The organism is Shewanella sp. 30m-14, assembly GCF_052977125.1.
In genome coordinates, this window is sequence record NZ_JBRILW010000019.1 from 1 (window position 1) to 57,671 (window position 57,671).

At 43.2% G+C, this 57,671-nt stretch carries 50 protein-coding genes; 26 read left to right on the plus strand and 24 right to left on the minus strand.

The features are described from left to right. On the minus strand, window positions 1-723 hold a 723-nt coding region (locus ACVBIU_RS14160), incomplete at its 3' end, for an IS4 family transposase (RefSeq protein WP_447164086.1). Window positions 724-1,137: 414 nt separating this feature from the next. On the opposite strand from ACVBIU_RS14160, the gene ACVBIU_RS14165 reads away from it, so the two are divergent. The 7 genes from ACVBIU_RS14165 (at window position 1,138) to ACVBIU_RS14195 (ending at window position 8,938) form a co-directional block, all read left to right on the plus strand. After that, window positions 1,138-2,430 carry an OmpP1/FadL family transporter gene (locus ACVBIU_RS14165; protein WP_447161286.1) on the plus strand — a complete coding sequence of 431 codons (1,293 nt, stop codon included), beginning with the start codon at window positions 1,138-1,140 and terminating at the stop codon, window positions 2,428-2,430. A 184-nt stretch (window positions 2,431-2,614) separates the two neighbouring features. Beyond that, entirely contained in the window at window positions 2,615-3,331 is a 717-nt protein-coding gene (locus ACVBIU_RS14170) for an SIMPL domain-containing protein (protein WP_447161285.1), read from the plus strand. A gap of 109 nt (window positions 3,332-3,440) precedes the next feature. Next, window positions 3,441-4,478 carry an efflux RND transporter periplasmic adaptor subunit gene (locus ACVBIU_RS14175; protein WP_447164087.1) on the plus strand — a complete coding sequence of 346 codons (1,038 nt, stop codon included), beginning with the start codon at window positions 3,441-3,443 and terminating at the stop codon, window positions 4,476-4,478. 43 nt (window positions 4,479-4,521) lie between these two features. Continuing rightward, the gene (locus ACVBIU_RS14180) at window positions 4,522-7,725 is read left to right on the plus strand and encodes an efflux RND transporter permease subunit (protein WP_447161283.1); all 3,204 of its coding nucleotides are present in this window, start codon (window positions 4,522-4,524) and stop codon (window positions 7,723-7,725) included. Between the two features lie 99 nt (window positions 7,726-7,824). Further along, window positions 7,825-8,043: a YgaP family membrane protein gene (locus ACVBIU_RS14185; RefSeq protein ID WP_447164088.1), complete on the plus strand. Its 219-nt coding sequence runs from the start codon at window positions 7,825-7,827 to the stop codon at window positions 8,041-8,043. A gap of 24 nt (window positions 8,044-8,067) precedes the next feature. Beyond that, window positions 8,068-8,463 carry a rhodanese-like domain-containing protein gene (locus ACVBIU_RS14190; protein WP_447161281.1) on the plus strand — a complete coding sequence of 132 codons (396 nt, stop codon included), beginning with the start codon at window positions 8,068-8,070 and terminating at the stop codon, window positions 8,461-8,463. A gap of 157 nt (window positions 8,464-8,620) precedes the next feature. Further along, window positions 8,621-8,938, plus strand: a complete 318-nt coding sequence (locus tag ACVBIU_RS14195; RefSeq protein WP_447161280.1) for a VF530 family protein — start codon at window positions 8,621-8,623, stop codon at window positions 8,936-8,938. A gap of 167 nt (window positions 8,939-9,105) precedes the next feature. Here the strand turns inward: ACVBIU_RS14195 and ACVBIU_RS14200 are convergent, their stop codons facing one another. From ACVBIU_RS14200 to ACVBIU_RS14230, 7 genes are all read right to left on the minus strand, one after another. Beyond that, on the minus strand, window positions 9,106-9,912 hold the full coding sequence (locus ACVBIU_RS14200; protein ID WP_447161279.1) for a hypothetical protein: 807 nt from the start codon (window positions 9,910-9,912) through the stop codon (window positions 9,106-9,108). Between the two features lie 96 nt (window positions 9,913-10,008). Further along, window positions 10,009-10,638 (minus strand): GTP cyclohydrolase II, encoded by a 630-nt coding sequence (gene ribA, locus ACVBIU_RS14205; protein WP_447161278.1) that lies wholly within the window; start codon window positions 10,636-10,638, stop codon window positions 10,009-10,011. A 215-nt stretch (window positions 10,639-10,853) separates the two neighbouring features. Then, window positions 10,854-11,210 carry a YibL family ribosome-associated protein gene (locus tag ACVBIU_RS14210; protein ID WP_447161277.1) on the minus strand — a complete coding sequence of 119 codons (357 nt, stop codon included), beginning with the start codon at window positions 11,208-11,210 and terminating at the stop codon, window positions 10,854-10,856. 165 nt (window positions 11,211-11,375) lie between these two features. Then, the gene (nrdG, locus tag ACVBIU_RS14215; RefSeq protein ID WP_447161276.1) at window positions 11,376-11,840 is read right to left on the minus strand and encodes an anaerobic ribonucleoside-triphosphate reductase-activating protein; all 465 of its coding nucleotides are present in this window, start codon (window positions 11,838-11,840) and stop codon (window positions 11,376-11,378) included. Between the two features lie 131 nt (window positions 11,841-11,971). Continuing rightward, window positions 11,972-14,089 carry an anaerobic ribonucleoside-triphosphate reductase gene (gene nrdD, locus ACVBIU_RS14220; RefSeq protein ID WP_447161275.1) on the minus strand — a complete coding sequence of 706 codons (2,118 nt, stop codon included), beginning with the start codon at window positions 14,087-14,089 and terminating at the stop codon, window positions 11,972-11,974. A gap of 411 nt (window positions 14,090-14,500) precedes the next feature. Beyond that, window positions 14,501-15,187, minus strand: a complete 687-nt coding sequence (locus ACVBIU_RS14225; protein WP_447164089.1) for a hypothetical protein — start codon at window positions 15,185-15,187, stop codon at window positions 14,501-14,503. A gap of 81 nt (window positions 15,188-15,268) precedes the next feature. Next, window positions 15,269-15,721: a MarR family winged helix-turn-helix transcriptional regulator gene (locus ACVBIU_RS14230; RefSeq protein ID WP_447164090.1), complete on the minus strand. Its 453-nt coding sequence runs from the start codon at window positions 15,719-15,721 to the stop codon at window positions 15,269-15,271. 181 nt (window positions 15,722-15,902) lie between these two features. Between ACVBIU_RS14230 and ACVBIU_RS14235 the strand changes: the two genes are divergently transcribed. Continuing rightward, window positions 15,903-16,901, plus strand: coding sequence for an NADP-dependent oxidoreductase (locus ACVBIU_RS14235; protein WP_447161272.1), 999 nt, complete (start codon window positions 15,903-15,905; stop codon window positions 16,899-16,901). A 112-nt stretch (window positions 16,902-17,013) separates the two neighbouring features. On the opposite strand, the gene rssA is transcribed toward ACVBIU_RS14235, so the two are convergent. Continuing rightward, on the minus strand, window positions 17,014-17,991 hold the full coding sequence (gene rssA / locus ACVBIU_RS14240) for a patatin-like phospholipase RssA (protein ID WP_447164091.1): 978 nt from the start codon (window positions 17,989-17,991) through the stop codon (window positions 17,014-17,016). Window positions 17,992-18,317: 326 nt separating this feature from the next. Between rssA and ACVBIU_RS14245 the strand changes: the two genes are divergently transcribed. The 4 genes from ACVBIU_RS14245 (at window position 18,318) to ACVBIU_RS14260 (ending at window position 21,540) form a co-directional block, all read left to right on the plus strand. Further along, a complete protein-coding gene (locus ACVBIU_RS14245) occupies window positions 18,318-19,664 on the plus strand; it encodes a DEAD/DEAH box helicase (RefSeq protein ID WP_447161270.1) in 1,347 nt (448 codons plus the stop codon). Window positions 19,665-19,961: 297 nt separating this feature from the next. Further along, window positions 19,962-20,405, plus strand: a complete 444-nt coding sequence (locus ACVBIU_RS14250; protein ID WP_447161301.1) for a DUF3010 family protein — start codon at window positions 19,962-19,964, stop codon at window positions 20,403-20,405. An 85-nt stretch (window positions 20,406-20,490) separates the two neighbouring features. After that, the gene (locus ACVBIU_RS14255; RefSeq protein WP_447161269.1) at window positions 20,491-20,997 is read left to right on the plus strand and encodes a M48 metallopeptidase family protein; all 507 of its coding nucleotides are present in this window, start codon (window positions 20,491-20,493) and stop codon (window positions 20,995-20,997) included. A gap of 141 nt (window positions 20,998-21,138) precedes the next feature. Next, entirely contained in the window at window positions 21,139-21,540 is a 402-nt protein-coding gene (locus ACVBIU_RS14260) for a hypothetical protein (protein WP_447164092.1), read from the plus strand. A gap of 582 nt (window positions 21,541-22,122) precedes the next feature. On the opposite strand, the gene ACVBIU_RS14265 is transcribed toward ACVBIU_RS14260, so the two are convergent. After that, entirely contained in the window at window positions 22,123-22,461 is a 339-nt protein-coding gene (locus tag ACVBIU_RS14265) for a cytosolic protein (protein WP_447161267.1), read from the minus strand. A 310-nt stretch (window positions 22,462-22,771) separates the two neighbouring features. After that, a complete protein-coding gene (locus ACVBIU_RS14270; protein WP_447164093.1) occupies window positions 22,772-23,608 on the minus strand; it encodes a hypothetical protein in 837 nt (278 codons plus the stop codon). Window positions 23,609-24,437: 829 nt separating this feature from the next. Between ACVBIU_RS14270 and ACVBIU_RS14275 the strand changes: the two genes are divergently transcribed. Then, window positions 24,438-24,875, plus strand: coding sequence for a hypothetical protein (locus ACVBIU_RS14275; protein WP_447164094.1), 438 nt, complete (start codon window positions 24,438-24,440; stop codon window positions 24,873-24,875). Window positions 24,876-24,905: 30 nt separating this feature from the next. Beyond that, window positions 24,906-25,565, plus strand: coding sequence for a YidC/Oxa1 family membrane protein insertase (locus ACVBIU_RS14280; RefSeq protein ID WP_447164095.1), 660 nt, complete (start codon window positions 24,906-24,908; stop codon window positions 25,563-25,565). A gap of 357 nt (window positions 25,566-25,922) precedes the next feature. Here the strand turns inward: ACVBIU_RS14280 and ACVBIU_RS14285 are convergent, their stop codons facing one another. The 3 genes from ACVBIU_RS14285 to ACVBIU_RS14295 form a co-directional block, all read right to left on the minus strand. Further along, window positions 25,923-27,209, minus strand: coding sequence for a peptidoglycan DD-metalloendopeptidase family protein (locus ACVBIU_RS14285; protein WP_447164096.1), 1,287 nt, complete (start codon window positions 27,207-27,209; stop codon window positions 25,923-25,925). Window positions 27,210-27,496: 287 nt separating this feature from the next. Then, window positions 27,497-30,553 (minus strand): AAA family ATPase, encoded by a 3,057-nt coding sequence (locus ACVBIU_RS14290; RefSeq protein WP_447164097.1) that lies wholly within the window; start codon window positions 30,551-30,553, stop codon window positions 27,497-27,499. After that, the gene (locus ACVBIU_RS14295; protein WP_447161256.1) at window positions 30,550-31,695 is read right to left on the minus strand and encodes an exonuclease SbcCD subunit D; all 1,146 of its coding nucleotides are present in this window, start codon (window positions 31,693-31,695) and stop codon (window positions 30,550-30,552) included. The genes ACVBIU_RS14290 and ACVBIU_RS14295 overlap by 4 nt, the downstream gene beginning before the upstream one ends. Window positions 31,696-32,099: 404 nt before the next feature. Here ACVBIU_RS14295 and ACVBIU_RS14300 point away from each other — a divergent pair, with 404 nt between their 5' ends. Further along, window positions 32,100-33,359, plus strand: a complete 1,260-nt coding sequence (locus ACVBIU_RS14300; RefSeq protein WP_447161255.1) for a valine--pyruvate transaminase — start codon at window positions 32,100-32,102, stop codon at window positions 33,357-33,359. A 91-nt stretch (window positions 33,360-33,450) separates the two neighbouring features. Here ACVBIU_RS14300 and ACVBIU_RS14305 read toward each other — a convergent pair whose 3' ends face one another. Beyond that, a complete protein-coding gene (locus ACVBIU_RS14305; protein ID WP_447161254.1) occupies window positions 33,451-34,005 on the minus strand; it encodes a cytochrome b/b6 domain-containing protein in 555 nt (184 codons plus the stop codon). A 569-nt stretch (window positions 34,006-34,574) separates the two neighbouring features. Here ACVBIU_RS14305 and ACVBIU_RS14310 point away from each other — a divergent pair. From ACVBIU_RS14310 to ACVBIU_RS14350, 9 genes are all read left to right on the plus strand, one after another. After that, window positions 34,575-38,855, plus strand: coding sequence for an SslE/AcfD family lipoprotein zinc metalloprotease (locus tag ACVBIU_RS14310; protein WP_447164098.1), 4,281 nt, complete (start codon window positions 34,575-34,577; stop codon window positions 38,853-38,855). A gap of 593 nt (window positions 38,856-39,448) precedes the next feature. Next, window positions 39,449-40,963: a putative glutamine/gamma-aminobutyrate antiporter GadC gene (gene gadC / locus ACVBIU_RS14315; protein ID WP_447164099.1), complete on the plus strand. Its 1,515-nt coding sequence runs from the start codon at window positions 39,449-39,451 to the stop codon at window positions 40,961-40,963. A 53-nt stretch (window positions 40,964-41,016) separates the two neighbouring features. Beyond that, window positions 41,017-41,955: a glutaminase A gene (gene glsA, locus ACVBIU_RS14320; protein WP_447161251.1), complete on the plus strand. Its 939-nt coding sequence runs from the start codon at window positions 41,017-41,019 to the stop codon at window positions 41,953-41,955. A 367-nt stretch (window positions 41,956-42,322) separates the two neighbouring features. Further along, on the plus strand, window positions 42,323-43,099 hold the full coding sequence (locus ACVBIU_RS14325) for a nuclear transport factor 2 family protein (protein ID WP_447164100.1): 777 nt from the start codon (window positions 42,323-42,325) through the stop codon (window positions 43,097-43,099). 271 nt (window positions 43,100-43,370) lie between these two features. Then, window positions 43,371-44,525 carry an ergothioneine biosynthesis protein EgtB gene (gene egtB / locus ACVBIU_RS14330; protein ID WP_447164101.1) on the plus strand — a complete coding sequence of 385 codons (1,155 nt, stop codon included), beginning with the start codon at window positions 43,371-43,373 and terminating at the stop codon, window positions 44,523-44,525. Next, a complete protein-coding gene (locus ACVBIU_RS14335; RefSeq protein WP_447161248.1) occupies window positions 44,518-45,483 on the plus strand; it encodes an L-histidine N(alpha)-methyltransferase in 966 nt (321 codons plus the stop codon). The genes egtB and ACVBIU_RS14335 overlap by 8 nt, the downstream gene beginning before the upstream one ends. Continuing rightward, window positions 45,480-46,187: an aspartate/glutamate racemase family protein gene (locus ACVBIU_RS14340; RefSeq protein WP_447164102.1), complete on the plus strand. Its 708-nt coding sequence runs from the start codon at window positions 45,480-45,482 to the stop codon at window positions 46,185-46,187. The genes ACVBIU_RS14335 and ACVBIU_RS14340 overlap by 4 nt, the downstream gene beginning before the upstream one ends. A 70-nt stretch (window positions 46,188-46,257) precedes the next feature. Then, window positions 46,258-47,040, plus strand: a complete 783-nt coding sequence (locus ACVBIU_RS14345; protein ID WP_447161246.1) for a nuclear transport factor 2 family protein — start codon at window positions 46,258-46,260, stop codon at window positions 47,038-47,040. A gap of 44 nt (window positions 47,041-47,084) precedes the next feature. Beyond that, the gene (locus ACVBIU_RS14350; RefSeq protein ID WP_447164103.1) at window positions 47,085-47,957 is read left to right on the plus strand and encodes a spore photoproduct lyase family protein; all 873 of its coding nucleotides are present in this window, start codon (window positions 47,085-47,087) and stop codon (window positions 47,955-47,957) included. 200 nt (window positions 47,958-48,157) lie between these two features. Here the strand turns inward: ACVBIU_RS14350 and ACVBIU_RS14355 are convergent, their stop codons facing one another. The 3 genes from ACVBIU_RS14355 to ACVBIU_RS14365 all read right to left on the minus strand — a co-directional run bounded on the left by ACVBIU_RS14355 (window position 48,158) and on the right by ACVBIU_RS14365 (window position 50,436). Next, window positions 48,158-48,409, minus strand: coding sequence for a GlsB/YeaQ/YmgE family stress response membrane protein (locus ACVBIU_RS14355; RefSeq protein WP_447161244.1), 252 nt, complete (start codon window positions 48,407-48,409; stop codon window positions 48,158-48,160). Window positions 48,410-48,574: 165 nt separating this feature from the next. After that, window positions 48,575-49,444 (minus strand): class D beta-lactamase, encoded by an 870-nt coding sequence (blaOXA, locus tag ACVBIU_RS14360; protein WP_447164120.1) that lies wholly within the window; start codon window positions 49,442-49,444, stop codon window positions 48,575-48,577. Window positions 49,445-49,662: 218 nt separating this feature from the next. Beyond that, window positions 49,663-50,436, minus strand: a complete 774-nt coding sequence (locus tag ACVBIU_RS14365) for a TSUP family transporter (RefSeq protein WP_447164104.1) — start codon at window positions 50,434-50,436, stop codon at window positions 49,663-49,665. Window positions 50,437-50,556: 120 nt separating this feature from the next. Between ACVBIU_RS14365 and gcvA the strand changes: the two genes are divergently transcribed. After that, a complete protein-coding gene (gcvA, locus tag ACVBIU_RS14370) occupies window positions 50,557-51,447 on the plus strand; it encodes a transcriptional regulator GcvA (RefSeq protein ID WP_447164105.1) in 891 nt (296 codons plus the stop codon). 23 nt (window positions 51,448-51,470) lie between these two features. On the opposite strand, the gene ACVBIU_RS14375 is transcribed toward gcvA, so the two are convergent. From ACVBIU_RS14375 to ACVBIU_RS14400, 6 genes are all read right to left on the minus strand, one after another. Further along, on the minus strand, window positions 51,471-53,447 hold the full coding sequence (locus ACVBIU_RS14375; RefSeq protein ID WP_447164106.1) for an NERD domain-containing protein kinase family protein: 1,977 nt from the start codon (window positions 53,445-53,447) through the stop codon (window positions 51,471-51,473). A 117-nt stretch (window positions 53,448-53,564) separates the two neighbouring features. Next, window positions 53,565-53,951 (minus strand): ribonuclease E inhibitor RraB, encoded by a 387-nt coding sequence (locus ACVBIU_RS14380; RefSeq protein ID WP_447161240.1) that lies wholly within the window; start codon window positions 53,949-53,951, stop codon window positions 53,565-53,567. Between the two features lie 19 nt (window positions 53,952-53,970). After that, a complete protein-coding gene (locus ACVBIU_RS14385) occupies window positions 53,971-54,201 on the minus strand; it encodes an RNA-binding S4 domain-containing protein (RefSeq protein WP_447161239.1) in 231 nt (76 codons plus the stop codon). A gap of 78 nt (window positions 54,202-54,279) precedes the next feature. Then, window positions 54,280-54,813, minus strand: a complete 534-nt coding sequence (locus ACVBIU_RS14390; RefSeq protein ID WP_447161238.1) for a GNAT family N-acetyltransferase — start codon at window positions 54,811-54,813, stop codon at window positions 54,280-54,282. A 31-nt stretch (window positions 54,814-54,844) separates the two neighbouring features. Beyond that, a complete protein-coding gene (locus tag ACVBIU_RS14395) occupies window positions 54,845-55,123 on the minus strand; it encodes a peptidylprolyl isomerase (RefSeq protein WP_447161237.1) in 279 nt (92 codons plus the stop codon). Window positions 55,124-55,254: 131 nt separating this feature from the next. Next, window positions 55,255-57,087, minus strand: a complete 1,833-nt coding sequence (locus tag ACVBIU_RS14400; RefSeq protein ID WP_447164107.1) for a DUF885 domain-containing protein — start codon at window positions 57,085-57,087, stop codon at window positions 55,255-55,257. A gap of 65 nt (window positions 57,088-57,152) precedes the next feature. Between ACVBIU_RS14400 and ACVBIU_RS14405 the strand changes: the two genes are divergently transcribed. Continuing rightward, a complete protein-coding gene (locus tag ACVBIU_RS14405) occupies window positions 57,153-57,659 on the plus strand; it encodes a GGDEF domain-containing protein (protein WP_447164108.1) in 507 nt (168 codons plus the stop codon). The last annotated feature ends 12 nt before the right edge of the window (window positions 57,660-57,671 follow it).

Consider the following 57,671-nt stretch of genomic DNA (forward strand, 5'->3'; position numbering starts at 1 on the left):
CCCTCGTGATTGGATAACTTCATATTGAACGTTCTTTTTTAGCGGAATAAGCCAGTGTCTTTCAGTACCACTTTGCTGCCATTTATGCAGAAGACCTAGCGAATAAAATCCTTTATCGAACATGGTGACACTATGATTAGGCGTGGTTTCTATCAATTGCTCCGCAAGTATCATTTCATTGACGTTATAGTCATCAAAAGCACTTCCTGTAATCAAGTGACTGCTTAATTCCATCTGACAAACCATTCTTACTTGCGGATATTGCGTATTTTTTTGACGTGAAAATGCTTCATTATTCTTTGGGCTATCTGGGGCTCGCCAAACCACACCATCAACCCCCAAGAGCGTTAGCCCATTCCAATGAGGCAAATGAGCGCTGGCTAGCCAAGACGAAGTCATTCGTTGAAATACGGCCTTCATTGCTGCCTGGCCAAGTGTTTTGCGGCGTTGAGTTAATGCACTTGGTGCGACAAATGCTTTCCCTGTTCTATCAACAATATCAAGTTGATTAACTAGGTCTTTCATGGACTTATCATTATAAATAGCCATACCGACGAGTAACCATACCATGGATTCCAAAGTTAATTTGCGTTTACGCATGGTCACAGTGGCAGTCAGAGAATAGGCTTCATCAATAAGCTCTAGAGGAAGTAAGTCAGCCAACGTTTCAATATTATTCGGCTTCCAATCATTGATGATATTAAGTGCTTGAGATACGTCCATAAAAAAATCCGAGTGTTTAAAAACACTCGGATTTTGCCATCTTATAAAGATCGGTCAACCGATCAATAAACTGCTAAATGATCGGCATTAGTACACTTGTACGCTTTTTTTATTTTTATCAACAACCTCCTAAACACCCCACCCGTTACATTCCATTAACGCACAATCAAACCAACTCATATGCCCAAGCCTATGCTAGCTATACTTTCTATAGCCAGTTTCAATTGCGCTGTTAATTTAACCGCCATAAAAACGCGCAACAATTAACTAATAATCAACAATAAAACGATTCTGGTCGGAGTTGTTAGCTTGCTCACATCTCCCTACTATGCACTGGTCTAATAAGTGGATCTTGCCGCTAATCATGAATTAGCCCCCAATAAGCAAGACCAAAATATAATAGAGATGATAATAATGAAGAATTTCAACAAGACTCTTATTGCTGTATCAGTAGCTCTAGTAAGCACGCAAACAATGGCTGCGGGCTTCCAAATTAACGCCCAATCGGCAACAGGTGTTGGCCGTGCATTCGCCGGTGACGCAGTGATAGCCGATAACGCATCAGTACTTTCACGTAACCCAGCAGCTATGGCATTGTTTGATGAGAAACAACTTTCAATGGGCTTAACTTATGCTGACGTACAAGTTGAAGTTCAAGATGTATTTGTTAACTCAAACCTAGGTGAACTCCATTACGGCAGCATAGATGATGGTGCCGAAGCGAAAATAATTCCGAACTTTTACTATGTTAGCCCAGTAAACGATAAATTCGCTTACGGTGTTGCTATGTTCAGTAACTTCGGTACAGGTACCGATACTACCGATTTGTCAAACAACATCGTTGCAGGTGCAATACCCGCTCCTATTGATCTGCTTGGTAAGACTGAAGTGACAACTATCAACTTCAATCTAAGCGCATCATACCGCATCAACGATAACTTGAGTGTGGGTGCAGGTCTTGATGTGATCTATGGCTCTGGCACGTTAACGCGTGGTGGTGCAATGCCAACACCTGAAGGACCACAACATTTAGAGCTCGTTGATGTAGATGCAGAAGGTATCGCTTTTGGTGGTATTGTCGGCGCTGTATATGAAATCAATGCAGACAACCGTTTTGGTATGAGCTACCGCTTCAGCCCAGAGTTCAGCGCCGACGGTACTGTGATATTCGCTGGCACGCACTACGAAGAGATCAACATTCCGCTTCCAGATATTTTCCAAGTTGCAGGTTTCCATCAGCTAACAGAAAAGTTTGCATTGCATTACACAGCGCAGATGACCACTTGGGGAGATTTCCACGAAATCACTGTTACCGATCCTTCTGAAGCTCAACTAAAAAAATATGCTTGGGATGACTCTTGGTTATTCAGTGTTGGTGGTACATATACTCTAACTGACACATGGACACTGCGTGCTGGTTACATGTTTGACCAAGGCGTAGTCGGTGAAGTCAGCTCAATCTCTATTCCAGATTCAGACCGTCAGTGGTACACAATGGGCGCGACTTACAACCTCTCTAAAAACACCAGTTTAGACTTTGGTATTGCATTTGTTCGCGGTGAAGAAACCAACCTTACAGAACAAAGCTCTGTATTAGGCTTAGTAGGTAACCTAAACCCAGCTCTAGGCGATGATTTAAGTACTGTACATGCGACAACTACATCAAACGCAACGTACTACTCTATCCAGTACAACTACAAGTTCTAAGCTAAACACTTAACAGTAAAACTGCTTGTGTTTTAAAAGCCGCATATTAATGCGGCTTTTTTATTGCCTTTAGTCTATCGCCCTGAGTTCTGATGAATCCCATATACTGATGAAAACTTATTCATTGTCTTAACCAGCTATTCCCTGCTAACTTAACAGTACTGGCAATCACTCTGAGTACTTTATGTCTAAGCACAACGCCCTACCCGCCCTTATTCTTGGTGGTTTACTCTGCTTTGGCCTGATAATGTCAGCGAGCACCGTTGGCGATAAACTGATTAAGATGAAAGCGATGGATCGAACGGTCACCGTAAAAGGCTTAGCCGAAAAAGAGGTGCGAGCAAACATTGCTATTTGGCCAATTCGATTCAGTGAGGTCGATAACAATCTCAATGACCTTTACCAGACAGTGCAGAGCAAAACGAACAAGGTCGTCGAATTCTTACAGCAGCAAGGCTTTAGTGACAGTGAAATAACCGTTGCGCTACCTGCAATTGAAGACAGACAAGCCCAAGGTTATGTCGATCCAAATGTTAAATACCGTTACGCCGCTAAAATATCTATTTCTTTATATACTGACAAAGTCGATTTACTGCTTAAAACCCGCACTAATATGTTGAGCCTAGTTAAAGACGGCATTGCCATTTCCGATCAAGACTACAATAGTAAAGCGCAGTTTTTGTTTACAGAGCTAAACAGAGTCAAACCAGAAATGATTCAATCTGCCACTCAAAATGCACGCCAAGTCGCAGAAAAATTTGCCAAGGACTCTAATTCCAAGCTAGGTAAAATTAAAAAAGCGACGCAAGGACAATTTAGTATTAACGACAGAGACAGCAATACTCCCTACATCAAAAAAATCCGTATCGTGTCAACATTGACCTACTACCTTAACGATTAAGTTAGCAAGCTGAAAAACATCCATCGCATTTTTCTAATGAATAGTTATTGCAGTTAGCCACCTCTTCCATTAGAATTATTGCATGGATTGATTTTGACGTATAATAATTATGAAAAAAACACTAGTGGGTTATCTCTTATTAGGCTCTATCCCCTTCATCAGCATCCCTGCAGCAGCTGAAAGTAAGCAGCTCGAGTCTATAACGGTGGCTGCAAAGAGCTATGCTAATTGGGTATCTCTTGACGCAATTGTGGAGCCAACTCAATCCGCGACCGTCTCAGCCCAAACTTCTGGTCGAATTATCAATCTTAACTATGATATTAATGATTTCGTACCTGAAGGCGCGGCTTTACTCGAGATCACCAATAAAGAGCAAGGTGCACAACTTGCTGCTGCCGAAGCTGATTACGCCAAAGCCAATGCACTTAACACCGAAGCTCAACTGCAGCTTGAACGCTATCAACAGCTATTCCCCAAAGGCGCCATTTCAAAAGGGGAAATGGATGAAGCAGAGGCCAATGCCAAATCAACCAAACAGGCGGTTAGCGCGGCTAAAGCACAAATAACTCAAGCAACAGAGTCGTTAAAATACACGATTGTTAGCGCACCTTTTTCAGGCGTTGTAACCCAAAGACATGTAGAGCAAGGTGAAACCGTCAGTCCTGGACAGCCACTCTACTCTGGCTACTCAGTCAACCAAATGCGCGCCGTCACCCAAGTTCCTCAACGTTATATCGAAGCACTAAAACAGCAGCCCGTGTTCAAGTTAACCTTAGATAACGGCCAACTGTTCGACGTAGATACCCCGACTCTGTTCAGTTTTGTTGACCCTCAAAGTCGCAGCTACAAAGTGCGTATACCACTGCCTCAAAACACTCAGGGCGCATTCCCAGGAAGCCTTATCAAAGCGCAGTTTATCAGTGGCAGTCGACATGCTATTTTTATTCCTCAATCGGCATTACTGACCATGAATGAGCTCAGTGCCGTTTATATTCAGCAAAATGACACCTGGGTACTCAATCAAGTGAGGTTGGGCCAGACCGATAACGCAATGGTTGAGATCCTTGCGGGCTTATCCGATGGCGATATTGTCGCAAAAGATGCCTATCAGGCACTACTAATGCTTAAGCAAAGTCATAAACCATAAAACCTAATCGAATCTAGCCGAAGAGCTTTAAGGAAGACCTGTCATGCAAACTCAAACTAAATTAGGTATTTCTGGACGCATTGCTAGCGCTTTTCAATCCAGTGCTATCACGCCATTATTAGCGCTGTTGGGCTTATTGTTTGGACTTTTTGCAGTCTTAGTCACGCCCAAAGAGGAAGAACCCCAAATCGATGTGACCTTTGCCGATGTGTTTGTGCCTTTCCCCGGCGCAACACCACGCGAAGTCGAGAGCCTGGTTACTTTGCCAATCGAACAGGTGATCTCAGAAATTAAAGGTATCGATACCCTCTATTCGTTTTCACAGCCCGACGGCGCACTGTTTATTGTGGTATTTGAAGTCGGAATTGAGCGTAATGACGCCATTGTGAAATTGTACAATCAACTCCACTCTAACCTCGACAAATTCCCCCTAAAGGCGGGTGTCGGCGAGCCACAAATTAAGCCTCGTGGAATTGATGATGTGCCCATTGTCAGCCTCACGCTATGGTCCAAACAGCCTCAAGTCTCTGCTGAGCAACTCACTCATATTGCCAACGGCTTAGAAACTGAAATTAAACGTATTGCAGGCACCAGAGAGATTAACTCGGTAGGCGAGCATCAGCTGACACTAAACGTCAGAATTGACCCGCTGAAGATGAACTATTACGGTGTCTCTTTTGATGAAATAAACCAAAGTCTCAGTAGCAACAACCACATTTCGATGCCAGCCTCTCTCGTACAAGGAAACCAAGAAATTAAGGTACAGGCAGGCCAATTCTTACAAAATATTGAAGATGTAAAACAGCTAGTCGTTGCGGTTAAACAAGATAGCGGCGGTCAAGCGGCTCCTGTTTATCTTGCCGATCTGGCGGATATCACCCTTAAATCAAACATTCCGCTAAAAAGTGCCTGGCATGGCGATAAGCAAGATATTTACCCCGCGGTGACCATCGCCATCGGTAAACAGCCAGGCAAAAATGCGGTCGATGTTGCCAACGCAATTTTAGATCGCGTCAATCAAGTTGAAAATGTCCTGATCCCTGATGGCGTAGAGATCAGCGTATCGCGCAATTATGGAGAAACCGCAGGCGACAAAGCCAATACCCTCATTTTAAAGCTACTTTTTGCTACAGCGGCTGTCGTCATCCTAGTGTTGATAACCATGGGCGTCAGAGAAGCGATGGTCGTCGGCATTGCCATTATCATCACACTAGCACTGACCTTGTTTGCTTCTTGGGCCTGGGGGTTTACCCTCAATCGCATATCGCTATTCGCGTTGATTTTCTCTATCGGGATTTTAGTCGATGACGCTATCGTGGTGGTTGAAAATATTCATCGGCATATGGCAATGGGTAAGCGTTCTTTTGCAGAGCTTATCCCTGTTGCCGTTGATGAGGTCGGAGGCCCCACCATCTTGGCCACATTTACCGTTATTGCAGCGCTACTGCCAATGGCCTTTGTATCTGGATTAATGGGGCCCTATATGAGCCCTATTCCCATCAATGCCAGTATGGGCATGCTGATCTCTCTTGCCGTCGCATTTATGATCACTCCTTGGCTCAGTAAAAAACTGCTTAAACACAAGCATACCGACCCCAATATGCCACAGCCAAGTGAAAACAGCGGTGCGATGTTTACCCTGTTTAACCGCCTTATTGGCCCATTTGTGCTAGGTAACAATGCCCGCAAAGCTCGTTTCGGCTTAGCCGCGGCCATATTTGTGCTTATCGGGGCGGCTATTGCGCTCCCCATTGGCAAACTCGTGGTGTTAAAAATGCTACCGTTTGACAATAAGTCAGAGTTTCAAGTCATGGTCGACCTGCCAGAAGGCACGCCCGTTGAACAAACCCAAAAAGCCTTGAAGGAACTCGGCCGCTACCTCAACCAAGTTGAAGAGGTGGCAAGCTATCAGCTCTATGCAGGTACAAGTGCCCCCATGAACTTTAACGGACTTGTGCGTCACTACTTCCTACGTCAAACCCAAGAGCTAGGTGATATCCAAGTGAATTTGGTCGATAAGAAACACCGCGACCGCGATAGCCACAGTATTGCCTTATCAGTGCGAGAGCCACTGCAAGCCATTGGCGCTAAATATAACGCCAATATTAAAGTGGTTGAAGTGCCACCAGGCCCACCAGTATGGTCGCCTATTCTTGCAGAAGTTTATGGTCCTAGTGAAGCGATACGTGAGCAAGCTGCAAACGAGCTGCTCGGCGTATTTAAACAGACCAAAGATGTGGTCGATATCGATATTTATCTGCCTGAATCCGCCGCTAAATGGCAAGTCATCATCGACAGAACAAAAGCGAGTTTACTCGGCGTACCTTACAGCCACATTGTTGATTTAGTTGCTACGGCTGTTGGTGGTAAAGATATTAGCTATTTGCATAAAGCGGATCAAAAACGCCCCGTCCCAATCAACATCCAGCTACAAGAAGGTACCAAAGTTGATTTAGACCAAGTCCTTAATTTAACGTTGCGCGGCCATAACAATCAAGCTATCGCGTTATCAGAACTGGTCCGCATCGACAAAGGTAATATTGATAGCCCCATTATCCATAAAAATATGATCCCAATGATCATGGTCGTCGCTGATATGGCGGGACCACTCGACAGCCCTTTGTACGGTATGTTTGATATGGTGGGCCAAATCAACGATGAGCAAGGTCTAGGCTTTGAGCAGCACTATGTAACCCAGCCAAATGGACTCGATAGCGTCGCGATTCTTTGGGATGGTGAGTGGAAGATCACCTACGAAACGTTCAGGGATATGGGGATTGCCTATGCCGTTGGAATGATCGCCATCTATTTCTTGGTGGTCGCCCAATTTAAATCATACATTGTACCATTAATTATTATGGCGCCTATTCCATTGACCATTATCGGTGTCATGCCTGGGCATGCATTACTTGGTGCACAATTTACTGCAACATCAATGATAGGCATGATTGCGCTGGCAGGAATTATTGTACGTAACTCGATATTACTGGTTGATTTCATTCACCAAGAAACCGCCGCTGGCGTGCCATTTCAGCAAGCCGTTATCCACTCTGGCGCGGTAAGAGCAAAACCTATCATGCTAACCGCATTAGCAGCCATGATAGGTGCACTGTTTATTATCGATGACCCCATATTCAATGGTCTTGCGATAAGCCTTATCTTTGGAATTTTAATCTCAACCTTATTAACACTGGTTGTGATCCCCGTGCTGTATTACGCGGTGATGAAAAAGCGATACTTAAAATAGTACTAAGATGTCATTCAACGTTAGATATTGGCGCTAACAATGCGCCAATGTCCTTATCAAAATCGATAACCGCTTAGCTGGTTCTAAAAAGGAGTTTCTATGTCTATTGAACGCGCCATTATGGCATTTGCAGGGTTTATGGTTTTAGTATCTTTAACCTTAACTGTTTGGATTAACAATAATTTTATCTGGCTCACGGTTTTTGTAGGAGCTAATTTATTTCAAAGCGCCTATACTGGATTTTGTCCGGCAGCGATGATATTGCGTAAGTTTGGCTTCAAATCAGAAGCAGAGTTAGCGACTGCCAATCAAGATTAAATAATGATAAATAAAGGTATATTGATGAGTAACGCTTTTAATTTGCAGCAAAAACAACCAAAAACAATGACATGGTTGCTAGGCCTAAGCTTACTGCTAATCATGTTTAGCACGTTGACCATGGCCGCAGACCAAGACCCTAAGGTCACTTGGCAAAAAATTGAAGCCGGCGCCTTAGTGGTGGACGTTCGTACCCCTGAAGAGTTTGCTCAAGGCCACCTACCAAACGCCATCAATATTCCTTATCAGCAAATCGATAGCGCATTTGCAAAACAACAGATCGCCAAAGATCGCTCAGTCGTTGTCTATTGCCGTAGCGGTAACCGCAGTGGCATCGCTAATAAAATGTTAGTGAGCGAAGGTTATACCAATGTCTATAATGGCGGCGGTTATCAAATGCTGATGAGTAAACAGCATTAGTTTCTAATAAATCGAAAATAACCGTTAAAGAGAGCCTTATGGCTCTCTTTTTAATGCTTAAGGATATTGTCAATTCAATCCCTAAAGATCTACCACAAATAAACTGATATAATTAGTTCATTCTAGTAAGTACGAACAAGACGGCTCCAACAAGACTATGACCCAAGCAAACAACCCACTTCACGGCATAAAGCTCGAAGATTTATTAACAGATCTTGTCGACCATTATGGTTGGGAAGAGTTAGGCAGCCGTATTGATATCCGCTGCTTTAATCATGATCCAAGCATTAAATCGAGTTTAAAGTTTTTGCGTAAAACGCAATGGGCAAGAGATAAAGTAGAATATCTTTATCTAAAAATGAATAACTTACCTTTGCCTCCACCTAGGGACTATGACGCTGTGATCTCTGTTACTAAACCAAAGAAGTCGCAAGAGCCACTGCCTGAAGCGAATGCCAAGATTTGGGGCAAGTAACCTGTGTAACATGCAGTACAATATATCGGTTTAGTGATTAAACCGATATATTTCAATTCATAGGCCAAGCTAAGCCAAAGTCATTTGAATTTATAGCCTTAAGCCTCTATCTCTTAAATACTCTAGCCATTCCATTCGAGTGCGCTGTGCTTATCATAAGCCGCTATCTAAATGGGGAACTCAAAGATTAAGCGCCAAACCTCTATCCCATCGCCCTTACGATAACTCAAGCCAAAGCGTTTAATATTAATCAGATCCCAACCTACCGGTTTAGAAAAAGCCAGAGTGGCACCAACTTCAAAACTATTCGCCACCAGCACGTCTTCTTCAAACGGGGTGGTAAACTTCAATTTATCAAAGTACCAATAGCCAGCAACAAAGAACCGCGGTTCAACCTCAACACCTTTGACTTGAAAGTAGTAGTTAGTGCCAATATCAATGCCTGACTGCACCGCAGAATATGACTCACTCGCGCCATCATGCAAGGTGTTATAACCCGCAAAGAATACCCGATTAACCCATTGTGGATGGGTATTGCCCAGCTCAAAATCAAGCAGACTCGACATCCCAGCCGAATAGATGACCACATCATTACTATTGGTAAAGTTAGTACCAAAACCGAGATCGGCATAGGTCTGGAATTCATGAGTTTCAGACGTTTTAATCCGATACTCCAGCCCAGGGGTTACGGTCAAGGTTCCCACGCTTGATGGCAACTCGCCATCAGGCAAATCACTCCAGGTAAAGTTAAAAAAACCCATGGAAACCGGCGTTCTGAGCACTAAGGACTCAGTCTCTGAGCGCTGTAGATCAAAACTAATAGGAATGTTAGCCACAGTAGCATTTTGCCCGGACGTTCGATAAAGACCGCTGCCTAGATAATTAGCGAATGCGTAATGACTGTAATCAGTCTCTGCCTGAGCAGGCACTATAATCAAAAGAGGTAGAATTGAAAGGTAACGCAAACGGGCCATAAATTGATTTTAAACTTAATTAAACTCTAATCGATAGCCCGAATATAGCGGTATAGCAGAGTAAAGCCAAGAAAATAAAGACTTTACTAAAAGGTATTAATCTTGTTTTGCTTCAGGATCCACTTCAGTAAAGTGGTACTCAGACATCATGTGACCCAACTCGGTCGACTTTGTCTTGAGGTAACCTTCGTTATAGCGGTTTTTACCCACTTGCAGTGGCACTCGCTCAACGACCTCTAAGCCAAAACTTTGCATCGCTTTCACTTTTCGAGGGTTATTGGTCATTAGACGTACTTTTGCGACACCAATTTTTTCCATCATAGGAATGATCATGTCGTATTTACGCATATCGGCTTCAAAACCTAAGCGTTCGTTCGCTTCAACCGTATTAGCACCTTGATCTTGCAGCTCATAGGCACGGATTTTATTCAGTAAACCAATACCACGCCCTTCTTGGCGTAGATAAAGAATAAAACCTTGGCCTTCTTCAGCCACGTTTTGCATCGCCGTTTGTAGCTGAAAACCACAATCGCAACGCAAACTAAATAGCGCATCACCGGTTAGACATTCTGAATGAATACGCCCGAGGATTGGCGCGTCTGGAGAAAATGTACCAAAGGTAAGCGCGACGTGCTCTTTACCTGTCTCACTATCTTCAAAACCATGCATTTCGAAAACACCCCAAGGGGTGGGTAATTTTGAAGACGCGATGTATTTAATCGACATGAAAAAACCTTAACGACAACTCTCATTCCATGAGACTGCAAACGTCCTGATAAAGAAAATAAATGCTTGAGACGATACTCTTGCTAGCTCAAATATTCAATCAGTCTATGGCTTAAAGCATTCTCTAATCGGCCATAGACTTAACTTGAGCAAGCATAAGCCCAGTGCTTAAAGATAACCTTGAAGCGGCTCACTAAATCAATAACTAAACGCGCTTAAAACTCTTTTGGCGCAAAGCCTGTGACTTGCTTAATACCCATTTCACGACCTAAAGCCGTCATTGGGTGAACCACAACCAAACCTTTAACAGACTTTTTCAACTTACCCATGTCTGCCTGCTCGGCTTTAGTTAATACACGGCTAAACTGAAGACCCGTAACCGTGCCGCCTTGCTTGCTTAACTCGCGTGTTTGCTGAGCTTTAACAGCGCTGATCCGTTTAGTCATAGCTGCAATTTCTTGCTTAAACTGTATGATAACAGTCGGATCGGTACGCTTTTCAGCTGCTGCTAGCTTACGACGAAATTTGTCTAACTTATCGTTGAGCGTTTGCAGCTCCTGCTTTAAATTCATTTACAGACCTTAAATTCAAATCTAATTTACACGTTTAGAAACAAAAACAGCCTCAGTTAACTGACGCTGTTTTGTCATTATTGCCACATTATAACAGTATATAAGCCAATTTAACCTAGGTTTATAGCTAAACAACTGACAAGTTACGTCAGTAATATGCTCAATCTACCTGAGATAATGGATCTCTTGGTTACTACTGCCCTTAAAAACTAAGCTGGGGTCGGCAAGTGACTGCTCAAACTTACCATCAATCACGACATTGACTAAGTCGACAATTTCCTGCTGCTGAGCCGTTAAACTGCCTAAAGTGTAGCCAGTCCATAGCCAAATATCTTTACCAGGGCATTGCTCCCTCACCTGCTTAACTAGCGACAAAATTGCTGTCAGGTTTGCAGGAAACAGAGGGTCGCCACCGGATAACGATAATCCACGGCGTTTAATACGTTCATCATTTAAGTCATCAATAATACGCTGTTGCATCTGTTCATCAAAAAGGTGACCAGAACAAGGGTTCCAGGTGGATTGGTTATAACAACCACGACATTGGTGCTCGCACCCCGACACGAAAAGGGTCGCACGAGTACCGGGGCCATTAATTACATCTGTCTGATAGTATTGATGATAATTCATATTAAACTCGTTTCAGCTAGAATTTTGCTTTAACTAGAAAACAAAAAGGTGCTGAACACAGCACCTTTTATGTACACAAACCCAATAACTACAGGCTAAGCCATTTGCATGCTAAGCCCCTAGTATTTTTATTATAAATGCTTAACGCGGCGCTTAACTTCTTCTTGCTTACCATAGTTAAACGGTCTTGCATCTGGGCTACCTAAGTAACCACATACACGACGCGTCACAGACACACGGCTTGGTTCATGGTTGCCACACTTAGGGCACGTAAAACCTTTACTGGTACAGCTAAACTCACCGGTATAGCCACAGTCGTAACACTCATCGATTGGGGTGTTAGTGCCGTAATATGGCACTCTGCTAAAACTGTAATCCCATACGTTCTCTAACGCTTCTACGTTATTTTGCATGTTAGGGAATTCGCCATAACAGATGAAACCACCGTTCGCGATCTCTGGGTATGGCTGTTCAAAATCAATCTTATCGTAAGGGTTCACTTGTTTTTCAACGTCCAAATGGAAGCTGTTTGTGTAGTAACCCTTTGCGGTAACGCCATCAACCACACCAAATATCTTGGTATCAAGTGCGCAGAAGCGGCTACACAAGTTCTCACTTGGCGTGCTGTACAGGCTGAATGCGTAACCTGACTCTGCTTTCCAGCTGTCGGTGGCTTGTTTCATGTACTTAATAACCGCAATGGCTTTTTCACGTAGCAGTTCGCTGTCGTAAACATGCTCGTCTGTGCCATAAAGCGCATTAATAGTTTCATGCAGACCAATATAGCCTAATGAAATTGATGCACGACCATTTTTGAAGATCTCAGAAACATCATCATCAGCTTTTAGACGCACACCACACGCACCTTCCATATATAGGATAGGGGCAACGCGCGCTTTAACACCTTCAAGGCGAGAGATACGAGTGTCCAAGGCCTTACGAGACATGGCTAAACGCGCATCTAAAATACGGTAGAACTCTGCTTCATCACCTTTTGCTTCAAGCGCAATACGTGGCAAATTCAAACTCACAACACCTAAATTGTTGCGGCCTTCATGCACAAGCTCACCATCTTGCTCAAAGGTTCCTAAGAAACTACGGCAACCCATCGGCGTCTTAAATGACCCTGTCACCTTCTCAACTTGTTCATAGTTAAGAATATCTGGGTACATACGCGTGGTAGCGCACTTAAGTGCCAACTGCTTAATGTCGTAGTTACAATCGCCGGTTTTATGGTTAATGCCATCGCGAATAGCAAAAACAAGTTTTGGGAATACCGCTGTTTTACGATTTTTACCTAAACCTGCAATACGCACTGTCATCATAGACTGCTGAATTAAGCGTGATTCCCAAGAGGTACCTAAACCGAAACCAAAAGTCACAAATGGGGTTTGACCATTTGCAGTATGTAGCGTGTTAACTTCATACTCTAATGACTGAAATGCATCGTGACACTCTTTTTCAGTTTGCGCAGTGGCAAACGCTTTTGCGTCGGTAATGCCCCAATTAAGCGCTACCTGGTAGTGCTTGTCGTAACTCTTCGCCACAAAGGGTGCCAATACTTCATCGATACGGTTAATCGTTGTACCGCCATAGATGTGGCTTGCCACTTGCGCAATAATTTGTGCGGTCACTGCAGTCGCGGTAGAAATTGACTTCGGGGTTTCAATTTCAGCATTACCCATCTTAAAGCCCTGAGTTAACATGCCGCTAAGATCAATAAGCATACAGTTAAACATCGGGAAGAATGGCGCGTAATCTAAATCGTGGTAGTGGATCTCACCAGACTCATGTGCGGCAACGACATCTTTAGGCAAAATGTGGCATTTTGCATAGTGCTTAGCCACGATACCCGCAAGCAGATCGCGCTGAGTTGGGATCACTTTAGAGTCTTTATTAGCGTTCTCATTCAACAAAGCCGCATTGCTTTGCTCAACTAAACCACGGATCTCTTTATTCAAGCGGCTGCTAACTTCACGATTGATATCTCTATCGTGACGGTATTCGATGTAAACGCGCGCCAAAGATTTATACGGCCCTTCCATGAGCAAGTTTTCAACGGTGTCTTGCAGATCATGGATATTAACTTCTGCTAACTGCGAAACACTTTCTCTCACATTTTCCGCAATCTGTTGTGCATATTCAGCGCACTCAATACCTGCCGAGTTAGCAGCTGCTATCACGGCGTCTTTAATCCTTGTTTCGTCAAAAGGCGTACGGTAACCATCCCGTTTAATAACCACTGGCATTGTATAAATCCTCTTCAGCTCGCTCATCAAAGCAACACTATATATAGTGCTACTTTTTCAATAAATCACAATATGTGGCGCATTAAGCTATAAAATAACGATAAGTACTTTGATCCAGATCATCATTTTAAAAGAGGAAGACAATAAGAAAACAGTTCTGTCTACAAAGCCACTGATCTCAAATTATGGCCTTGACGAACTCATGGAAGCGGGCTAGTGACAGTATAATTTAGGTATAAATTGTGGATAAAAATAGGCAGGTAAAATTCTTTATTCATTACGTGTGCCGCAACTTATTGGAAGCTTTAAAAAAGGGCGAGCGACAAGTAGCAATTGATCCTTCTCTTGCAGAAAGAATCCAGCTCAAAATGTATTCTCAACTACAAAAGTAAAATCACACATAGACAAATACTAATGCCTTTTGGCTAATGCAAGGTAGCTATTGAGCTGACCATTTTCTTGCTGATGTTCGCCAGTCATTGCAGCGAGCTGCATCAACGATTTCAACCCTTGATACTGGTTCTGTTGCACTTCCGTCAATGGCCTTTCAGATTGTAACAAGTCAGTAATTTGGCTCGAAACCCGGTTAGCCTTTTGTGCAACTAAAGGAGATTGCGATACATCCATTGCCCCCATGACCCACTTCGCGTTGTCTAGCAGCTCGGCAAGCTCTCGGTCTTGTTCGCTATTGGTTAACGTACTGCGCTGTTCATCAATAAAGTCAGATAAAGGCTGCACTTCTGCTGGCGGGATGTCGAAACCGCTATTAGATAATCGGTTGAGCTGGCCTTCGCTGAGAATGCCATCTTGATAAAGACGTTGAATAAGGGACGGTAATTGTGCCGAAGTAAATTGGCCTCCTTTGAAGAAATCGTTAGCCATCGCCTCGATTTTCTGTGCTCTTTCTGCACGGCCAGATAATACCAGCGTATTATCATTTTTTGTCAGCTCCGTCGTTTCAGCTTGAGGCGCTGTCGCTCCTAGTGCAGCGACAGCCCCTGCACCGCCAACATTTGACTGGCCACTATTAACGCCATAAGTGTCTGATACCTGAGCATTACTATTAATTGCATTGCTGATACTGCTGAGTGGATTCATCGTCAAAAAGCCGGCGTAAAGAGAGTATAGGGATCTCTAAAGCATTTAACGTGCCGACTTGTTAACTAGAAAATCAACTGGTCATTTTTGCGTCAACGCTTGGGTTAAGGACAAACATAACGTTCTAAGTTGTTCAACTTGCTCCGGGTTCATATCAACCTTTGCTAACAAGGTTTGTTTGAGTGCCAAGGCTTCAAGCTTAAGGCTATGACCGGCATCGGTTAACGCTATCACCTTTTTACGCTCATCGGTTTCATCAGCCAGTCGCTTTAGAAAACCTTTAGTCTCAAGTCGCTTAACGATAGGGGTCAACGTCCCCATATCGAGCCGGGTCGATTGTGATACCAGCGTCAAGCTTACTCTGTCTTGTAGCCATAATGACTGCATGACTAAATATTGTGGGTATGTCAGCTCATATTGCTCCAATAACGGACGGTAAGCTCTCATTAAGGCGTTGTTAGCCGTATAGAGCGCAAAGCAGACGTTATCAGAAAGACAATTGTTAGACGTGTCGTTTGAGTCGTTGTTGGTCACTGCTACTACACTTAGGCAAGTCAAAATTTTACTAATTTTAACTCACATCAGGTGTCAAAACTAGCTTACACCACTTTTATTTGCGAGCAATTATTTTGCGCGCAAAGCATTTGCAAAATGTATAAAGCTTTACTATGATGCATTCAATTACTTTGCGCGCAAATAAAAATAAAGGAAAGATATGAAATCTCAAATCATTCAACTTAAGTCTCGCCCTGAAGGCATGCCAACAACTGACAACTTTAACCAAGCAGAACTCACTCTAGCTGCTATTAAGCCTGGTGAATTTCTGGTGAAAAATCTTTGGATGTCTGTCGACCCCTATATGCGTGGTCGCATGATTGACAGAAAGAGCTATATTGCACCTTTTGAGCTAGGTAAAGCATTAGAAGGGGGAGCGATTGGTGAGGTCATTGAATCACAACACCCTGACTTTCCTGTTGGCAGCAAAGTTAACAGCATGTTTGGCTGGCGCAGCCATTTTATCACCGACGGCACAGAGATAACTCGCCTGCCTGATACACCTATTTGTGAGTCGCATTTTCTTGGTGTCTTAGGCATGCCTGGTATGACAGCTTGGACGGGCCTTAATCGTATTGCAGCGCTAAAACAGGGTGAAACACTCTTCGTATCAGCTGCATCTGGCGCGGTAGGCAGCGTAGCGGTGCAAATAGGTAAACTGATGGGCGCACGTGTTGTTGCCTCTGTCGGTTCAGATGAAAAAGCCCAGTACCTTAAAAGCTTAGGTGTTGACGCTGTCATTAACTATAAAACCTGTGGTGATTTAGATGCCGCTCTTGGTCTGGCTGCACCTGAAGGAATTGACGTCTATTTTGAAAATGTGGGCGGTGAGCACCTCTTTGCAGCACTTAACCATATGAAAGATCATGGCCGAATTGCGGTATGCGGTATGATTGCCCAATACAATGATACAGTGCCGACACCAGGACCTAGTAACCTAGCGCAAATCATCATAAAGAAGCTAAAGATTGAAGGTTTTATCGTATTTGAGCACTGGGAGCACTACGGCGACTTCGCTGCGCAAATGGGTAAATGGCTAGCAGAAGGTAAGGTGCAAGCTGAGCAAACGATATATGAAGGTTTAGACAATGCGCCTGATGCCTTTATTGGCTTGTTTGAAGGCAAAAATCGCGGAAAAATGGTTGTTAAACTCGCTTAACGTTTTTGGTCAATAAAGCGAAATAAAACTGAGAACAAAGACTGATGAAAATGTCACAAAAAAGGCGCTAACAGCGCCTTTTTTATTTCTTTTACTTTAGCACCAAAGGCTATTAGCCCCCGTGCTGTACCAAAGCAGCTTCAATCAAATGGGCCACCTTTTCGACAGCAGCTTCACCAGCAGCAATCGCTTCTTCCGCTCGATGGAACTCCATGGTGCCTATGTTGCCCATATCTGGCACGATACAGATATCCGGTGGATCGCCCATCAAACGCGCTCGCTTATGACGCCCTTCTAAAATTTCCATCGATTGCTGCATGACTGCTAGCATACCAGGGTTAGGATTATGCGCTGCACCGCCCTTACTCCCTAATGAAAACTTATCGGTTAAGCCGGAGATATAACCACGCCCACGAGCTAACAGATCGGTAAAGCCTTTATCTTGATGCTGCTCCGCCTCTTGCTCTTCTTCCACTGTCGGCTTATTGCTTTTCATATTAATGGGTAAAACTTGCATACGACCACGGCGAAGCCCATGCAGATCGACTGCAATAACGAGATCTACGCCCATCGCGCGGCTCACCGAAACGGGCACGGGGTTAACAACAGCACCATCGACTAACCAACGTTCGCCAACTTTAACAGGAGGCAAAATACCCGGCATAGAACAAGATGCTCGAACGGCATGCCTTAAGTCCCCTTCTCTAAACCAAATTTCTTGACCAGAATAAAGGTCAGTTGCAACGGCAGCAAACGGCTTTTTTAAGTCTTCAATTTGCAGGTCGCCAATGCGCTGCTGCAACACATCAAACACACGCTCGCCACCAATAAGACCACCACGGCCCCAACTGATATCCATCAGCCCAAGTACATCCCAGCTGCTAAAACTGCGCACCCAGCTCTCAAGCTCTTCTAAATGGTCATTGGCGTAAGCTGCGCCAACTAAGGCTCCAATTGAGCAGCCTGCAATTTTATCGGGATAGATCCCCATTTTGGCTAGACCGTTAAGTACACCAATATGCGCCCAACCTTTTGCAGCTCCGCTACCTAACGCTAAACCTATTCGTACTGATTGTTTGTTTGTAGACACGTTAAAATAACTCCATAGGTCAGCTTGAAACTAGACGCTTCAACTCAATGCCAAAGCGCCTGCTATCAACTTGTAAACATCACTCGACGTCACTAAAATTTACGTCAAGCTAGATAAGTACTTAATCAATTTGTACTAGATAACACCCATCGTATAGTCAACTGAGAAAATGGTTAATCGGCGACACTAGACGAAGGTTATTCCTAGAAGGCTAAGCATTTTAGCAGAAATCTCTCCACTTGAAGAACAAAGTTGACGGGTATTCGTAGCGCATTGGTAAATCTGTAGGTTATAATGTGCGGTCGTATCATTTAAGGAGTACACCTTTGCAATTTACCGATTTCGCACTGGATCAACGTCTGTTACAAAGTCTTAAGCACATGGGCATTGACACCCCAACAGAGATCCAGGAGCAAGCCATTCCTGTCGCCCTTGCAGGCAAAGATTTAATGGCGTCGTCTAAAACAGGCTCAGGTAAAACATTAGCCTTTTTGTTGCCAGCGATGCAAAGACTGATTTCGTGTAAAGCATTGAGTAAACGTGATCCTCGCGTGGTCATTCTATTACCGACCCGAGAGCTTGCCACTCAAGTGTACAGCCAGCTGCGATTATTAGTTGCCAATACCCAGTTCAAGGCAACCAAAATCTTAGGTGGTGAGAACTTTAATGACCAAGCTAAAGCCTTAGCCCGTGATCCACATTTTGTTGTGGCAACACCAGGCCGTTTAGCTGACCACCTAAAACAACATCATCTTCACCTTAACGGCCTTGAACTGCTGATTTTAGATGAAGCTGACCGCATGCTAGATCTGGGCTTTGCTGAGCAGTTGAAGCAAATTAACAACGCGGCAGACCATAAGCGCCGTCAAACCCTAATGTTTTCTGCCACCTTAGATCACGGCGATGTAAACGACATTGCCAACGAGCTATTGAAGTTCCCAGAGCATGTCGCAATTGGTGCCAGTAACTTAGAACACAAAGATATTACTCAACGTATCTTCTTATGTGATCACTTAGATCATAAAGAAGCTATTTTGACTCGTATTCTAAAAGAAGAGCAGCAAAAGCAGATCATCATCTTTACTGCCACAAGACAAGATACTGACCGTTTAGCGACAAAGTTAGCGGCTGAAGGTTTTAAAACCGCATCGTTAAGCGGCGAGCTAAAACAAAACGCGCGTAACCAAATCATGGATGAGTTTAGCCGTGGCTTGCAGCAAATTTTGGTGACGACAGATGTAGCATCTCGTGGACTGGATTTATTAAACGTATCATTAGTGATTAACTTTGATATGCCTAAGTTTGCTGAAGAATATGTTCACCGTATTGGCCGTACTGGCCGTGCTGGCGCTAAAGGTGATGCTATTTCGCTTGTTGGACCTAAAGACTGGGTTAACTTTACTCAAGTACAAACCTTCCTAAATAAGACCTTTAGCTTCAGCGAACTTGACGGCCTTAAAGCTAAGTTCAGTGGCTTAAAGGCTAAGGCAGTAAAAACGTCTAAAGCAAAACCTGCTGCAACAGCGAAAAAGAAAGCCGCCACAGCTAAGAGAAAGTCGACAGCCAAAGCTGCAGCTAATCGCGATAGACGTTTTGCCACTGGCGTAGACATAGGCGATGCACCAATGCTTAGAAAACCAAAATCTAAGCTACAAGATACGCCTGAAGACTAAATTTGCTTATCTTGATGTTTAGCACTCTGATGGTGCTAAACCGTTCGCAATTCATTTAAGCTAAAAAAAGCCGCATCGATGATTATCACTGCGGCTTTTTTGATCCAACATAGTCAATCCCGCCCTTCAACATCACGTTTAAAATAACTGTTTTCAGCAAAGCACATTCTGTTCGCAATTCTGAGACCACTAGAGTGACTAAAAGTCATTTAATCGCAGCATAAACCTCATTAAAACGCTGACCGTTTCGATAAATAGCGCTACAATATGCCCAATATTGTTTTTTTAAGGTTTATCATGAGAGTTTGTGGCGTAGAGTTAAAAGGTGGCGAAGCCATCATCAGTTTATTAAGTTATGAAGGCGAAACGTATAACGTGCCGGATTGCCGTCAAAAGTCGTTCGCGATTTCAAACTCAGAAAATGCTGAAACCATGCGTGATTTTCACTTTGCTTTTGGTAAGTTGATTGAAGACTACAAAGTCGATGAAATCGTCATTATCGAACGTGAGCAAAAAGGCAAAGGCGCTGGCAGCGTAACTAGCTTTAAATTAGAAGCCCTTATTCAAATACTGCCAGTCAACGTGACATTAGTGTCACCTGTTGCTATCAAAGAGCAGTTAAAACGCAATCCACCTCAGGTAGATTTCGAAGGCCTTGAGCTTAAGCGTTTCCAAAAGAGTGCATTTGAAGCAGCTTATGCATTCCATAATATGACGATTTACAAGACTGACGAAGAATAAGCACTATCGAAGTCAATCCTAATGGGCGCACTCAGAGCGCCCTTTTTTTTATCTCCACAGTCTCGTCCTCGAATATAAGTAAAGCATGCAAAAACTAACTTACCTCGCAGGTTACTCAAGCGAAATCCAAGCTCAAGTAGGCCAATTACTCGCTCAAGATAAACTCGGTGAGTTCCTCCTTAAACGTCATCCAGCGATCCACTCGGTACGCACTGACAAAGCCCTGTATGACTATACTATTGCGATTAAGAACCAATATCTGCGTAAATCTCAGCCCTTATCGAAAGTTATCTTCGATGATAAAATCTCCCTAAGTCATCAAGCCCTAGGATTACATTCTTACGTCGCTCGTAAACAAGGGGCAAAAATAAAAGCTAAGAATGAAATTCGCATCTCTTCTCGGCTTAAAAAAGTACCAGAAGGCTTACTGCGAATGGTTGTTGTACATGAGCTTGCCCATTTAAAAGAGAAAGATCATAACAAAGCCTTTTATCAGCTTTGCTGCCATATGGACGGCGACTATCACCAACTTGAGTTTGAACTAAGATTGCTACTCACCTTAATCGACGCGAAGCAAAACCCCTACACTTAATGGCACACATCCACATAGCGTGAAACTAAATGAAAATCGTTAACGATAATGATTTTCATTTAATCAAAATTCAATTACACTCTAGTTAATCAAGTGCTTAAACATTTCGAATAGTTTGGCGAACCGTGATGAGAGACGAGAATGAGTGATAATTTAATCAACAAACAGCAGAAATGTCGCCGAAAACTGGCTAAATATCAGCTAAAGCTCAGCCATTACTCAAAGCTTAAAGACAGCGAGATCTCGCTAAAAAAACGTGCCGCAAAGCTTTGTAAAGCACGCTTAAAAATCATCAAGTACCAGCTAAAACTTAAGCGCATTGAAACAAGTATTAGCAAATTCGCCGTTTACACTAAGCTCACGCCAGCCAATGATGAATTGCTTATTGCGTCCATGCTGCCCAAGCTAAATACCCACCAGCAAGCTGTTACTCAAGCACACTTGTATCGCCCCCATAAGAGCAAGCCCTGTAAAAGTTGTCCTGCACTTCGCGGCAAAGCCTGCTTATGTGCGATTAAAGTCCAGCAACGTAAGCAAGCCTAGATATGCCCTTCGAATGAAGGCTGATTACATTTTTGTGTTGGCGTTACTAAGTAGCTCCTTTGAACAGGTAATTTAGCGGTTATCAATCGCCTGCAGCGGGCGCTGGACAGGACGTCCGAATGTCGTGATCGCATGGTCAATGATGTTCCCTACATCATAATGACATTTCCCATATCCCTATGGGTCAGATGTGAAGAAACGACCTTATGTGCAGATACTGCTGAGGCTCGCTGCAAGTACAATCCCTGTACGCTCTGCGATGACAAACAACATCCATGTTTAAAGGCCAGTTCGGCATCCAGCCTCTCGTTCGAAAGCTTGATAACTTCGTTATCTCTCACCCTGTCATCGAAGCCCGCAGCTGTATCTACACGGATAATTGGTGCCTTCATTTGGGCCGTATAGCGGTTTGTTGTCTAACACGGAAATGCCACTTTGCTTGCTAGGGATACAGCTCACCAGTTAACCGCAACATTGCTTTTCTTATTGAAGCTAGGATCCTGCACCCTGTTAAAAGGCGAAACGCTTGCGGATGACCGGCTAGGGATGCCAATTCGCCGATTTCAACTTACTGAATCATTTTCAGTCCATTTGGGTAATAAAGGTTTGCTCGTCATCCACAAAAGCCACAACGCCGCCGTGATAGATAAATACCCGACCACGCCCCTCAACTAGGCAGGCAAGCTGTGGGTTCAAATCTTCTTCGTTATCCTGGCTTTGAAACGTGCCGGTATCGGTGATTACGCCGCTGAGTGTAGGCAAATATCCATAAGTGCGCTTGGCTTGATCAATCAGGTTCAATTCGCTGGCGGTAGAGAAGCAAAAGGGGAGCGTACCGGCTTCTTCGATAAATAAAGTTTTCAGTTCTTCAAAAGCTGTAATCACTAGCCAGTCGATGCCGTTAACATGATGGATATACATAGAGTTTCTCGGTAATTCTGATGCGGAGATTCTATCACTATCAGGGGTAGAACGTAGTAGAGATTTAGTTGCTAAAGGCGGTGATTCTGTGCCATTTCCGGGCATTGACTAGGCCAACTTGAAACACGCTTTTGCCCCATTATTCGTTAGCGAGAGAAGCTGATGCGCTGGATAACATCCAATAGTGCCATATCTTGTCTAATGTCTTGGGCTTTCATAAACGACTTAGAATGCAGTAGCCAATAATTGCTGACCACTGCAGTATTCATCGGAATGTTATAAAGCCACTGAATCAGGAACCACGCTCATCTTACGTCGATGAAATTGTATATTGACCAATGGGGCTACCCTCTTTGTTACGAAGCATTATACAAGTTACGAATACATTGGGGATGCTTTCTTCAATCTCTTGTACCTTCTGATGAACGAGCGTGGATTCTTCCTCGCTACACAAAACACGGGCGGACCAAATATCGTTTGCTTCGCCTAGAATCATTTCGTTGAAATCAATATTTGCTACTAAAGTCTTCTTTTCATTGGACTTGTCAATACTCAAGAAAAACTCGCGGTGCGCGTCAATTTTCTGATACTTGGTTAGTGCTTCGACTTCTTCAACATTTTCAACTTCATAGTCTTCTTCAACTTCATCTTTGAGGTTAAAATCAGGCTCAAAGCGCGTTAAAATACCAGTTGTAGCCATGAACACTGCACCTTTCAGTTCGTCGTCACTGGCATGTTCGTAGTGTGTGATTACTGGGTTAACAGCTCTATCAATTACAAGTGAGGTACAAATCGACAATTGCAGACTTTGCCATTGTGGTACGTATTTCCTTAGGTACTCAACAGATTGTGTAGCAGCTTGTTCTTGGAACTCCTTTGTTAAACCTTTCTTACCGCAATTTAGTTGGCCTGCTTTAAACATATTTTGGGTGTATTGGAATTGATCATACTCCCAAATGCCCTGTAGGTAGAATGCAGCAGCACAATTGCGCCGAGCATAACAGTAGGCCATGAATACCTCTGGGGTTGGCTTAGGGTTTTCGTCAATAAAAATACCTAAATCATTGTAGGCATCAACAAAGGCGAACTCGGAGTTATGGTTGCGCTTAACTAACTTTGCTAAGTCTTTCTTAAAAAAGGAAAACATGTCCTGTACCATTTAATTAATGACAATCGAATAATATCTCCTTTGTTGCTGTACACAACTAAAAGATCACTCTGGTCTCCCCCGAAAGCAGAAAAACTAATAGCCATCACATTCAGACTAAAGATGTTGCCAGTAACCAGTGCATTTGAGGTCTCATCAACAGATACCGTTAGCCGGTGTAAGCATCCATTTCTTAATTTCACGGACTACGTTAAGAGCTCTGACTCGCAATGATTGTTGTCCAAAAACGAGCTAGAGCTTTAGCCGTAACTCTAAACATTAAAGATTATGCTGTTCCAACTCGGTGTAGATACAGCTGAGACCGTCGAAAACATGGATGTTTTCGTTGAGCTCACATGGACGTGCTTGCAGCGAGTCTCAGAAGTGTCTGCACATGCGCTGGCCGCAGGCCATTGGAACCACTTTTGTTGGATGCCACTCTTAACCAAAATATATCGAGTCTTTTGGGGCTTTGTAATCAAACGAAGTTTGATATCGCTGTAAGGGCTAGTCGAGCTGCAAGCTCCAACTGACTTTTGTCCACTAACGAGTTAGAGCTCTATTCATAACGTTTGTGCTCACCAACAAATGAGTGGGTTAATGCGCAGAGCGGTCAAAGGGGCTTCATAACGCCCCACAGAAGTAGTGACATGTGAGCTTACTACGAGCTGTTAACTTTCTTTGTGTCTTTTTTAGCACCAATAATTATTGGTCGACAATAAATATAACAAGCTGCTAAATTCAGATTTACCAAGGCTGTCATACCATTTGCTGCACCAGCAATTGGTTCACTTATTTAGAGGGATGTTATCAGCTAAAGGAGTTCAGTGTGATTTATAAAAATACACAATTAGGGTTTACAATACTCACTATTATGGGGTTAGTAACAGGAGTATTAATATTTGCATCATATAGTAAACCAGAGGAATCAATCTGGTTTGCATTTATCATTGTTGGTGTCATAGCCCTTCTTTTCTCATCTTTGACGATAAAAGTTGATGGGGCCAGAATCTATTGGTTTTTTGGTCCAAAGTTTTGGCAAAAGTCGTTAGAGCTTTCAGAGATAGCATCGGTAAGAAAAATAAAGACTAAATGGTATTACGGATTTGGTATCCGTTTAATTTCAACGGGTTGGTTGTACAATATTTCAGGTCTAACTGCCATCGAATTAAAGCTTAACGATGGAACTATGGTGAGCTTAGGCACTAATGACCCTGATAATTTAATTAACGCCATTGACATAATATGTCCAAACCCCCTAGTATAAAATACAGTCAACTAGGGATAGAGGGATATCATGGAACTTTGGACAAATTTTACCGACTTGCTAGTACAGGCAATTGGCTTTCTAACAACGGAGGTAGGCGTAAGCCAAGGTGTTGCAATCATTCTGCTTACGCTTGTCGTGCGTTTACTATTCAGTCCACTCAGTTGTTCTGCAATGATTAATAGCTATAAAAATAAAAAGATGATGGCAGCAATAAAGCCTGAGTTAGATAAGCTAAAGTCGGTTTATAAAGATAAGCCAGACGAAATGGCGAAACAAACAATGGCGCTATATCGAAAGCACGATATAAAATTTGTTAGCAAAACCCTTGTCGCTAATGTTTCCAGCCAAGCTATATTCGGATTTGGAATGTTTCAGGTACTTCAAAAGGCTATTTTTAGCAGTAAATTCGCATGGATTTCTAATATCGCTAAGCCAGATATCGCATTAGCAATGCTTGTAGGAGCATTAACCTATTTATCTATGCTTATGATGCCTGGCAGTGCAGAACAAGCGAATACTTTGTTTTTGCTTATCCCGGCAATGGTCAGTGTTGCTGTTTTGGTTACAGCTCCTTCAGCCTTGGGCTTATACTGGGCGACGTCGAGTGCATTTGGGGCGCTGCAATCAGTGGTAATGCAAAAGTATTTTGAAAAACAGCACAGCAATGTGCCTCAGTCTCAAGCTTAAATGACTACTGAGTAATGACTACGAAAAAATGGGTATATCTACACCACGAAACGCTGCGCTTACACGAAGAACACGAAGAACACGAAGGTAGAGATAACGGACTCCAATGGCTTGAGCGTTAGCCTTTCTTTGTGGCCTCTGTGTCCCAATAACATCCGTGTTTAACGGCCAGTTCGCTATCCCTAGCTCTCGCTTATTAGCACATGGCTTCGCCATATTCGCCGTGGTGAATAGCTTTCACCCAAAATGCTTTAGCTTAGACTTAAAAGTATAAAAGCCATCCTAAGATGGCTTTTATACTTTTAGTTTTAGTTTTAGAAGCTTACTTTACAGGGCTTAATCTGACACGGGTTGAGTTTAAGCAATACCCATCATCATCTTTCTTATATTCACAATATGGCTAAATTCGCTCATCTCTTTAGAAGACAGTTTGCTTGCCATCGGGATCTTAGCTTTCATTGAGTCCACCGGACGACCATTGATATGGAACTCGTAATGCAAATGCGGGCCGGTTACTCGCCCTGTATTCCCTGATAGTGCGATAACCTGGCCCCGTGACACGCGCTGACCTTTATGCACCAGTGCCTTTGATAAGTGTAAATAGCGGGTACGGTACTTATTGCCGTGGTCTATCACCACGTATTTACCTGCAAATCGATGATCGGTAACCAAAGATACAATGCCATCTCCTGGTGCGACGATTTTAGTCCCTATGGGTAGCGCAAAATCAGTCCCGTTGTGTGGTGAATTTCTGCCCGTGACTGGGTGGTGACGATGAGGGTTGAATCGAGAACTTATACGATAATTTTTAGCCAGAGGAATACGCTGAAATGCACGCGCTAAACTTTGGCCTTGTTCATCATAAAAGTTACCGTCGGTATGCTGATAGGCATTAATACTGCTAGAGCCTCTATCGATGGTCACACCCAAAACATGGCTATTACCCGTAGCTTCTCCGTCGATAAACTGATCGTTCATCAATACTGAGAACTTATCACCAGCGCGAAGATCGCGGGCGAAGTTGAGCTTCTCTTTTAGCAAGGATTCGACACGTTGGATCTCTGCGGCATTGAGTCCCATTTTTTTGGCTGAAACATAAAATGAGCCATGGATCTGGCCTGAGATGGCGCGATCTCGCCAAATACCTTCGATATTAATTTCGTCAACGTTAAATGAACCGTCATCGAAACGGGTAAAAATCACCTGCCTCGCGGCATTAAAATAAAGACTTAGTTTTTGCAGTTCACCGGCGTCATTTAACCAAAACTGAATGTTGTTACCAGGCATTAACGTATCTAACGCCAATACATTTAAGTCCGCTTCTAGTACACGGTACATGGTTTGTTGATCCACGCCGCCCTGCTCAAACAAGCCACTTAGTGTATCGCCTTTAACGATCTCTTTTTGGAATGCCGGTGCTGGTTCTAACAACTCGCTACTAGGCAGAGCCACGTTTTGAGAAAGAATCGACTCGATATCGAGCTGAACCGGAATGCGCTGAGGCAATAGCTCATGATTGCTTGGTATTAATGTGGCAGCGCCAATCACCAATACCGAACCTAAAAGGACTTTCCGATGTAAAACAGATAGCCCCGAGAAACGGTTTTTAGACATATTTGAAAAAGAAAATTTACTTGCGCGCAACCTGTGCCTCAACTTTCATTATTATGATTATCTATTTGCCCCAAAAACCCCTTCAAAACGAGGTTTGATGCCAAGTTATATCAAAAATAATTCAATTTACAAACTGTTCAACCGCACAAATTGATGACTACACCATGATAAGTTACAAACTGTTCAACCGCACAAATTGATGACTACACCATGATAAGTTACAAACTGAGCGTGGTAACCCTGTTGTATTTGTTCAATAAACATACCGACACAACAGGATTACGCCACTTCGCTCTAGAAGAGCTATAACTTGTGAATTAAGGCAGTACTATGCTCACTTCACTGCCGATAGCAGTCTTGTTGATATCGATACGCGTCGCTATCTGCTCCTTCATCTCAGACACATGAGAGATCACCCCTATCATGCGGCCCGATGATTGCAAATCCATCAAGGTCCGAATAGCAAGATCAAGCGAGTCTTGATCTAAACTACCAAAGCCTTCGTCGATAAATAACGTATCGAGTTTTATGCCACCAGCGTAAGCCTGTACAACATCGGACAGGCCTAGTGCCATAGACAAAGCCGCCATAAAGCTCTCACCACCACTTAAGGTCGCCACAGGGCGAACTTTTGAGGTATAGGCATCTTCGACTTCAAGTTCGAGTCCTGACGCCTTATTGCCCTTGGCGCGGTCCTCTTTACGCAGCAATCGATAGCGTCCTTTACTCATTAGCTGTAGACGATGACTCGCCTCAAGCAACACATCATCAAGCAGCACGCTTAGAACGAAACGTTGTAAGCTAATTTTATTGCCCGTTTGACCATTGGCCACTTCGGATAAGGTACCGATCACCGCGTACTCATCTTCAAGCTTCTTAGCTTTGGCATCGGCATCTTTAAGCTGCTTTTGGGTTTGTTTGAGTTGCGTTACCCTACTCTGCACGTTTTGCCAGTTTGCTTCCGCCGCTTGCTGCTCAGCTTGAATGCTAGCCAAACTGGTCTCAACATCTCCAAGCTCTGGTTTAATCTGCTGTGATAACCGGTCACTCATTTGGCTCAGTGTCGTTTGATTAGCTATACAGTCTTGCTGATATGTACTGAGAGTATCGGCTATCTCTTTAAGTGCACCAGGAGATAACAAGGCCTGAATGAGCCCCTGTTGATCACTAAAGCCTGACATCGACAGTTGCTCATTTAACGCAGATAACGCCTTGTCACCTTGCTCCCTTGCCTGAGCCACATTAGTTTGAGCCCCGGCTAAAGCAGCAGTTTGAGCGGCATCATGCTCTAACGCTTGAGTATGAGACTGACGGACTGCATTGATGCTTTGTTGTAGCGTCGTCACCTGCGACTGAACGTGGTCAATCGCCTCATTGAGTGCATCTAAACTGCGATATTGCTCAGGAATGGCAGCGGATACTTGTTCAAGCTGTCCGTGCAGGCCTGAAACCGAACTCTGTAGTTCAGAAAAGCGCTCTCGCTCAGCATCGAGTTGGGCTTGTAACTCCCTCAGCCTTGTTTGCCAGTCCTGTATTTGTTGTCTAAGTTGAGCTAATTGCTGAGCAGCGCTATTGGCTTGATTTAACTGCTGCTGCAACTGCTGCAAGTGTAACTGCAGCACTTCGAGTGATTGATTACTGCTTTCACCCATTCTTTGCTGTAATTCAGCTAGCTGCTTCAACTGCTCTTGATGCTTAGTGTTTAAGCCGGAATATTCAGCTCTCGCTTGATTAAGCGCCTCATTTGCCGATTCCTCACGTTGCAGAGCCTGTTGTAGCTCCTCCTCTGTTGGCAATTGCTCTGCACTTTGGGCAGGATGTGGGTGCTCGGCGCTGCCACATACTGGACACGGCTGCCCCGGGGTTAACTGCAAGGCTAAACTTGCTGCTTGGCCGCGGTGCCAAACGAGCTGCAACTGTCGATGCTGAGTTTGCGCTTCGACAAAGTGCGAGCGAAGCTGTCCGCCCTTCTCTTTGGCGAGTGTTAACGCCTGTGCTGTGTTGCCAGCCTCAATGTTAGCCTGTTGCCACTGCAGGTAACGCTCAATCAAGTCACTTTGACTACTTACGGCTTGTTGAGCATTCACTTGCTCGCTAGCAGCGAGCTCTAATTGGGGAAGCTGTTGCTCTGCAAGCTGCTTTTGTGCTTCCAGCGCATCTAAAAGGCTCTTCTCTTTAATGCCCTTCTGTTTGGCTTGATCCCGCTCGAGACTTGCTTGATTGAAGCTTTTTTGCAGATGGTCTAGCCCTTGAAGTTGAGGCACCAACTGAGTTAATTTTTGCTGCTCATTCTGAGCTTGCTGCAGCTGACCCTCCAGCTCGGGTAACGCGGCAAATTGGGTGTGACTTAAACTAAGCGCCTGTTCACTTTGCAGCTTGGCAGATTGTGCCTTTGTGACTGCAGCTTGTGCCTGTGTCACCTCGACGTCGCGGGCAAGTGACACATCTAACACAGGTTTGATTTGCTGTGCTTTTTGGCCGCTCTCAAGCCTTACTTTATCTTGCTCAATAGCGGGCTTTTGTTCATCGAGTAAGGCTGCTGTTTGTTTTAGTTTATCCAGTACATCAAAATCATTAACCAATAATTTAGCCGACTCAAACTGCTTATTGGCGTTAATCAGCGCAAGCTGGCTCTGCTCTTTAAGCACTAATGCTTGAGCAAGCTGTGGCTCGAGTGTCAGCAGTTCATCATTTAGCGCGTCATCGGACTCAAGTTCGATATTGTGCAGCATGCCATCACGTTTGTTACGGTGATCTCGCACTTCAGTTTTAATTGCTGCAGCCTGAAACTTTAATTTGTCTTCAATTTTACGATAAATCTGTGTTTGAAAGAGCTGGCTAAAAATCTTCTCTCTGTCTTTAGAGTCTGCCATTAACAGTTCGCGAAACTTGCCTTGTGGCAACACCATCACCTGACGGAACTGATCGGCATCAAGGCCGGTAAGGCTTTCTATTTCAGCGGTGGCCTCTGAGACTTTACTCGCCACCAGCAAATGTTCACTACCATCGCTATCGATGCGGTACAGCTGAGCTTCTGGCTTTTGCACCGTGTATCCGTCGCCACTCTTTTTAGCCCGTTGCTGCTCTGGCACACGGCGGATGCGGTACTGTTTATCGCCCAAAGCAAAACTAAAGGTGACTTCGGTCAACAGGCTATCTGCTGCTAGGTCACAGCGCATCTGGCTGCCCTCGCGCTCATCGCCTGTGGTCTTGCCATATAGCGCAAAGCAGATTGCATCTAAAAGCGTGGTTTTGCCCGCCCCCGTTGGACCATTGATTAAAAATAACGGGTTAGAACCTAATGCGGAAAAGTCGGTCACTTGAGTCGACGCAAAGGGGCCGAACGCTGACATTTCTAAAGTAAGAGGTCTCATGAGGTACGCTCCATTTTATGTAACTCATCGATTGCACTGGTCATTGCCAGCTTTTGCGCCTCGGTCATTGGTTCACCTGACACTTGAGTAAAAAAGTCGGTAAACATGTCTAATTCGCCCTTCTTAATATGATCTCGGCTTAGCTCAACCTTGCTGCTATCGCTCATTAAGCCGGTACGCTCTAGGTGCAGTACATTCGGGTACACACTTCTGAGTTTACCCATGGCATCTAAAATGGCGGTTTTATCACTCAGTCTCACCATCAAATAATCGTCACGATTCACATCGGTTTTGCCTTGCTCTAATAAGTCTTGCAATAAGCCTTCGATAATTCGCACATCTCGCATGGCCGATAGCGGCAATAACTCAAAGCGAGCTTTGCCATCTGAATCTAATTCAACCAAGGTGACCGATTTGTTTTGATGCTGCTCACTGAATGAGTACTTAAGCATTGAGCCCGAATACCTGACATGTTCAGCACCTTTATATTGCGGCCCATGTAGATGCCCCAGAGCAGTGTAATTAAAGTCATTAAACAGCTTTGGCGAGACTTTATCGGCGCCGCCAATGCTCAGTGGACGTTCAGACTCAGACTCACTGCCACCATCGAGAAAGCAGTGACTAATCACGACTTTGGGCAGTCCTTGGCTATCGTGTTCCTGCACCTGCTCAAGCAGTTTCACCATCGCCTCTTCATGAGTACTCACTTCACACTCAAACACATGACGAACAGTGGCCGGATCGGCATAAGGCAGACCATAAAACATGGCATTTCCCTGCTTACCTTTAAGCTCGATGGGCCTAATTTCTTGAGTTAGCGGGCCGACAATATGCAGGCCGCTATCGTTCATCTGCCTTGAAGCAAAACCCAAGCGTTCGTGACCATCATGGTTACCCGCTATCATAATCAGTGGGATCTCAAGCTCATTCACCAGACGATTCACGACCTCATCCAATAAAGCAACCGCTGCAGCTGGCGGAATAGATCTGTCATAGATATCACCCGCGACAACTACAGCATCAACATCATGGGTTTTAGCGAGTTCGACAATCTGGTTTAAAACAAAGCGCTGATCATCGAGCAAACTCTGGTTATGAAGTTGTCTGCCGATATGCCAGTCAGAAGTATGGATAAATTTCATGCGTTCTCGTTTAAAAATGAGGAGGATATGGGAGAGTGTCTGTGCAGACTTTCCGTTAATTTTCTGTTTAGCTTTCTACTTAGTTTTCAGCTTAGTTTTCTAAACAGTTTCAGTTTGGCTGTACGTTTTGATAATAGTAAGAAAACTGAACCATTTGCACAATAGCCTATACCTAACAGATAAGGCCTAGATCGCAGCGAATAGTGAAGTTCGGTGTATCAATAACACACCAACCCACAGGGCTCTTGTTTAAATTTAATCGAGCAATTGCACAAATAATTTACGATTTCCTCAGCAAAATATGACCTATGCCAAATTAGTCACTAAAAATTAAAAAAATGAGTGCGTTTTATTCTGAGTATTGTTACTACAGGCATACATAAGCAATAGTGGTACTAGATAGCATGCAGTTTTCAACGTTTGGTGAAAAATTTAATCGATACTCTGGCATAACTCAGTTAATGGATGATCTTAATGAGGGATTACGCACACCCGGCGCAATTATGCTCGGCGGTGGTAATCCGGCTTCTATTCCTGCCATGCAAGATTATTTTCACCAAGCGACGGCCGATATGCTGGCCAATGGCGAGCTCGTCGCGGCATTAGGTAACTACGATGGCCCTCAAGGAAAAGATACCTTCTTAAATGCCTTAGCATCGTTATTGCACGACACCTACGGCTGGGACATCAGCCCAAAGAATATCAGCCTGACCAATGGCAGCCAAAGCGCCTTCTTCTATCTGTTCAATTTGCTGGCAGGTAAGCAAACAGATGGCAGCCATAAGAAAATTTTACTACCACTGGCACCTGAATACATCGGCTACAACGATACCGGCTTAGATGATGATATTTTTGTTTCTTACCGCCCCGAGATTGAGATGCTAGAAAACCGCATGTTTAAGTACCATGTGGACTTTGAGCAGCTAGCCATCGACGACTCTGTCGCTGCGATATGCGTGTCTCGCCCAACGAATCCAACCGGTAACGTACTCACTGATGCTGAAGTAGCAAAGCTCGATGAACTAGCGCGTGCTAACGGGGTGCCGCTTATCATTGATAACGCCTATGGTACGCCTTTCCCTAATATTATTTTCGAAGACGTGACCCCGTTTTGGAACAGCAACACCATATTGTGTATGAGCCTATCTAAGCTTGGTCTACCGGGCGTTCGCTGTGGCATTGTGATAGCGAACGAAGAGATAACCCAAGCACTGTCTAACCTTAATGCCATCATTAGCCTAGCACCAGGTGGATTTGGCCCCGCTATCGCCAAGCATATGATTGAGTCTGGTGATTTGCTGCAGTTGAGCGAAAACGTCATCAAGCCTTTCTATCAACAAAAGTCTGAGTTTGCGGTCGCCTTATTGCAACAATCGATTACCGATAGCCGATTTAAAATTCATAAACCTGAAGGTGCTATGTTCCTCTGGCTCTGGTTTGATAAGTTACCTATCACCACCATGGAGCTGTATAGCCGACTAAAAGCGCGCGGTGTACTCATTGTCCCCGGCGAGTATTTTTTCTTTGGATTAGAGGAAGATTGGGAGCATGCTCATCAGTGCTTACGCATGAACTATGTGCAAGATGAAGCTAAAATGCGGGCTGGCATCGCCATTATTAGCGAAGAAGTAACAAAAGCTTACGCTGAAACCTCTCAAAACTGATCGAAAAAACGAGTCGATGGCATCTACTTATATAAAGCTGTTCATATCACAGCTTTATATAAGGCTTTCATATGACAACTTAAATATTTGGCTATTCACGCCACCATTTAAATAGATGCAGTAACGCAAAGGCGCCATGGGCAAAGAAATAAATCTGAATAAATGTCACACAGAGCTTATGAACTGACAGAAGTAATTCGCTTGGACCACTAATATTAACGACTAAAAACCACATTCCACCCGTTGTTAAAGCAAGCAGCAAAGCGAGCAGCCCTAATCCTTCTACGGTTGCAGCTAATCCTGCAGGCTTAGGCTCTGGAAGCCTTCCCTTTAACAAGCACTCAATATCTTCTTTAATCCCTTCGTAACGTCCAAAAAACCACGGATACAGATCGAGTAATTTACGCCGCATAATAACTTTTATGGCAAAAATAATGCTTAAGGGAAACAACACCAATCCGGCATAAATATGAATAAATGCAAGATCTGCAATATTATCCAGTTGGGTGTCACCATGTACATGCATTAGTGAACTAGAAATCAGCTGAAATAACACTCCAATCATGACAGCAAAGTGCAGGTACTTCTCTAGAAAAGGTAGCGACTTAAAAAGCACTTTAATCCCTTGTCTTAATTTCACATTCATTTCTATAAGCCCTCCCTCTAGCAATACTTATTAATAGATTAGTCATGAAATTCTCAAGCTGTTCGTAAAATTCGACATTTAGCTCATTTGTTTAACTGAATGTCAGTCCACTCCCCCATCGATGCTCACATACAAGTAATATATCGTATTGTTTTATGCTTAATTTCTTAAAACATCTGCCCAAAGCAATGGGTTAGCCTTACAAACAGTAACAAATACGCCATTTAATTTAACTTATAAAATCAGTTAATTGCCACAAAAAACTATAGCTCAGTCTATTTTTTTGAGATAATAAATATTCCCTTACTTATCAATACCTCATCAACAGGCGAATCAACGAATCCATCAACTCCCCCACCAACGAGCTAACTAAATAGCCAATCAAATAACTAATCAAATAGTTAATTTTGATATTTTCCTGTCGCCTTAACCTGTAATCAATGACTCAACTTTTAAAGCCTAACAACCTTCGGGTAACACTCATACTCATCGTAAGGCCTCTTCTGTAAAACCTATTCATGGATAGATTTTACAGAAAGCAACTTTGCTTTTGGTTATGGGAAAATAAAATGAAAAAACTGATACTTGCTGTTGTTGTCAGCAATCTATTGGCAGGCTGTTTCGGCAGCGATAGCTCAAAAGACCCAAGCGTACCGAGTATTCCACCAAGCGATCTGATCCCGGCTAAAAAGACATATCAGGGTAGCTTATTACTCAGTGGCAAACGGTTATCAGGACAGGTAAGCTGTAATGGTCAACCCTTAGGTGACACTGGTATTTTCACATTTACAGATGGTGATAATGTCAGTTGCGCTTATGGCTCGATAGAGCTGCTCAATAAAGACATTCCTTTGCCAGAGGGGTGGAGCCGTGACAGTCATAACGCTATGGCATTAGACATGCAAAATGACTGGACTCATGCAATAAGCATTGCCGATGGCGCAAAGGTCATGACAAAAGTCAGTACCTGCCCCGCTATCACTAATGAGATCTGTTTAGATGAACTAGACAGCTTTGATATCGCTCCCCTTTTTTCAGGTGGCAATAGTACAGAAATTGAAGCGTTTTTAAACCCGCCTGCGGCAGAAGAAACCGATGAAATTGATAAAGCGCCTAGCTCACATGTCGACAACACGTTAACCCCAGAAGTCACTGCAGGCGCCAAACCAGATATCAATGCGGGTTTTGTGTCAGCGGCCGCTGAAGATGCCTACAGCTACAAGCCAAGTGAAGAAGGGCGCATTCTCACAGAAAGTGTGCTGTCTGATAAACAGGGAACGCCTCTTGCTGGAGTCAATTACTACAGCAAATCATCGCGCGGGATCACCGACTCAAGCGGAGTCATGTCTTACCTTTGGGGCGAGACAATTACCCTAGGTTTAGATACCTTCACTTTCGGTTCCGTAAAAGGTAATCAAATTGAATATCAGCTGACTGATGTGTCTAATAGTGAAATCGTTAAACAAAATATTGATACATTAATAGCCCGTTATGCCACCGATAACGGTGACAGCGTTTCTTTTGGTGAGCATGTGCACCAAGTGTTTGCACAATACCCTAACGCCATTAATGAAATCATTAAACTCAATCTACCTAACGGCGCGCAAATCGAGGATACTCAGTATCGCGTGCCTAACGAATTTAACGCGCAGTTTGAAACTGGATTAGCACAAATCATTGATGCAGAGCTAAATCAGGCGCGAGCGTTAAACCATCTTGCTACGCCAGTTTTACACAATAGCCAGTATGTGACTAAGACCTTGCAGCAACTCTATACTGACGTTGACCAGTTCCATGTTTTTCATGACAACTCGTCTTTTTATGGTGAGGTGGGTTATGCACGCTTTATGCGTTCAATGAACACATCAAATACTGCGTTTCCGGTACTGATGCCTCGCAACGATGTTAACTACTGGCTGCCATTTGGGTCAGAGCAAGCTTATCAACGTAACGATGGCTTCCCTTATGTGACTGACGCTAAAATTATTGATGCGAGCTCTAATGTGCTCCTCAAGCGACCTGAAATCGTAGGTGAAGACACCGCAACCTATAACTTGCCCGTTGTCACCGCTGGTGAAATTGGCCAAGGTAATGTCGTGTTTATGGGCAACAGCATGTACCCAAACATTTTAAGTCATCCGTCAAACTATTGGGCCGGTGGTGAAGAAGCGGGTAAAGACAACGGCAGCATGCCGCTATTTTTTAAAAACATGTTCACTTGGTTTGCCCCTCAATATCAACATGGCAATACTTCAGTTAATGTCGGTTCAAACATTAATAAGGTTTGGAAATCGAACGTTAACTCTAACCAAACGTATGATTTCTTTATCGACGATTCATACAAATTAAATGTTGAGTCACTCGCTTCAGGCAGTTATGACGGACTTGAGCCACAGACTACGCCAATCTTAATTTTACAAGCCTATGAAACCGGCCTATTTGGTGATGGCATGAGCGTAAAAGTACTTGCCGACATCACTAAGCCATTACTTTCTGCGACAGATATTACGGCGTTGATTAAGTACATCAACGCAGGCGGAAATGTATTGTTCATGGACGGGATTGAGCAATTAAATCCTGAGCCCATTGCGCGCCTAGCTGATACTGCAGGGATCTCTTTAGGTGGCGCAAACCTTGCGCGCACAAGGCAAGGTTACTGCGGTGAAAGCTATTACTGTCAAGCCCCAAGCCCTAACCCACGTGCGAGCTTACAAGACACACTAGTCACTTATGAAAAGTTTGATGACATGTCAAAGTTTGTTGTTAACGCTGACGGTACGGTGACTTTTCCATCGCCTATCGATAAACCTCAGTTCGGCATTGCTCAATACAAAACCCAGGATGTTAATGGAGAAGAGCGCAATAACTTCGCATTTTTCAGCGTTAAAACTGAAGAGCAACGTTTGGCTGCCGTGGCGACAATCCAAACCGCTTTCCCAAAAGTCAAAGAGTGCACTGATGCGAGTTATGACTATGAAATAGGCTGTATCGAAACCCGTCAAGGGCATGGCTATACCACAGGAGGCACGTATTTCAGACCACGATTTACCCGTTATGAGATTAGCCCTGATGTGGTAAATACTATGGTTAAAGCCGCTAACCTTGGGGCTAACGTTGAAAAACTCTATCAACACGAAATTTACTACCGCAGTAAAGGCAGTCAAGGTACCCGTCTATCATTAAATGAGTTGAATCAAACATATGACAACTTATCCGTCTGGCTGTGGAATGACGAGCAATACTCCTATAACGCTGAAGTGCAAGATGAGCTAGGTTTTAAGAAGGCGACTGAATTCTTAAACTGTTACACCTCAAACCAGCATCAGCCTGATAATGCCTGTGCCACTGAAACCGAGGCTAAACTAAAAAGCTACCACATGCTAACGGATAGTGGTGAGCTAAACCCAAGCTACCCATTAAACTATCAAGAAAAACCACTCACCAGGATCATGCTTGGCCGTTCATATTGGGACAATGAGATAAGTGTTGATACGTCTATTTACCCTGGAAATACCAGCGCTAGTGGCGGCAATGCTAGCGTACACATTGAAACGTTCAATAATGCTGTCGTAGGTACGGCAAATAACATGCAATCCACCGGGTTATGGGCCGTAAAGCGAGGCGTTGTGACCGTCAGTGGTAATCATGACGCAACGATTACAGTGGCTCTTGTGGATGATGTCACGGGTAAGCATGAACATGAACTGGCATTAAAGCGCCCTTCTCGAGTGCAAAAGTCTTGGTCCCATACAGCAGGTGCAACAACTGAAATTATTGCCCCTTATGGCGGACTCATCTATATAAAGCCTGCATCGACACAAACTCACAATCAAGTTGAGTTTAGCTTTACAGGCGTATTAGAAGCATCTCTTTGGAAAAATGGTCTATGGCAAAATCCAATAAACCTTGATGTGCCACTTGCAGAAATCAATAGCGGCCACTTTGTTTACACAACCCCGGTTAATAATGTTACTGACACTAATATTCAAGCATTTGCCGATGGTATGAATGTTTTTGCTGAAAAAGCCAGTGATTTCCACGCGCGAAATAACACCCTGGGCAATATGCGCTTTACCGGGGAGTTATTGCCTGAGCACTCTCATCGCTTTGTTAATGATGTGCAAATATCAATTGGTGCTGCGCACTCTGGATACCCAGTAATGAGCACCACCTACAATCGAGATGCCAATACCATCCCGACCCAACCTGAAAATGACTGGTTATTGTGGCATGAAGTCGGCCATAACTTGGCTGCTGCGCCGTTTAATGTCAAAGGTGCAACTGAAGTTGCCAACAACTTGCTCGCTCTGTACATGCAAAATCATCGAGATAACGGTAACGGAGAAATGGATCGGGTAAAGACTGATATTCAAAAAGCACCTATGCTGATCAGCCGAGATCACGGCCATGTATGGAGCCATGGTAATGCAGGTTCACGCCTAGTGATGTTTGCACAATTAAAAGTATGGGCTGAAACTCACTTTAACATTGCAGATCATTTTGATGGCCAAACAGTGCCATCTTACTATGGCCAAGATGAAGGCTGGAACATGATAATTATGATGCACCGTGAAGCTAGAAACAGTGACAACCAATCGTGTTCGTCGCAAAACTCTAATCGCTTAAATGAGGGTGATTTACTGATGGCTTGTGCCTCAGAGGTGTCGGGATATGACCTCTCAAGCTTCTTTGAAGCATGGAACCCAAGTGAGGTGTCGGTCGTCACTGCAGATGGAAGCCGAGATTATCAAGGTGGTATTACTGCAAAAGGCCTTAATTATGTGCAGTCTTTAGCGCTACCAGTCCCAGAGCAAAAACCTGAAGCCATTGATAGCATTCACTTGCATTGACCATATTCATTTTCATTGATCATATTCGATCTGATTAGTCATTAATTTAAAGCCCCTTATACAACTAAGGGGCTTTTTTAAAACCTCCGCACAATACTCTGTCAATACGAGTCAGCTTACAAATAGTCAATGCAGTTACCCCATCTATTTGTTTAGATAACTTTAAGCCTAACTCGCTGCAGACAAGTTCACGTCGAAAAGAAAGTGAGATATTCGTTTTAATTAAACCGCTTTCGTGATGCAGATCACCTTTTTAAATACTGATTTAACTAACAATTGTATTAACTCATTGCACTGTATTCGAAATGCAATAGAACAATGAAAAGATAAGGGTCGTTCAAGGCGCATCATTGGCCTTTAATTTTTATCGGACTTTACACGGATGAACGTAATGACTTAGAGCAAAAAAGTAATTTTCAATTCATGTGCTATTTTTTACATAGTGGTTTTTTTGTTTAAAAAACTGTAAGCCTAAAGCAAACAAAACCACTGCATAACAAATACCTAAATCACTGACTGGCTAAGTATCGTTTGTTAGCTCTACTAGAGAACAAACAACTTAGAACGATTTAATACATATTTGAGAGAAAAATATGAAACAAACAGAAAAAAAAGGGATCAGTATATTTGCCTTAGCGATGCTTAACATTGTTGCTGTGGTGAGTTTACGAGGGTTACCCGCAGAAGCTGAATATGGGTTGAGTTCAATATTTTATTATATTTTTGCCGCTATTGTTTTTTTAGTGCCTGTTTCTTTAGTCGCTGCCGAGCTAGCAACAGGTTGGTCGGAAAAAGGAGGGATATTCCGCTGGGTAGGTGAGGCATTTGGCCCCAAACTTGCCCTAATTGCCATTTTCATGCTTTGGATTGAGGTAACAGTTTGGTTCCCAACCGCGTTAACTTTTGGTTCGGTATCTCTTGCGTTTATGGGCCCAGACCAAACATGGGATCAATCCTTATCCGAAAATAAATTCTTTGTTCTTGGTATTGTGCTTGCCATTTATTGGCTAGCAACATTTGTCGCCCTACGTGGCACAGAAGCCTTCTCAAAACTTGCTAAATGGGGTGGTTTAGTCGGTACTGTTATTCCAGGTATTATCCTTATCGTATTAGGTTTTTCATATCTTTTTGCAGGTAATACGCCACAAATCGAATTAGCTTGGAAAGATGTTATTCCCGATTTTTCTAACTTTAATAACGTTGTTCTTGCAGCCAGTATTTTCCTCTTCTATGCCGGTATGGAAATGAACGCTATCCACGTTAAAGAAGTTGATAATGCTCCTCGAAATTACCCTATTGCCATTGGTATTGCGGCATTAGGTACAGTGTTAGTTTTCGTCTTAGGTACGTTGGCAATTGCTTTTGTTATTCCTCAGTCAGAGATTAACTTAACCCAGAGCTTATTAGTGGCCTATCACGACATGTTTGTTTGGGCTGGAATTGGCTGGGCTGCACCTGTGATGGCCGCCTGTTTAGCGCTTGGCGTATTAGCAGGGGTTGTTGGCTGGGTTGCAGGCCCATCTTCGGCATTGCTTGTGGTCGCAAAAGGCGGTTACCTTCCTCGCTTTTGGCAGCAAACCAATAAGCATGGCATGGCTACGCACATCATGATGGCGCAGGCGCTGCTGGTTACATTAATTTCAACGGTTTTTGTAGTCTTACCTTCAGTGCAAGCGGCTTACCAAATCTTAAGCCAGTTAACGATTGTGCTCTATCTCATCATGTACTTAATGATGTTTGCCGCAGCCATTTACTTACGCTACAGCCAGCCTAATCGTCCTCGCCCTTATAAGATTCCAGGTGGCAGTATCGGTATGTGGTTGATTGCAGGTTTAGGCTTTATTGGCTCATTAACCGCTTTCCTGTTCTCATTCATTCCACCATCACAAATCGCAGTCGGAAGTCCCGAAACCTTTGTCGCCATTTTGGTGATACTCACTATCGTCTTTGTCTCAATCCCCTTGTTTATTTATAAAGCACGTAAACCACATTGGCGCGATCCTGAAGTCACGGACTTTGCACCTTTCACTTGGGAAATTGAAGATAAGCATCCTGGTGTGATTAATACATCCGATAAAGTGACTCACACGTTACATCAGCCTAACTAACTCGTTTGCAAGCAGTCGAATTCGAGTAGTTAAAGATAAACATTCGAGGATAAATGATGGTCTTATTAGCCGATGTTATGCAGCAAGCATACGACAAGTACAAAGACAAACATGGCGGAAAAAATGCGTCTTATATTCCGTACTTAGCACAAGTGCCTTCAGAGTTAACCGGAATCGCTTTTGTGTCTGTTAACGGTGAAATCACCTCCTTTGGTGACAGTGACTATCACTTTGCGATTGAATCAATCTCAAAAGTGATTACCTTAGCCTTAGCATTAGAAGAATCGGGCAGTGAAGCAGTCCATAGCAAAATTGGCGCAGATCCAACAGGACTACCTTTCAACTCTGTTCTTGCACTAGAGATGCATAATGGCAAGCCGCTCACGCCTCTAGTGAATGCTGGAGCGATTGCAACGGTGAGTTTAATCAAGGCGGATGACAAAGAGCAACGCTGGCAAAAAATTCTCGACTGTCAGTCACGCTTCACTAACAGTGCGACTCAATTATCCGATGAGGTTAATCAATCAGAGCAAACAACGAATACTCACAATCAAGCTATCTCTTTACTATTAAAGTCAGCTGGCAATATGTATAGCGATCCCCTTGAGGCTTGTGATGTTTACACGCGTCAATGCTCAACGTTAATTAACTGCATAGAGCTTGCAACAATGGGAGCCACGCTTGCTAATAGTGGATTTAATCCATGTAGCAAACAAACCGTTATCCACTCAAAAAACGTGTCGCATATTCTTGCCGATATGATGATGGAGGGGCTATACGAGCGTTCTGGTGACTGGGCTTATGATGTGGGAGTACCGGGTAAGAGTGGCGTGGGGGGCGGTCTTGTTGCTGTTATCCCAAATGTTGGTGCTCTTGCCAGCTTCTCGCCTCCTTTAGATCCTGCCGGAAACAGTGTCAAAGGACAGCTGATGATAAAACATATCTGCCGTTTAATGGGCTGGAATATGTTTCACACTCAGATTGAGCAGTAATTAGTTAAAAATACGGTATTAAACCATCCCCAAAAAAGACTCAGAGAGTGCTCAACCGGCACTCTCTGACGCTCTTAAAATTCATCGTTCCCTCAGTCACAAAAGCTAAGCTAGCAGTAAGCCTTTTGGCATTGATTAGCTATACAACTGACTAGACTTACAATTCCATCACAGTGAACACACCATTTAAATTAGTTTACAAAATCAACCCTCGCCTAGGCTGGGGTTGGGGCGTAAACAAAACAAAAAACAACAGGCAAAAATTAACAATAAAATACTCAGCAAGCAGTAAACCTACAGACTAATATTATTTACAAGCCGCGAATTAATAGACAATTTTACTGCCGCCAATTGCCGAGGAAATATCATGCCCTTATCGAACAAAGAAAAGGCCATCGCCCTGTTAAACAGTATTCAAAGTGGCAGTAACGCGCCAATTGCCTACATCAATCCGAATAAATACATCCAACATAATCTAGATATTGCTGATGGATTAGCTGGATTTGGTGCCGTCATGAAAAATGCACCTGTTGGCGGATTTAAAGTTAAGGTGATACGCGCTTTTGAAGATGGTGATTACGTATTTACCCATAGCGACTACGATTTTTTTGGTGAAAAAATTGGCATTGATATCTTTAGATTTGAAGATGGGCTTATTGTTGAACACTGGGATAATTTAATCGCAAAAAGTCCACAGCCCAATCCGAGCGGCCATACTCAAATCGATGGTGAAACAAAGATAACAGACTTCGATAAGACTGATGCGAACAAAGCCACTGCCAAGGGGTTCATCACCACCGTATTAGTGGGACAACAATTTGACCAGGCACCAAACTTTGTTGACGCCAATAATTACACCCAGCACCACCCCGACATTGCAGATAACCTTTCGGGGCTCGCTATGGCGCTGCAGCATATGGGCGAGAATGGGATCCACATGCTCTATGATGTTAATCATATTACCTTAGGTGAAGGCAACTTTACTTTAGCTGTGAGTGAAGGCAATTTTGCCGGTAACCCTACCGCCTACTTTGATCTGTTGCGATTAGACAATGGCAAAATTGTAGAGCATTGGGGGGTCATGTCGACTATCCCTGTTAAATCTGAATGGAAAAATGATAATGGAAAATTTGGGTTTAAATAATCAAATTGACTTCATATCAAACCGTTTATGGCTGGGCATTCATTGGCTAATAAAACGCTAAGCTGCGCTTTATATAGCAATGGATGCTCTGCGACTAACTAACACAAACAAGGTGAGTTAAAGATTTAGCTCCGACCAAAATCTGACAAACATAGCGCTGAACACTAAGGTATAAAGTGCGAATAATATTTTTGAGAATAAGTATGTTACTGACTAAATAAAACATGTTAAGCATGTGATTTAGAGCCATCAAAGGGAAGTGTATATCCTTATGTTATTAAAGCATTATTTATCAACTCGCCAGTACACAGAAACACTATGTGCCCCATTGGAAATTGAAGATTATGTTCCACAAGCTATTGAATATACTAGCCCGCCTAAATGGCACCTAGCCCATACAACGTGGTTTTTTGAGCGCTTAATTCTTAAGGCCTACGCTGATAATTACTGCGAATTCAATGCCGATTTTGATTTTCTATTCAACAGCTATTATCAAACGCTGGGCGAGCGCGCCATACGTTCACAGCGTGGCTTATTTACCCGCCCAACCGTTAAACAAGTCTATCTATATCGACAATATGTTGATGAGCAGATGCGTCTGTTATTGAGCCGCCCCCTCTCAGATGAGCTCTATGATCTTGTCACATTAGGCATCAATCATGAACAGCAACACCAAGAGTTATTAATAACTGATTTAAAATATATGCTGGCATTAAATCCACTCTATCCGGAGTATTCACCCGAGTTTACCCTCGTTACAGATACGAACCAACGAGATGGCTGGACTCGAATCAAAGAAGGAATGTATGACATTGGCCATCAGCAACAATCTTTTTGCTATGACAATGAACTAGGGCTGCACAAGGTTTGGCTATCGAAGTTTCAAATCGCAAATGCATTGGTGACTAATGGCGAATATATCGCATTTATTGAAGATGGCGGCTATACCCAGTTTAGCTATTGGTTAGATGAAGGCTGGGAATGGCTCAAATCAGAACAGATTAGCGCTCCTCTTTATTGGAAAAAAATCAACGACCAATGGCATTACTACACCCTAGCAGGACTTAAGTTACTCGACCCCAATGCGATTCTTGCTCATATCTCCTTTTATGAGGCCAATGCTTTTGCCTGCTGGAAGAAGATGCGTTTACCTACAGAGTTTGAATGGGAAGTGGCATCACAACACCTTGATTGGGGCAAACGCTGGGAGTGGACATCCTCCGCCTACCAAGCTTATCCAGGATTTCAAATAAGTGCTGGCGCTGTAGGTGAATACAACGGCAAATTCATGGTAAACCAAATGGTACTTCGCGGCGCGTCTGTTGCTACCGCTAAGAGTCACCAACGTTACACTTACCGCAATTTTTTTCATCCTCATTTGCAGTGGCAATTGTCAGGAATACGCTTGGTAAAAGATCATGATTAAACAATTTATTGATGACGTAAATAACGGCCTAAGTCAGTCACAAAAACAGCTACCCTCTAAATATTTCTATGACAAAAAAGGCGATGAGCTGTTTGTTAAAATTATGAGTTTAAAAGAGTACTATCTGACAAGATCTGAAATGGAGATCTTTAGCGAACAGGTGCACAGCATTATCGCTGCCCTAAAGCTTAATCAATCGAGCTACTTTGAACTTATCGAGCTTGGCGCTGGCGATGGCACTAAAACCCGAAAATTGCTGCAAGCGTTATCCGATGAAGGTTACCAATATGATTATATGCCCATTGATATCTCTAAAAATGCATTAGATAAGCTTGAGCACTCACTCGCTAAGGAGTTGCCCAATGTCTGTGTTAAACAACAACATGGGGATTACTTTTCAATTCTAGAGTCATTAAAAAATAGCCATCATCCCAAGGTATTGCTGTTTTTAGGCTCCAATCTTGGCAACATGCCTGACAATACTGCGACAGAGTTTATCTATAATCTGGGTAAAAGCCTCTGTGATGGTGATAAATTACTGATTGGCCTAGATATGGTTAAGTCCGCAGATATTGTGCTACCCGCTTATAATGACCAACAAGGAGTCACCCGAGATTTTAATCTCAATCTACTTCAGCGGATCAATACCGAACTCGATGCTGACTTTAATCTTGAATTATTCGACCATAGCCCTGAATACACTGAGCAAGAAGGAATAGCAAAGAGCTACCTTAAGAGTTTATGCGATCAGAGCGTCAGCATTAAGGCCACAGGAAAGGTTTATCAATTCAGTACAGGCGAAAAAATTCATACCGAAATATCCCGTAAATACAGTGATGCGATTTTTGACCGCATTTTGTCTCCGACCGATTTCGTCATTACAAGCAAGTTCACTGACAGTCAGCAGTACTTTGCCGATTATATTTTAACTCGCGTATGTACTAAACCCAATAAATGAATATCGCAAAGCAACAGTCAAGTGCGAACAATCTCCAAGAATTGGGGTTATTGGGGCTGGGGAGTCGAACAACCCAGTTCTATTTCGAGCAATTAAATCGCCAATATCATGCTCACTTCTCTAAAGATAGCACCTGCCCTTTATTGCTGTTAAATACCAACTTTGACGAATTTAATCCCTACTTACCCGATCAACATAGCAAACTACAACCTGCCTTAATTCGCTATTTAGAACGATTGCAGCGTATTAATGTACAACGCGTCATTATTCCCAATATTACCTTGCACGAGAGTGTCGACTACATCCAATTAGATGATGGGAAGTACCCAGAGATTATTAATCCGATAGCGGCAACCATTGAGCGGCTAAAAGAGGATAAACAATGGCAAGTCGTGCTTATAGGCTCCTTTTACAGTATGAATTCCAGCAAACTTTTCAAGCAATTTAATGATGCTGGGATTGCTGTGACAGTGCCTAGCGAGCAAATAATGCGGAGGATTGATGCTATTCGTAAACGTGTATATCGCTATTGTGAACATGAGCAAGATAGTGATGAGCTATTAACCTTAATCGCAAGCTATCAAGCTCACAGCACCGTTGTAATTGCGTGCACTGAACTATCTATTGTCTCCCAAGCTAAATCGGCGTCGATTTACGATATGGTGACGATTCAATTGCACGAGGCCATCAAGCCACTTTTATAGCTCAAGCTTATGCAGACTGACGACACTAAGGAGTTCACCACTATGAGTATAAAACTATGGGTATAAAACTATGAGTATGAAACTAGAAAACGCCAAAAACCTTTACCTTAAGGGGATTAGAGATGGCCACCCTAGAGAAGCCGTCACAGCTTATACCGGAGATCGCTATACTCAACACAGCACAGGAGTTGGTGATGGCATTGAGGGATTTGTTGCCTTCTTTGAGCCTTTTATTAAGCGCTGCCCTGTAAGAGATATCCAAGTTATTCGCGCTATTGTCGACGGCCAATATGTTTTTTGCCACGTTTACCAAAGCCTCAACAATGGTGAAGCAAAATGGGTCACAGCCGATCTATTTGATACCGACAGTAATGACAAGATTATTGAGCATTGGGATGTGATACAAGAATATGCAGAACATACCGTATCAGGGCGCAGTATGATAGATGGCCCCACGACAGTTGAAGACTTGCAGAAAACCGATGCAAACAAAGCTCTGGTCAGTCAGTTTTGTCAGGAGATTTTAATCGATGGCAAAGTCGATACCATCGACCAGTTTATTTCAGAACAAGACTTCCACCAACACAACCCCTATATTGCCGATAATTTACTCGGATTGGATAAACATTTAAAACTATTGGCTGAGCAAGGGGTCAGCGAAACATATCATAAAATCCACCGTATCATCGGACAGGGAAACTTTGTAGTGGCCTTTAGCCACGTAATAAAAAATGACGCTGATTGGTGCGTATTTGATCTGTTTCGAGTCAAACATGGGAAAATCGTCGAGCATTGGGATATCCAGGAAAAGATTTTACCCAAAGCGCAATGGGGTAATAGCGGTAAATTCTAAGCTTACCTCCCCGCTTATTAGGGAGTAAGTAACTAGGTGGTAGCATGGCTATTAACATTCAAGAGATCCAAGCTAAATCAATCGTATGTGCCACTAAAGTGCCGAGTGCAGATTATGTTATAAACCCTTACACTGGCTGCCAATTTGCCTGTATGTATTGTTTTGCCAGCTTTATGGGACGATTTATTGGGGAAAAGATTAACAACTGGGGCAACTATGTCTATGTAAAAACCAATGCCGTTGAATTGATGCAAAAGGAAATATTGCGCCTATTAAAAAAATCCCCACATCCAAGGATTTCAATCAGTACTGTTACCGATCCCTACCAAAGAGTAGAAAAGCAATACCGGTTAACTCGTGGAATTTTACAAGTGTTTGCAGATAAGAATTATCAAGGTCGAGTGAGTATATTAACCAAATCGCCCATGGTGTTTGACGATGTAGAGCTATTAAGAAAAATTCCGAATGCTGAGGTCGGCATTTCGATCACCACAACGGATGATAAACTAAGCCGTTTTTTAGAAGTTCAAGCTCCCTCAGCAAGCGCCCGATTAAAAACATTAAAAAAGCTCAATGATGCAGGGATAAAGACCTATGTATTTGTTGGGCCATTATTACCCCATATGACTCTGAGACCTGAACTGATCGATAAACTCTTTTTTGAAATCAAACAAACTGGCACAAACGATATAAAGATTGAATACCTAAATTTACCCAAATATGTCCGCCCGAAATTAAATGAATTATTAAAAACAGAGCCGAAAGACGTTCAGGACATTTACGCAACATCTCAACTCCAACAGTATCGAGATGAGATGGAGCCAATGTTAAGAGCTAATCTTGCTAAGCATGGATTAACATTGCGGTTTGATGAAATCATTCATCATACAACCAATCAAAACCTAAAAGAGAAATGAGCTATCAACCAAAACTTAACAACAAATATTTAATTTGAATTGATAAGATGACAGCTCAGTCTTTTAGACATTTACTTTAGACATTTACGATGGGTTATTGGCTGAGTTAAAAACCTGCCTGACTTGGCTGAATAGAGCTATGGCTCACTCCTCACGAACAGCAAACCTGTCTCTACAGTCAGACCGTTTACACATTGGCATCAAACTTTTTTAATTAAGCTGACAACAAACAGTAATAATACCGCCCCCACTGTCGCGGTAATGATTGCACCAATAAAGCCACCGCTTTCAATACCAAATAAACCAAATACATAACCGCCGACAATCGCACCGATAATACCAATTACAATATTACCGAGTAAGCCAAAGCCACCACCTTTGATAATGTTGCCAGCTAACCACCCCGCTATCGCGCCAATGGCTAAGAAAATCAATAATGCTGTAATATCCATGATGTGTGTTCCTTTAATATATGGTTGATAAAAATCAACTATGTTTGAATAACATCAATGAGTATAGTCCAGCCGCAAATGTCAGTGCCGAGTCATTATTATATCGCTTGTTAGTGCTAGCCCATAATTGAGTAATCAGTCAGCGACTCACACGCATTTTATGCTTTAATTTGCTGGTAAGGCTTTTACGGATTGCAAGATCAGCCGTGTGATGGCCTCTCGTTTATAAAGATCCTTTATCCGATTTGGCGTATCAATATTCAACGCAAAAAACACTGGACCAGTTGGCCATTCAACCCAACCTACCCACCAGCCATATTGACCTTGCCAACCCGTTTTAGCCCGTAAAACCCAATCCCTACCCGCTTCAACAATCATAATATCTTTAACTATTAACTGATCAGCCAAATCAAACACTAATTGATTTCGATATAAAGCCTGTAAAAATTCAATTTGTTCTGTGGCTGAGATTGCCAGTTTACCGTCTATCCAATAGCTGCCGCCGTCTGCGGTTACTACCTCAAAGCGCGGGTCAGCATTTCCGTATCCAATTCGCGATAAATATTGCTGCGCCTTTTGCTCACCTATCTGCTCAGCAAAGATGTCGTAAACCCACACCGCCGAATTACGCATGGCTGATCGCAGGTTTTGATCTTGATTATGCGGCGCAAAACTTCGTTTAACGCCATCCCATTTAAACACTTGAAACTCATCAGTGACGATCTTTGAGTCCAGTGCAAACAGGCTGTGGGGAATTTTAAACGTCGATGCTGGAGAGTAGCGTTTAGCGGCCCTTGTCTTATCATAAACCCACTTGTTAGATTGAGTCATAGGATTGACTTGACGTTCATCGACGACAACTATCGTGCCTTTAGCTTCAAATTGATTGAAATACCGCTGCCAATCTGGGCGTTCATCAAGTGCAATTTCTAGCGGGTTTGCCTCTGCAATTAACGGTAAACAAACAGAGGTGACTATAGCGAACAATATCAGACCAGACCTCATAACAGAGCACCTATTGAGTATGGCTGGCATAACAACCTTTACTGCCAGCTTTTTTAAATCAAACCCCATTACACTTAGCAAACGTTTTTTCCTTAAGTTTCTCTTCTCTTACCACTTAGACAATACCACCTAGACCATACTATCTAGGCAACACCGCTCAAAACAATTACCATCGTGTGTCTTGTTACCGGTTCTCTTGTTGTCGGGTCTATAACTACCTTCTCTAGACCCATCTGAACCATCTAGAATCAGGCAAACCAGTCATACTGCGCCGATAACAGCTTAACGCTCATCGCTATCGACATAACTACCACGAGTGGCTTAATGATTTTGGTGCCTTTTGTTAATACTAAGCGAGAACCCAGTGTTGCTCCTATCGCTTGACCAATTAACATCACGCCGCCTAGCATCCAAAAGACTTTACCACCAATGGCGAAGAAAATAAGCGATGCGATGTTGGTAGAAAAGTTTAAAATTTTGGCATGCGCGGTGGCTTTTGCCAGCCCATAACCCGCGAGCGATACAAACGCTAGCGCAAAGAAGCTGCCTGTTCCTGGGCCAAAAAATCCGTCATAAAAACCGACACCTAAGGCTGCAGTAAAAGCAAATACACCCGGAGTGAGTACTTGCAACTTATCCTCTTCACTGATTTTTTTCGAAAATAGAAAGTAACCACCGATGGCTAACATCAAGAAAGGTAAAAACACCTCTAAGAACGCGGGATCGATCATCTGAACTGCAATCGTGCCTAACGCTGCACCAACAAATGCAAACGCGATACTCAACTTCATATCACTGAGCTTCACCATGCCCTTGCGCACAAAGTAAAAGCTCGCAAAAAAACTACCACCACACGCTTGCAGTTTGTTGGTCGCCAATGCAACTGTAGGAGGCAAGCCCGCCCACATTAAAGCAGGTATGGTTAACAGCCCGCCTCCCCCCGCAATAGCGTCAATAAAGCCCGCCAACATAGCCACAAAAAATAACAGTGTAATAAGCTCAACAGTAAGATCTAGAGTCATGATTTAATAACAAATAATTAGAGTGGTGTTATTAGACGTGGTTTGCAGTTAAAACACAAAGGAGTTATTGTTCATTATAAGTGAGTTTATCTCACACTAAAGACAAATAAGGCCCACCTAATGTACCTACACCTTCCTCCTTTAAATGCACTTCGAGCCTTTGAAGCCTCAGCTCGGTTAATGAGTTTTACGCTGGCAGGCAAAGAGCTATTTGTTACACATGGTGCTATTAGCAAGCAGGTTAAACTACTGGAAGAGTTTGTGGGGATGCCGCTGTTTATTAGGCAACATAGAAGTCTTAAATTAACAGATGAAGGTGAACGCTACTTTATTAATGCACAAGCTGCCCTACAAACTATTAATAATGCAACTAGCGACTTAATGACTCAACCTCTTAGAACCCAAACCCTAGCGATTAATGTTTTACCTAGCCTGACTATCAGTTGGCTTATCCCAAGAATGGAAGAGTTTAAGTCACGCTATCCTCATCTCTATGTTGACTTATCAATCGGAGATTTTGAGGTCGACTTTAACAAGGCAAACTTTGACATAGCCATACGCAGTAGCACCACCGTGCCCAAAGCGGCCAATGTATTAACCTTGATGGATGAAGATTTGTGTCTAGTCTGCTCACCAGAGTTAGCCCTTACTCTCACCAACCTTAACGACATCAACAATATGACGCTGCTGCAGCATACGACTCGACCGGGTTTATGGCAGTTGTGGGCACAAAGTGTTGGTATTACCCTCACCACAGAAAAGAAATTTGGTGTGGAACATTTCTATATGCTGAGCCAAGCTGCTGCTAGTGGTATGGGAGTGGCTCTTATTCCACGCTTTTTTATTGAAGATGAGCTTAAAAGCGGCAAACTGGTGATCCCATTTAAAGCAGATTTCACCAGTCCTTATCGCTATTACTTATTAACGCCAAAATCGAGCAACCTGCCGTTAAAAGTACAATCTTTTATCGACTGGCTACTCGAGCTTTTTAGCCCTTACCGGCAGCACTAACCCTGTTTGATAATAACCTTAACCTATTGAGTAACATTATTTTCAGCTAAATCAAACATCTCTAAGTAATTCATACCGGCATGAACACTCAAGTCGAAGTTAAGCACTTTATGACAAACATCATACAGTGCTTCGCCAAACCACTGCCTATCAAACGCTTCCAGTGCTTTAATGATGCCAGCATGGCCTAAATCCCCTTTCAAACTCTCCGGTGCCATGGCATCAACAAAGCTTGCGACTAAGCCATAAAGATCTCTCTCAGCTTCGCCTTCAACTTCCCACAGCCTTGGGTCTGCATACTGAGATGCATAATGACTCGCCGCAATATCTAGGCCAATACCAAAATTAACCAATATCGCTTTATTTGGATTACAAATGATGTTCTTAGGACAGATTGCGCCGTGATAAATATCCATTTGATGCATGTATTGCAGACCGGTTAGCAACTGAGTAAACCACATTAAGGGTTGCCCAAGACGGATCTCTTCAAGCTCGTCGATAGATACGCCATATTCCCACGCACGTGCGATAAACAGATTGTCACTCTGAGGCAATTGACCAAAGGCCAATACTTTTTCAATATGAGGGTGATAAACCTTAGCAAGTGTGCGATAGATATTGCTCAGCATCGGCCAGTTAGCTTGCACTTTACTGTAGATTGACACACCGCACTGATATTGGCCTTGCAGATGCGTGGCGCGCCAGAACTGACTGGTTTCTTTAGCCGCAATAAACTGCTCTAGCTTAAAGTGGTGATCAATAATCGCACCAGCAGTGATGTCAACTTTCTCAGGAACAGTGTCGCATACCCCATGATCGATCAATGCCGACAAGTCACTACGCAGGGCATCTAAGTCGGTTGTGCTGCCAGCTATTGCCTCGCGATACCATTGATAAATCCGAGGTTGTTGCGTTTGCTCTGCAATCGTAAGGAAACCTTCTGCATAGGCTTTAATGTCTTCGTTATTGCTAACATTATCTTTGATGTCGATAAACTCGACGTCCCCCATATCAGAGACAAAAATACAATTACTGGTCCAACCGCCTACGGTAAAGCCTCTGCGATGGATCTGTTGCAATCCAGTTACGCTGCGCCGCAGTATTTCAAGTAATTGATAGGTGGTCATCTGCTCAGACTGGAGCACATTAAGTGGCACACCACGTGGCATACGGATAGGAAGCACTAACTGCTCACCGTCTTGGATCAGTGGTGCACAATAGGGAACACCACAACATCCAGATAGAGATTGCAGACGCAAGAACTCACTTCTGAGCTGTGCTTCATGCGCCTCTGATTGATTGCTGTCAGTAAATTGGGTGGGGATAAGCACTTTTAGTAACCAGGGGGCAGTCCATTCACCGGGATTATATTCAGCTTGCCAGACTTCAAGCCCACTTTGTATAAACAAGCATTTAAGTTTCGTGAAGTCGTGAATTTGATTATTACGTTTCTCTACCACTGCAACTTGGCCAATGGTTTCCAATACCAGCTCTTTTTGGGTATCGGTTACTTGATGCTTCCTTGGCGCAGTTAGCCCCCACTCCTTGGTTAACGCGTCGACAATTTGCTTAGGGGTATAAATACTGAGCGAGCCCTGCTGTTTTTCAAGCTCAATTTCTTCACCTTTACGGCCGGTGACAAATACCATGCCTTGGCACCAAGGCGCATATACGCCAACGGGAATTTTGTGCTTGACGTTACCCGCTAAAACACGTGCAACGTAGTTAGCTTTGGCTAAGCTGTTATCCACTTCTCGGCCATCTAATGACCATGCATGTAAACCGGCATCTAAACGGCCGATATAGCCCTTTACGTCGACCACATACACGCCCCACTCGCCAATCACCAGCGCATCAACTTCCATTGCTTGACCCGATTTGGCAGGGATCTCAACATTTGTCAGTAGGATATAATCTTCAGGGAGCTCATCAGCTAACAACGAAAAAGCCCAACGTTCCGCATCGTTAACTGGGGTTCCAAAACTTATCATTCTTGCCATTCTTGTCTCCTTCTGTGGCAATTATTTTATTTTTCTATTGGCTTCATTTTCATCTGATAGGCACAAAAAAGCCACTAATATAAGTGGCTTAATTTAAATTTGATTGTGCAGCTTGATTTAGTGTTTACAACCATCACCGCACTCATGTGCGTCATCGGCAAAATCGTCATCGCCTTCTTGATGTTGCATCACTCCCCAACCGTCGGTAATACCACCAAACTCTTGGGCAAATTCATGTAGATTCAACTCTTGCTCTACAATAGTGTCATAGGTTGGCACCATGTTTAGGCAAACGATCAGCTCCCACTTACCTGAATCATCATTCAGCAGTAGTTCAATTTCACCTTCAAGATCAGATTTACCTAGCTCTTCAAGTGCTGACTCTGCATCACGTTGATCTTCAAAAACTAAGAAGAAGTCGACATCAAGTGCTACCGATAAGTCGATACCGGCATCAGCCATGGCTTCAAGCATTTTGCCATTATCATCATCTGGAAATTGCATGTTATTCCTCTCTTGTCACTTACTCAGCGATAATTTTAACGCTTTCGCCGTTAAAACTCACAACTTCACCAGCAATCACTTTTTTACGCTTGCGGGTTTCAACTTCGCCATTTACTGTCACGAGTCCTTCAGAAATCACGTGCTTAGCTTCGCCGCCAGCACTTAACATTCCTTGAACTTTCAACACTTTGTATAATTCTATGTATTCTTCGCCTGACTTTAATGTCAACGTTGGAGTATCTGAACTCACGGTATTTCGCCTTAAATAATCAAAACTGTCAGCATTATAGCACCCTATTGAGATGCCTATGCATGCTTTCGAGTGTCGTTAAACTCTTTCTGCTGCTAAGAGTCCATAAACGCAATCATCAAACCATTGCTCACCGATTTTACAATTCTCTCGCAACAGGCCTTCACGCTTAAAGCCGCACTTTTCCAGTACCTTGATTGAAGCAATATTTTGCTCTATACAATAAGCGATAAACTTGTGGGGCCCGTAGGACAGACATGCCCAATCAACAATGGCTTTTAAGCTCTCACTGGCATAACCTCGCCCATGAGCACTTGGATGCATCATATACCCAACCTCTATTTGTCCCATTTCTGCATCACTATTATGCAGCCCAATGAAACCAATAAAGTCTTGTGTATGCACATCTTCGATAATAGTGAGTAACCACTCGCCTACATCGAAATCATTTGCTTTTAATACACGCTCGAACTTATCTCGTATAACGGCTTCAGCCTGAGGTTTACGAACATATTCATTTAGTTGTTCACTTGAATGAGTATATAAAAAACTATCCCAATCGCTTGAGATAACCGTTCTTAACCTGAGCCTATCGGTATACAGTTCGAGCATGCTAATTCCTCTAAAACAAGCTAAGCAGTATTTAGCCTCTGCTTGTTACTTCTAGAAGGTGGTAGCCAAACTGAGTCTTTACAGGGCCTTGAACTTCGTTCAATGGCGCGCTGAAAACCACTTCGTCAAACTCTTTTACCATCATACCTGGGCCAAATGAGCCTAAGTCACCACCTTGGGCAGAAGATGGGCAAGAAGAGTTTGCTTTCGCTACATCACCAAAATCAGCACCATCAAGGATCTGTTGCTTAAGTTCTAAACATTGTGCTTCATTATCAACTAGTAGATGTCTTGCAGTCGCTTGTACCATGGTTTACTCCAATAAAATAAATGTCATTGCCATTTAGGCAAAATAAAACCCTGTCAGTATATACCATTATTTATAGCCAAACGACTTGCAAATAATGACCATACCAACAGGGTTATCGCATCAGTATTAACTTACTTTTGCGCAGCTATCCAATCGTTTACTTTTAGTTCCATCACTTCCATCGGCAAAGAACCTGAAGTGAGGATTTGGTCATGGTAAGCTTTTAAGTCAAACTTATCGCCAAGCTCTTTTTCTGCCTGTGCACGCAGTGACAAAATCTTTAACTGACCGACTTTGTAACTTAGTGCTTGACCTGGAATTGCCATATAACGCTCAACCTCAGCGATAATATCTGATTCCGCCATTGGCGAATTGTCTTTCATATACTGAATCGCTTGCTCACGAGTCCAGCCTTTAGCGTGCAGACCAGTATCAACCACTAAACGCATGGCTCGCAGCATTTCATCTGAAAGCTTACCAAAGTATTGGTACGGGTCATTAAACAGCCCCATTTCAATCCCTAAGTACTCAGCATAAAGTGCCCAGCCTTCTTCAAATGCCGTATAACCGCCAAAACGTTGAAATTCAGGTACACCGGTTAACTCTTGCTTGATAGCAATCTGGAAGTGGTGCCCTGGCGCCGCCTCATGCAATGATAGAGTGGTCATGCCCCACTTAGGCTGCGCCTTAAGGTTATAGGTATTAATATAAAATACACCTGGGCGAGAGCCATCAACAGCTGGCGCATCGTATGAGGCACCCGCTGCCGATTGCTCTCTAAAGCTCTCCACTGGCTTAACCACATAATCAGCTTTAGGCATGACGTTGAAATACTCTGGCATCTGACGATTGATTTGCTCTTTTAGCTCCATATAGCCATCAATCAAACCTTGGCGTTCTGTAAAGAAGTACTGCGGCTCTGATGATAATGATGCAAAAAACTCAGTTAAGTCACCTTCGAAGCCAACTTGAACACGCACTTTATCCATTTCAGATAAAATTCGCGCCACCTCGTCTAAACCAATCTTATGGATTTCATCGACAGGCATAGTCGTTGTTGTGTGAGAGTTAGCAAGGTGTTGATACCACACTTTACCGTTTGGTAGCCCCCACCAACCGTCTGTTGCGCGAGATGATTTAATATAAGTATTTTGAAAGTAATCACGAAGCGCTGTAAGCTCTGGCAACAGCTGCTCTGCAATTAACGCTGTATACTCTTGAGTCAGTGCTTGCTTGTCAGCATCTGAAAATGACTCTGGCATCAAAGTGATCGGTGTATAGAACAAGCTATCAGTCGCGTTATCGACAAGCTGGGCACTCAACTGCGGAATAATACGCTCAACCAGCACTCGTGGCAGGACTACTTTGCTCTCGATACCTTCATCCATACGCACTTGAGCAAGCTTAAGCCACTCAATAAAACCTTGAAGTCGTTTCTCCCAGTTGCGGTAGTCTTCTACAGTCTTAAAGGGCTGCGCACTTTCACCACTACCTAGCTGAACCATGCTAATCACAGTGCTATAAAACTGGTTCATCGGCATAAAGTGATTTGGAAATGTCTCATCGGCTAAAGCTACGTTACGATCATAATTAAACATGTCATAACTAAGCTTCAACTCGTTTGAGAGCTGACTGCGGTCTATTTTCTTTACCTCTTTTAAATAACGCGTATTGAGCTCGTGACGCTGCGTTAAATAGGCATCAGACAAACCATCGCCAAATTGTTCGTTATAGTCATTCACACCAACAAATGTGGCGTAGATAGGTTCGAGCTTCAATAAATCATTAAAGTAATTATCCACTAACAATAGATAAGCTTGTTCAGCTGACTGTATTTGAGCAGCCTGCTCTGCTGTTTTTTGTGCTGTAATCTCTGATTGCTGTGCCTGTTTACTTTCGCTTTCACCGCAGCCTGTTAACCCTAAAATTGCGCCAATTGACAGCGCGAGTACCGCCTTCCTCATTTTTTATTCCTTTTTATTTATTGTTCTTTTCTATACTTAAACCAGAGGTACATAAGGAGTCTTCAATGATCTATTCATTTAGTAACTCTGGTTTTAGGGATCCTGAAACAGGTGTTTATAACCAAACCTATTTTATGGAAGTTTTCAATCGCGAATGGCATCGCCATATGCGCGACCGTCAAGGTCTTGCCTTATTGTATCTATGCCCACACATTCATGAAACTATTTCTCAACCACAATTGTTAGAATTATTCATGAAGCAAGTACAACAAGCTCTGCAACGAGCTACCGATTTAGTCGCTAGACTTGATAATCAGGCTTTTGCATTAGGTCTTTTTGAAATGGATGCTACTGGTGCTAACGTGGTGATTAAGCGATTAGAGCTTGCAATCGCAGAGTTTAATCACAATTTGAAGTCGCAGCGCCATAATCAAATTGAGTATGAATTGGGTGGCTGTGTATGTCAGCCAAACAAAGATATTTATTTAGAAACTCTATTTAGCACTGTTGAAAAACACACCAAGCACATGAAAGAGTCCTTGGCTGATAAACATATCATTATTAACCTCTAAGAGTAGATAAGC

Coding starts and splice junctions, on each gene's coding strand:
- ACVBIU_RS14165 (WP_447161286.1), top strand. CDS start 1,138: ATGAAGAATTTCAACAAGACTCTTATTGCTGTATCAGTAGCTCTAGTA.
- ACVBIU_RS14170 (WP_447161285.1), top strand. CDS start 2,615: ATGTCTAAGCACAACGCCCTACCCGCCCTTATTCTTGGTGGTTTACTC.
- ACVBIU_RS14175 (WP_447164087.1), top strand. CDS start 3,441: ATGAAAAAAACACTAGTGGGTTATCTCTTATTAGGCTCTATCCCCTTC.
- ACVBIU_RS14180 (WP_447161283.1), top strand. CDS start 4,522: ATGCAAACTCAAACTAAATTAGGTATTTCTGGACGCATTGCTAGCGCT.
- ACVBIU_RS14185 (WP_447164088.1), top strand. CDS start 7,825: ATGTCTATTGAACGCGCCATTATGGCATTTGCAGGGTTTATGGTTTTA.
- ACVBIU_RS14190 (WP_447161281.1), top strand. CDS start 8,068: ATGAGTAACGCTTTTAATTTGCAGCAAAAACAACCAAAAACAATGACA.
- ACVBIU_RS14195 (WP_447161280.1), top strand. CDS start 8,621: ATGACCCAAGCAAACAACCCACTTCACGGCATAAAGCTCGAAGATTTA.
- ACVBIU_RS14200 (WP_447161279.1), bottom strand. CDS start 9,912: ATGGCCCGTTTGCGTTACCTTTCAATTCTACCTCTTTTGATTATAGTG.
- ribA (WP_447161278.1), bottom strand. CDS start 10,638: ATGTCGATTAAATACATCGCGTCTTCAAAATTACCCACCCCTTGGGGT.
- ACVBIU_RS14210 (WP_447161277.1), bottom strand. CDS start 11,210: ATGAATTTAAAGCAGGAGCTGCAAACGCTCAACGATAAGTTAGACAAA.
- nrdG (WP_447161276.1), bottom strand. CDS start 11,840: ATGAATTATCATCAATACTATCAGACAGATGTAATTAATGGCCCCGGT.
- nrdD (WP_447161275.1), bottom strand. CDS start 14,089: ATGCCAGTGGTTATTAAACGGGATGGTTACCGTACGCCTTTTGACGAA.
- ACVBIU_RS14225 (WP_447164089.1), bottom strand. CDS start 15,187: ATGAATCCACTCAGCAGTATCAGCAATGCAATTAATAGTAATGCTCAG.
- ACVBIU_RS14235 (WP_447161272.1), top strand. CDS start 15,903: ATGAAATCTCAAATCATTCAACTTAAGTCTCGCCCTGAAGGCATGCCA.
- ACVBIU_RS14250 (WP_447161301.1), top strand. CDS start 19,962: ATGAGAGTTTGTGGCGTAGAGTTAAAAGGTGGCGAAGCCATCATCAGT.
- ACVBIU_RS14255 (WP_447161269.1), top strand. CDS start 20,491: ATGCAAAAACTAACTTACCTCGCAGGTTACTCAAGCGAAATCCAAGCT.
- ACVBIU_RS14260 (WP_447164092.1), top strand. CDS start 21,139: ATGAGTGATAATTTAATCAACAAACAGCAGAAATGTCGCCGAAAACTG.
- ACVBIU_RS14265 (WP_447161267.1), bottom strand. CDS start 22,461: ATGTATATCCATCATGTTAACGGCATCGACTGGCTAGTGATTACAGCT.
- ACVBIU_RS14270 (WP_447164093.1), bottom strand. CDS start 23,608: ATGTTTTCCTTTTTTAAGAAAGACTTAGCAAAGTTAGTTAAGCGCAAC.
- ACVBIU_RS14280 (WP_447164095.1), top strand. CDS start 24,906: ATGGAACTTTGGACAAATTTTACCGACTTGCTAGTACAGGCAATTGGC.
- ACVBIU_RS14290 (WP_447164097.1), bottom strand. CDS start 30,553: ATGAGACCTCTTACTTTAGAAATGTCAGCGTTCGGCCCCTTTGCGTCG.
- ACVBIU_RS14295 (WP_447161256.1), bottom strand. CDS start 31,695: ATGAAATTTATCCATACTTCTGACTGGCATATCGGCAGACAACTTCAT.
- ACVBIU_RS14300 (WP_447161255.1), top strand. CDS start 32,100: ATGCAGTTTTCAACGTTTGGTGAAAAATTTAATCGATACTCTGGCATA.
- ACVBIU_RS14305 (WP_447161254.1), bottom strand. CDS start 34,005: ATGAATGTGAAATTAAGACAAGGGATTAAAGTGCTTTTTAAGTCGCTA.
- ACVBIU_RS14310 (WP_447164098.1), top strand. CDS start 34,575: ATGAAAAAACTGATACTTGCTGTTGTTGTCAGCAATCTATTGGCAGGC.
- gadC (WP_447164099.1), top strand. CDS start 39,449: ATGAAACAAACAGAAAAAAAAGGGATCAGTATATTTGCCTTAGCGATG.
- glsA (WP_447161251.1), top strand. CDS start 41,017: ATGATGGTCTTATTAGCCGATGTTATGCAGCAAGCATACGACAAGTAC.
- ACVBIU_RS14325 (WP_447164100.1), top strand. CDS start 42,323: ATGCCCTTATCGAACAAAGAAAAGGCCATCGCCCTGTTAAACAGTATT.
- egtB (WP_447164101.1), top strand. CDS start 43,371: ATGTTATTAAAGCATTATTTATCAACTCGCCAGTACACAGAAACACTA.
- ACVBIU_RS14335 (WP_447161248.1), top strand. CDS start 44,518: ATGATTAAACAATTTATTGATGACGTAAATAACGGCCTAAGTCAGTCA.
- ACVBIU_RS14340 (WP_447164102.1), top strand. CDS start 45,480: ATGAATATCGCAAAGCAACAGTCAAGTGCGAACAATCTCCAAGAATTG.
- ACVBIU_RS14345 (WP_447161246.1), top strand. CDS start 46,258: ATGAGTATGAAACTAGAAAACGCCAAAAACCTTTACCTTAAGGGGATT.
- ACVBIU_RS14350 (WP_447164103.1), top strand. CDS start 47,085: ATGGCTATTAACATTCAAGAGATCCAAGCTAAATCAATCGTATGTGCC.
- ACVBIU_RS14355 (WP_447161244.1), bottom strand. CDS start 48,409: ATGGATATTACAGCATTATTGATTTTCTTAGCCATTGGCGCGATAGCG.
- blaOXA (WP_447164120.1), bottom strand. CDS start 49,444: ATGCCAGCCATACTCAATAGGTGCTCTGTTATGAGGTCTGGTCTGATA.
- ACVBIU_RS14365 (WP_447164104.1), bottom strand. CDS start 50,436: ATGACTCTAGATCTTACTGTTGAGCTTATTACACTGTTATTTTTTGTG.
- gcvA (WP_447164105.1), top strand. CDS start 50,557: ATGTACCTACACCTTCCTCCTTTAAATGCACTTCGAGCCTTTGAAGCC.
- ACVBIU_RS14375 (WP_447164106.1), bottom strand. CDS start 53,447: ATGGCAAGAATGATAAGTTTTGGAACCCCAGTTAACGATGCGGAACGT.
- ACVBIU_RS14380 (WP_447161240.1), bottom strand. CDS start 53,951: ATGCAATTTCCAGATGATGATAATGGCAAAATGCTTGAAGCCATGGCT.
- ACVBIU_RS14390 (WP_447161238.1), bottom strand. CDS start 54,813: ATGCTCGAACTGTATACCGATAGGCTCAGGTTAAGAACGGTTATCTCA.
- ACVBIU_RS14395 (WP_447161237.1), bottom strand. CDS start 55,123: ATGGTACAAGCGACTGCAAGACATCTACTAGTTGATAATGAAGCACAA.
- ACVBIU_RS14400 (WP_447164107.1), bottom strand. CDS start 57,087: ATGAGGAAGGCGGTACTCGCGCTGTCAATTGGCGCAATTTTAGGGTTA.
- ACVBIU_RS14405 (WP_447164108.1), top strand. CDS start 57,153: ATGATCTATTCATTTAGTAACTCTGGTTTTAGGGATCCTGAAACAGGT.